The organism is Ruegeria sp. CH6, from assembly GCF_056537005.1.
Genome location: NZ_JBQFQS010000002.1, coordinates 339,746 through 396,444, shown reverse-complemented (window position 1 = coordinate 396,444; position 56,699 = coordinate 339,746). Strand labels below are relative to the sequence as shown.

At 56.1% G+C, this 56,699-nt stretch carries 55 protein-coding genes (2 of these 55 running past the window's edge); 26 read left to right on the top strand and 29 right to left on the bottom strand.

The genetic code is table 11. The features are described 5' to 3' along the window. The 5 genes in view from scpB to argS are tightly spaced (at most 39 nt apart) and all read right to left on the bottom strand, a layout consistent with a single transcriptional unit that may run on beyond the window. On the bottom strand, window positions 1-34 hold the beginning of the coding sequence (scpB, locus tag ACR0CW_RS06230; RefSeq protein ID WP_170330822.1) for an SMC-Scp complex subunit ScpB. 626 nt of this gene lie to the left of the window's left edge; only the first 34 of its 660 coding nucleotides appear in the window; it begins with the start codon at window positions 32-34; its stop codon lies beyond the left edge, outside the window. Continuing rightward, window positions 27-821: a segregation and condensation protein A gene (locus tag ACR0CW_RS06225; RefSeq protein WP_155150848.1), complete on the bottom strand. Its 795-nt coding sequence runs from the start codon at window positions 819-821 to the stop codon at window positions 27-29. Before ACR0CW_RS06225 ends, scpB begins: the two co-directional genes overlap by 8 nt. Further along, on the bottom strand, window positions 811-1,818 hold the full coding sequence (gene nagZ / locus ACR0CW_RS06220) for a beta-N-acetylhexosaminidase (protein WP_480787174.1): 1,008 nt from the start codon (window positions 1,816-1,818) through the stop codon (window positions 811-813). Before nagZ ends, ACR0CW_RS06225 begins: the two co-directional genes overlap by 11 nt. After that, window positions 1,815-2,930, bottom strand: a complete 1,116-nt coding sequence (locus ACR0CW_RS06215; RefSeq protein ID WP_480787173.1) for an SPOR domain-containing protein — start codon at window positions 2,928-2,930, stop codon at window positions 1,815-1,817. Before ACR0CW_RS06215 ends, nagZ begins: the two co-directional genes overlap by 4 nt. A gap of 39 nt (window positions 2,931-2,969) precedes the next feature. Beyond that, window positions 2,970-4,715, bottom strand: coding sequence for an arginine--tRNA ligase (gene argS / locus ACR0CW_RS06210; RefSeq protein ID WP_480787172.1), 1,746 nt, complete (start codon window positions 4,713-4,715; stop codon window positions 2,970-2,972). Between the two features lie 133 nt (window positions 4,716-4,848). On the opposite strand from argS, the gene ACR0CW_RS06205 reads away from it, so the two are divergent. Next, on the top strand, window positions 4,849-5,400 hold the full coding sequence (locus tag ACR0CW_RS06205; RefSeq protein ID WP_480787171.1) for a putative pterin-binding protein: 552 nt from the start codon (window positions 4,849-4,851) through the stop codon (window positions 5,398-5,400). Here ACR0CW_RS06205 and ACR0CW_RS06200 read toward each other — a convergent pair whose 3' ends face one another. Further along, window positions 5,401-6,543, bottom strand: coding sequence for a deoxyguanosinetriphosphate triphosphohydrolase (locus tag ACR0CW_RS06200; protein WP_480787170.1), 1,143 nt, complete (start codon window positions 6,541-6,543; stop codon window positions 5,401-5,403). 76 nt (window positions 6,544-6,619) lie between these two features. Here ACR0CW_RS06200 and ACR0CW_RS06195 point away from each other — a divergent pair, with 76 nt between their 5' ends. Further along, window positions 6,620-6,943, top strand: a complete 324-nt coding sequence (locus tag ACR0CW_RS06195) for a HesB/IscA family protein (protein ID WP_155150862.1) — start codon at window positions 6,620-6,622, stop codon at window positions 6,941-6,943. Window positions 6,944-7,003: 60 nt separating this feature from the next. Then, window positions 7,004-7,783: an exodeoxyribonuclease III gene (gene xth, locus ACR0CW_RS06190; RefSeq protein ID WP_155150865.1), complete on the top strand. Its 780-nt coding sequence runs from the start codon at window positions 7,004-7,006 to the stop codon at window positions 7,781-7,783. Window positions 7,784-7,787: 4 nt separating this feature from the next. Here xth and ACR0CW_RS06185 read toward each other — a convergent pair whose 3' ends face one another. Together ACR0CW_RS06185 and dksA are read right to left on the bottom strand one after the other, a co-directional pair. Next, the gene (locus ACR0CW_RS06185; RefSeq protein ID WP_480787169.1) at window positions 7,788-8,936 is read right to left on the bottom strand and encodes an FAD-dependent monooxygenase; all 1,149 of its coding nucleotides are present in this window, start codon (window positions 8,934-8,936) and stop codon (window positions 7,788-7,790) included. 72 nt (window positions 8,937-9,008) lie between these two features. Then, complete coding sequence (gene dksA, locus ACR0CW_RS06180; RefSeq protein ID WP_170331092.1) at window positions 9,009-9,431, bottom strand: RNA polymerase-binding protein DksA; 423 nt, start codon at window positions 9,429-9,431, stop codon at window positions 9,009-9,011. Window positions 9,432-9,817: 386 nt separating this feature from the next. Here dksA and ACR0CW_RS06175 point away from each other — a divergent pair, with 386 nt between their 5' ends. The 5 genes from ACR0CW_RS06175 (at window position 9,818) to ACR0CW_RS06155 (ending at window position 13,969) form a co-directional block, all read left to right on the top strand. After that, window positions 9,818-10,663: an AAA family ATPase gene (locus ACR0CW_RS06175; protein WP_480787168.1), complete on the top strand. Its 846-nt coding sequence runs from the start codon at window positions 9,818-9,820 to the stop codon at window positions 10,661-10,663. Window positions 10,664-10,788: 125 nt separating this feature from the next. Further along, window positions 10,789-11,238 (top strand): N-acetyltransferase family protein, encoded by a 450-nt coding sequence (locus tag ACR0CW_RS06170; RefSeq protein WP_480787167.1) that lies wholly within the window; start codon window positions 10,789-10,791, stop codon window positions 11,236-11,238. Window positions 11,239-11,399: 161 nt separating this feature from the next. After that, window positions 11,400-12,602: a DUF2927 domain-containing protein gene (locus tag ACR0CW_RS06165; protein WP_480787166.1), complete on the top strand. Its 1,203-nt coding sequence runs from the start codon at window positions 11,400-11,402 to the stop codon at window positions 12,600-12,602. Between the two features lie 7 nt (window positions 12,603-12,609). Beyond that, window positions 12,610-12,780: a hypothetical protein gene (locus ACR0CW_RS06160; RefSeq protein WP_170330838.1), complete on the top strand. Its 171-nt coding sequence runs from the start codon at window positions 12,610-12,612 to the stop codon at window positions 12,778-12,780. 4 nt (window positions 12,781-12,784) lie between these two features. Further along, entirely contained in the window at window positions 12,785-13,969 is a 1,185-nt protein-coding gene (locus tag ACR0CW_RS06155) for a vWA domain-containing protein (RefSeq protein ID WP_480787165.1), read from the top strand. 109 nt (window positions 13,970-14,078) lie between these two features. Here ACR0CW_RS06155 and ACR0CW_RS06150 read toward each other — a convergent pair whose 3' ends face one another. Continuing rightward, window positions 14,079-15,014: a hypothetical protein gene (locus tag ACR0CW_RS06150; protein ID WP_480787164.1), complete on the bottom strand. Its 936-nt coding sequence runs from the start codon at window positions 15,012-15,014 to the stop codon at window positions 14,079-14,081. 268 nt (window positions 15,015-15,282) lie between these two features. Between ACR0CW_RS06150 and ACR0CW_RS06145 the strand changes: the two genes are divergently transcribed. Continuing rightward, entirely contained in the window at window positions 15,283-15,972 is a 690-nt protein-coding gene (locus tag ACR0CW_RS06145; RefSeq protein ID WP_480787163.1) for a M48 family metallopeptidase, read from the top strand. 9 nt (window positions 15,973-15,981) lie between these two features. Here the strand turns inward: ACR0CW_RS06145 and ACR0CW_RS06140 are convergent, their stop codons facing one another. From ACR0CW_RS06140 to ACR0CW_RS06120, 5 genes are read right to left on the bottom strand one after another with little or no spacing between them, the layout of a single operon-like run. Then, entirely contained in the window at window positions 15,982-16,524 is a 543-nt protein-coding gene (locus tag ACR0CW_RS06140; RefSeq protein ID WP_480787162.1) for an RSP_2648 family PIN domain-containing protein, read from the bottom strand. Beyond that, window positions 16,521-17,729, bottom strand: a complete 1,209-nt coding sequence (locus ACR0CW_RS06135) for an RSP_2647 family RNA methyltransferase (protein WP_480787161.1) — start codon at window positions 17,727-17,729, stop codon at window positions 16,521-16,523. Before ACR0CW_RS06135 ends, ACR0CW_RS06140 begins: the two co-directional genes overlap by 4 nt. 40 nt (window positions 17,730-17,769) lie before the next feature. Then, window positions 17,770-18,042 carry a hypothetical protein gene (locus tag ACR0CW_RS06130; RefSeq protein WP_155150893.1) on the bottom strand — a complete coding sequence of 91 codons (273 nt, stop codon included), beginning with the start codon at window positions 18,040-18,042 and terminating at the stop codon, window positions 17,770-17,772. After that, window positions 18,029-20,821, bottom strand: a complete 2,793-nt coding sequence (locus tag ACR0CW_RS06125) for a [protein-PII] uridylyltransferase family protein (RefSeq protein ID WP_480787160.1) — start codon at window positions 20,819-20,821, stop codon at window positions 18,029-18,031. Before ACR0CW_RS06125 ends, ACR0CW_RS06130 begins: the two co-directional genes overlap by 14 nt. 49 nt (window positions 20,822-20,870) lie before the next feature. After that, window positions 20,871-21,260 carry a DUF4440 domain-containing protein gene (locus ACR0CW_RS06120; protein ID WP_480787159.1) on the bottom strand — a complete coding sequence of 130 codons (390 nt, stop codon included), beginning with the start codon at window positions 21,258-21,260 and terminating at the stop codon, window positions 20,871-20,873. Between the two features lie 631 nt (window positions 21,261-21,891). Between ACR0CW_RS06120 and ACR0CW_RS06115 the strand changes: the two genes are divergently transcribed. The 6 genes from ACR0CW_RS06115 to ACR0CW_RS06090 all read left to right on the top strand — a co-directional run bounded on the left by ACR0CW_RS06115 (window position 21,892) and on the right by ACR0CW_RS06090 (window position 26,642). Then, window positions 21,892-22,569 carry an SOS response-associated peptidase gene (locus ACR0CW_RS06115; protein ID WP_480787158.1) on the top strand — a complete coding sequence of 226 codons (678 nt, stop codon included), beginning with the start codon at window positions 21,892-21,894 and terminating at the stop codon, window positions 22,567-22,569. Between the two features lie 220 nt (window positions 22,570-22,789). After that, on the top strand, window positions 22,790-23,212 hold the full coding sequence (locus ACR0CW_RS06110) for a DUF2852 domain-containing protein (protein ID WP_480787157.1): 423 nt from the start codon (window positions 22,790-22,792) through the stop codon (window positions 23,210-23,212). A gap of 76 nt (window positions 23,213-23,288) precedes the next feature. Next, complete coding sequence (locus ACR0CW_RS06105) at window positions 23,289-23,720, top strand: RDD family protein (protein ID WP_170330856.1); 432 nt, start codon at window positions 23,289-23,291, stop codon at window positions 23,718-23,720. A 76-nt stretch (window positions 23,721-23,796) separates the two neighbouring features. Further along, window positions 23,797-24,621, top strand: coding sequence for an arginyltransferase (locus tag ACR0CW_RS06100; protein ID WP_155150909.1), 825 nt, complete (start codon window positions 23,797-23,799; stop codon window positions 24,619-24,621). Between the two features lie 6 nt (window positions 24,622-24,627). Further along, on the top strand, window positions 24,628-25,017 hold the full coding sequence (locus tag ACR0CW_RS06095; protein ID WP_480787156.1) for a VOC family protein: 390 nt from the start codon (window positions 24,628-24,630) through the stop codon (window positions 25,015-25,017). A gap of 266 nt (window positions 25,018-25,283) precedes the next feature. Beyond that, complete coding sequence (locus tag ACR0CW_RS06090) at window positions 25,284-26,642, top strand: dicarboxylate/amino acid:cation symporter (RefSeq protein ID WP_480787155.1); 1,359 nt, start codon at window positions 25,284-25,286, stop codon at window positions 26,640-26,642. Window positions 26,643-26,698: 56 nt separating this feature from the next. Here ACR0CW_RS06090 and ACR0CW_RS06085 read toward each other — a convergent pair whose 3' ends face one another. The 3 genes from ACR0CW_RS06085 to ACR0CW_RS06075 all read right to left on the bottom strand — a co-directional run bounded on the left by ACR0CW_RS06085 (window position 26,699) and on the right by ACR0CW_RS06075 (window position 31,201). Beyond that, window positions 26,699-29,053: a TRAP transporter large permease subunit gene (locus tag ACR0CW_RS06085; protein WP_480787154.1), complete on the bottom strand. Its 2,355-nt coding sequence runs from the start codon at window positions 29,051-29,053 to the stop codon at window positions 26,699-26,701. Window positions 29,054-29,070: 17 nt separating this feature from the next. Further along, window positions 29,071-29,997 (bottom strand): TRAP transporter small permease subunit, encoded by a 927-nt coding sequence (locus ACR0CW_RS06080; RefSeq protein ID WP_480787153.1) that lies wholly within the window; start codon window positions 29,995-29,997, stop codon window positions 29,071-29,073. Window positions 29,998-30,118: 121 nt separating this feature from the next. After that, the gene (locus ACR0CW_RS06075) at window positions 30,119-31,201 is read right to left on the bottom strand and encodes a TRAP transporter substrate-binding protein (protein WP_155150923.1); all 1,083 of its coding nucleotides are present in this window, start codon (window positions 31,199-31,201) and stop codon (window positions 30,119-30,121) included. 247 nt (window positions 31,202-31,448) lie between these two features. On the opposite strand from ACR0CW_RS06075, the gene ACR0CW_RS06070 reads away from it, so the two are divergent. Together ACR0CW_RS06070 and ACR0CW_RS06065 are read left to right on the top strand one after the other, a co-directional pair. Further along, window positions 31,449-32,882 carry a cache domain-containing protein gene (locus tag ACR0CW_RS06070; protein ID WP_480787152.1) on the top strand — a complete coding sequence of 478 codons (1,434 nt, stop codon included), beginning with the start codon at window positions 31,449-31,451 and terminating at the stop codon, window positions 32,880-32,882. Continuing rightward, window positions 32,879-33,526, top strand: a complete 648-nt coding sequence (locus tag ACR0CW_RS06065) for a response regulator transcription factor (RefSeq protein ID WP_480787151.1) — start codon at window positions 32,879-32,881, stop codon at window positions 33,524-33,526. The genes ACR0CW_RS06070 and ACR0CW_RS06065 overlap by 4 nt, the downstream gene beginning before the upstream one ends. Before the next feature lie 7 nt (window positions 33,527-33,533). Here the strand turns inward: ACR0CW_RS06065 and ACR0CW_RS06060 are convergent, their stop codons facing one another. Beyond that, on the bottom strand, window positions 33,534-33,914 hold the full coding sequence (locus tag ACR0CW_RS06060) for a bleomycin resistance protein (RefSeq protein WP_480787150.1): 381 nt from the start codon (window positions 33,912-33,914) through the stop codon (window positions 33,534-33,536). A gap of 47 nt (window positions 33,915-33,961) precedes the next feature. After that, a complete protein-coding gene (locus ACR0CW_RS06055) occupies window positions 33,962-34,807 on the bottom strand; it encodes a HalD/BesD family halogenase (protein ID WP_480787149.1) in 846 nt (281 codons plus the stop codon). Between the two features lie 422 nt (window positions 34,808-35,229). Between ACR0CW_RS06055 and ACR0CW_RS06050 the strand changes: the two genes are divergently transcribed. The 5 genes from ACR0CW_RS06050 to ACR0CW_RS06030 all read left to right on the top strand — a co-directional run bounded on the left by ACR0CW_RS06050 (window position 35,230) and on the right by ACR0CW_RS06030 (window position 40,164). After that, on the top strand, window positions 35,230-36,981 hold the full coding sequence (locus ACR0CW_RS06050; protein ID WP_170330871.1) for an acetolactate synthase 3 large subunit: 1,752 nt from the start codon (window positions 35,230-35,232) through the stop codon (window positions 36,979-36,981). A 66-nt stretch (window positions 36,982-37,047) separates the two neighbouring features. Beyond that, a complete protein-coding gene (ilvN, locus tag ACR0CW_RS06045) occupies window positions 37,048-37,608 on the top strand; it encodes an acetolactate synthase small subunit (protein ID WP_155150935.1) in 561 nt (186 codons plus the stop codon). Window positions 37,609-37,916: 308 nt separating this feature from the next. Beyond that, complete coding sequence (locus ACR0CW_RS06040; RefSeq protein ID WP_480787148.1) at window positions 37,917-38,645, top strand: helix-turn-helix domain-containing protein; 729 nt, start codon at window positions 37,917-37,919, stop codon at window positions 38,643-38,645. A gap of 143 nt (window positions 38,646-38,788) precedes the next feature. Continuing rightward, complete coding sequence (locus ACR0CW_RS06035; protein ID WP_155150940.1) at window positions 38,789-39,946, top strand: aromatic ring-hydroxylating oxygenase subunit alpha; 1,158 nt, start codon at window positions 38,789-38,791, stop codon at window positions 39,944-39,946. Continuing rightward, on the top strand, window positions 39,943-40,164 hold the full coding sequence (locus tag ACR0CW_RS06030) for a hypothetical protein (protein WP_480787147.1): 222 nt from the start codon (window positions 39,943-39,945) through the stop codon (window positions 40,162-40,164). Before ACR0CW_RS06035 ends, ACR0CW_RS06030 begins: the two co-directional genes overlap by 4 nt. Before the next feature lie 92 nt (window positions 40,165-40,256). On the opposite strand, the gene ACR0CW_RS06025 is transcribed toward ACR0CW_RS06030, so the two are convergent. The 4 genes from ACR0CW_RS06025 to prfB form a co-directional block, all read right to left on the bottom strand. Further along, window positions 40,257-41,060, bottom strand: coding sequence for a DUF2189 domain-containing protein (locus ACR0CW_RS06025; RefSeq protein ID WP_480787146.1), 804 nt, complete (start codon window positions 41,058-41,060; stop codon window positions 40,257-40,259). Between the two features lie 31 nt (window positions 41,061-41,091). Further along, window positions 41,092-42,489, bottom strand: coding sequence for an amidase (locus tag ACR0CW_RS06020; protein WP_480787145.1), 1,398 nt, complete (start codon window positions 42,487-42,489; stop codon window positions 41,092-41,094). 99 nt (window positions 42,490-42,588) lie between these two features. Further along, window positions 42,589-43,272 carry a M50 family metallopeptidase gene (locus ACR0CW_RS06015; protein WP_480787144.1) on the bottom strand — a complete coding sequence of 228 codons (684 nt, stop codon included), beginning with the start codon at window positions 43,270-43,272 and terminating at the stop codon, window positions 42,589-42,591. 25 nt (window positions 43,273-43,297) lie between these two features. Next, complete coding sequence (gene prfB, locus ACR0CW_RS06010; protein WP_155150955.1) at window positions 43,298-44,425, bottom strand: peptide chain release factor 2; 1,128 nt, start codon at window positions 44,423-44,425, stop codon at window positions 43,298-43,300. 77 nt (window positions 44,426-44,502) lie between these two features. Between prfB and ACR0CW_RS06005 the strand changes: the two genes are divergently transcribed. Further along, complete coding sequence (locus tag ACR0CW_RS06005) at window positions 44,503-45,330, top strand: aminoglycoside phosphotransferase family protein (RefSeq protein WP_480787143.1); 828 nt, start codon at window positions 44,503-44,505, stop codon at window positions 45,328-45,330. Here ACR0CW_RS06005 and ACR0CW_RS06000 read toward each other — a convergent pair. From ACR0CW_RS06000 to ACR0CW_RS05990, 3 genes are all read right to left on the bottom strand, one after another. Then, window positions 45,327-47,813 (bottom strand): penicillin-binding protein 1A, encoded by a 2,487-nt coding sequence (locus tag ACR0CW_RS06000; RefSeq protein ID WP_480787142.1) that lies wholly within the window; start codon window positions 47,811-47,813, stop codon window positions 45,327-45,329. The two genes, ACR0CW_RS06005 and ACR0CW_RS06000, sit on opposite strands and share 4 nt — an antisense overlap. Window positions 47,814-47,908: 95 nt before the next feature. Continuing rightward, complete coding sequence (locus tag ACR0CW_RS05995) at window positions 47,909-49,129, bottom strand: N-acetylmuramoyl-L-alanine amidase (RefSeq protein ID WP_480787141.1); 1,221 nt, start codon at window positions 49,127-49,129, stop codon at window positions 47,909-47,911. Window positions 49,130-49,202: 73 nt separating this feature from the next. After that, window positions 49,203-50,369: a pyridoxal phosphate-dependent aminotransferase gene (locus tag ACR0CW_RS05990; protein ID WP_480787140.1), complete on the bottom strand. Its 1,167-nt coding sequence runs from the start codon at window positions 50,367-50,369 to the stop codon at window positions 49,203-49,205. Between ACR0CW_RS05990 and ACR0CW_RS05985 the strand changes: the two genes are divergently transcribed. The 3 genes from ACR0CW_RS05985 to ACR0CW_RS05975 all read left to right on the top strand — a co-directional run bounded on the left by ACR0CW_RS05985 (window position 50,368) and on the right by ACR0CW_RS05975 (window position 53,703). Next, window positions 50,368-51,750: a M48 family metalloprotease gene (locus ACR0CW_RS05985; protein WP_480787139.1), complete on the top strand. Its 1,383-nt coding sequence runs from the start codon at window positions 50,368-50,370 to the stop codon at window positions 51,748-51,750. The genes ACR0CW_RS05990 and ACR0CW_RS05985 overlap by 2 nt on opposite strands. After that, a complete protein-coding gene (locus ACR0CW_RS05980) occupies window positions 51,747-52,505 on the top strand; it encodes a DsbA family protein (protein ID WP_155150968.1) in 759 nt (252 codons plus the stop codon). Before ACR0CW_RS05985 ends, ACR0CW_RS05980 begins: the two co-directional genes overlap by 4 nt. A 124-nt stretch (window positions 52,506-52,629) precedes the next feature. Further along, window positions 52,630-53,703: an agmatine deiminase family protein gene (locus ACR0CW_RS05975; protein WP_480787138.1), complete on the top strand. Its 1,074-nt coding sequence runs from the start codon at window positions 52,630-52,632 to the stop codon at window positions 53,701-53,703. Between the two features lie 43 nt (window positions 53,704-53,746). Here ACR0CW_RS05975 and ispG read toward each other — a convergent pair whose 3' ends face one another. The 3 genes from ispG to hemA all read right to left on the bottom strand — a co-directional run. After that, complete coding sequence (gene ispG, locus ACR0CW_RS05970) at window positions 53,747-54,868, bottom strand: flavodoxin-dependent (E)-4-hydroxy-3-methylbut-2-enyl-diphosphate synthase (RefSeq protein WP_480787137.1); 1,122 nt, start codon at window positions 54,866-54,868, stop codon at window positions 53,747-53,749. 70 nt (window positions 54,869-54,938) lie between these two features. Further along, window positions 54,939-56,153, bottom strand: a complete 1,215-nt coding sequence (locus tag ACR0CW_RS05965) for a helix-turn-helix domain-containing protein (protein ID WP_480787136.1) — start codon at window positions 56,151-56,153, stop codon at window positions 54,939-54,941. Between the two features lie 128 nt (window positions 56,154-56,281). Further along, a protein-coding gene (hemA, locus tag ACR0CW_RS05960; protein WP_155150981.1) for a 5-aminolevulinate synthase crosses the window boundary here: on the bottom strand, window positions 56,282-56,699 show its final stretch. 806 nt of this gene lie beyond the right edge of the window; 418 of the gene's 1,224 nt are visible here — the last part of the coding sequence; its start codon lies beyond the right edge, outside the window; the stop codon is at window positions 56,282-56,284.

Genomic DNA, 56,699 nt, shown 5'->3' with positions numbered 1-56,699 from the left:
TGCCTGTGCCATCATCTTTAGGAGCGTCAGTCACGTTTATCGGTCCTCTTACGCAAATGGATGGGGGCAAAGGTGTCGCTTTGCTTGATCTCCATATGTCCTTCTTTAACCAGTTCCAGCGAAGCCGCAAATGTCGCTGCCGTGGCCGACCGCCTGCGCACTGGATCAGCGTCCCATCCGTCTGGAAGATAGGTTTCCATATCGGTCCATGTTCCGGCAAACCCAATCAGCGGACGCATACGCTCCAGTGCCTGCTCCATTGTAAAGACCGCGTCACGATCCATGACAAAGGGCCGAAACTCGTCACGCGTGCGGATACGCGCATAACCCTGCATCAGGTCCAGCAAGGTTGCCGAGTATGTCACGGTACGGATGCGAGTGATATCTTCGCCCTGCCCGCGTTTGAAGAAATCGCGCCCAAGCTGGTCGCGCGCCATCAAACGCGCGGCGGCATCCCGCATGGCTTGCAACCGTTCCAGCTGAAAGGCCAGGTGTGCAGCCAGTTCCTCGCCGGTCGGCCCCTCTTCGTCAGGGTCGGGTGGCAGTAGAAGGCGGGATTTCAGAAAGGCCAGCCATGCGGCCATGACTAGATAGTCTGCCGCAAGTTCGATCCGTAGCGCACGCGCCTTTTCAACAAAGGCGAGATATTGCTGCGCCAAAGCCAGAACTGAGATTTTCCGAAGATCAACCTTTTGCGTCCGCGACAGGGTCAGCAGAACGTCAAGCGGGCCTTCGAACCCGTCCACATCAACGATAAGAGCCTCGGCCGCGAGGCGATCAGCAACCGAGATTGGGTCTTCGCTGAAAAGGTTATCCGTCATACACCTGCCCGTTCATCAAACGGGATAGTTCCGCCTCAGCAGCCTCGATGTCAAGTTCTGCCGGGGTTTTACGCATCGCAAGCGCATGTTCCGCCCGACGTTGAGCATCGTCTGACATTTCACCGACCGCTTCCAGCACTTCAGCACGGTCTGCAAATGAGCCATTGCAATGCAGGGTAATGTCACAGCCTGCCTGAAGTGCCTTAAGCGACAACTCAGCCGCAGATCCGCTTAGCGCTTTCATTGAGATATCGTCAGTCATGATCAGCCCGTCAAAGCCAATATTCTGACGGATGACCTCAATCATCTTTGCCGAGATCGTAGCAGGCTGCGCGTCGATCTTCTCAAAAACCAGATGCGCGGTCATTCCCATGGGCAAATCGTTCAGCGCACGGAATGGGGCAAAATCACTCTGCTCCAGTTCTTCCAGCGACAGATCGACACGGGGAAGGTCAAAATGAGTGTCCAGTGTGGAACGACCATGTCCTGGCATATGCTTCATAACGGGCAGAACGCCACCATCCAGATGACCCTGCGCTACTGCACGCCCAATCCGTGCAACGTGGTTGGCATCATGCCCGTAGCAACGGTTCTTCAGAAAGGCATGCGTTCCTTCCCGGGCTATGTCGAGCATTGGCGCACAATTGCTGTCGATGCCATACGAGCGGAGCTCATGTGCAATGAGACGGTAACGCAGGTACATGGCCCGCTCTGCTGCCTCACCCGCCCGTTCGGCGTGATCAAGCGGCGGCAACCATTCACGAGCCAGAGGTGCGCGCAGTCGCTGGACGCGCCCACCCTCCTGATCAACCGTAATCGGGCAATCCCGGCCCACAGCTTCGCGAAAGTCATCACACAGGGCGCGGACCTGATCGGCTGTGTCTATGTTTCTGGCAAACAAAATGAACCCAAACGGGTTCATTTTACGAAACAGTGCTTTTTCTTCGGGTGTCAGACGCAAACCTTCGGCGTCGGTGATTGCGGCTCCGAACCTCACCGGACAGCGACCGGGATACAGTCTGCGCCTTGCGCAACCAGTGCAGCGCAGAATTGACGCGAGTCGCTCAGGTCCTCAAAACCCAATACCCGCAGACGATAGAAAGTGCGTCCGCCACTTGAGGTTTTTTGGATAACACGCTGTTTTCCATCCATATACTCTGAAAAACGCCCATTCACCCGATCCCATTCGGCCTGCGCAACTTCGACACTTTCATAAGCGCCCAACTGCGCCAGGCGTGTTCCTTTGCTCAGCGAATCCGGGCTAACGTCCAATCCGACCGCAGCTTTGACAGCAGCGTTGATGGCATCCTCGGTATTGCTGTCTGCGCTAATCCCGCTGGGCGTCGCCCGCGCAGGACGCGTGGGTGGACGCAGAGAGCGGCGCACACCCGGCAGCGCGGCAATGGCGGGGTCAGGCAATTGTGCCGCAAGATCTGCGGGATCGATCGCTGGCTCTTCTTCAGGTGTGGACAGCGATGCGAGCTGGATCCCCGGTTCCTGAGACTGCGAGGGGTTGGCAGCCTCGCCTGCCAATTCCGCAACCAGCGCATCAACCGCGCCCTGACGCAACTCGGCGGCTTCCTGATTAGTAATTTCTTCCTCGACCACATGCACCGCTGGTGTCGGCTGCAGAGTGCCCATAGGCGCATCTTCGTCAGTCAAAGACACCGGACGAGGTGCAAGGATCAGGCGATCAGCCGGGGGTGCTGCCGAGCCTTCGGCGGCAACTGTGTTGACGGCAAGCCCTTGGTGATCTGCTGGGGTGCCGCCAGGATTTTCAGGTTGAATACGCATCGGGCCTTCGGCTGCGCGCACGACAGGCACTCCGCTGACATCGCGCATGACAAGCTTGTAACCCCAGACACCAACGCCTGCGACCAGTGCCAGAGAGGCGACCGCACCAAGGATATTGACCATGCGGCCCAGCCCGCCTGCGCCACGCGGAGCTTCGTCATAACCCTGCATTTCGTCGGAATAGTCATACGCATCCTCAGGATGCGGCTGATTCGTGTAATGCATGTGCTCGGGGTCTGTTTGCCCCGAGTAATCGTAACTAGCCATTTCCGCCTCACCGCCCGATTGCGCCTGAAAATATGGCGCGCGGGTCATTTCTTGTCTGCCTCGATCCGGCGGTTCGGGCGGTATTGGTTACCGCATCTCCTGCGCCGGAGTGACGCCAAGAATACCCAAGCCCGCTGAAATCACAACAGAAACGGCCCGGGCCAATGCGATTTTTGATTGGCTTGTGGCAACATCGCCATCCTGGATGAAACGCAGAGAAAGCTCTTCATTGCCCTTATTCCAGAGCGCGTGGAAGTCACCAGCCAGCTCATACAAGTAGAAAGCGACCCGATGCGGTTCATTGGTACGGGCGGCGATCTCAACCAAGCGGGGCCATTCCGCCAGCTTTTTGGCAACCGTCAGTTCCGAGGCATGGTCGATCTTACCTAGATCAGCGCCTTTCAAGGTCGCATCGTCTGCGGCAATCTCGGCCTCAGCAGCGCGGCGCAGCACGCTCATGACACGGGCATGGGCGTATTGCACGTAGAACACCGGGTTCTCGCGGCTTTGCTCCAGAACCTTGTCGAAATCAAAGTCCAACGGCGCGTCGTTCTTGCGGGTCAGCATCACGAAACGCGTGACATCCGGCCCAACCTGATCGACCACATCGCGCAGGGTGACAAAGTTCCCTGCCCGCTTGGACATCTTGAACGGCTCGCCGTTCTTCCACAGCTTCACCAACTGCGTCAGCTTGATATCCAGCGGCACCTTGCCATCGGACAGCGCCGACACGGCCGCCTTCATCCGTTTGACATAGCCGCCATGATCCGCGCCGAACACGTCGATTAGCGCATCAAAGCCACGGCTCACCTTGTCATAGTGATAGGCGATATCCGGGGCGAAATAGGTCCAGCTACCGTCTGACTTCTTGACCGGACGGTCGACGTCATCGCCATGCTCGGTGGACTTGAACAGGGTCTGCTCGCGCGGCTCCCAATCCTCGGGCTTTTTGCCCTTCGGTGGTTCCAGCACGCCTTCGTAGATCAGGCCCTTGTCCGTCAGCGACTGCAGCGCAGCTTCGATCTTGCCGGTGCCGTAGAGCGATTTCTCCGAGAAGAACACGTCCATCTCTACTCCCAGCGCTTTCAAGTCAGCCCGGATCAGGTCCATCATAGCGTCGGTCGAGAACTCGCGCAGATTTTCAAGCCATTCGCTTTCCGGCTTGTCGATCAGGCTGTCGCCATACTTCTCTTTCAGCGCCTCACCGATCGGGATCAGATAGTCACCCGGGTATAGCCCCTCAGCGATCTCTGGGCTCAGGCCATTTGCCTCCCGGTACCGCTCGTATGCCGACCGCGCCAGCACATCCACCTGCGCACCACCGTCGTTGATGTAATACTCACGGGTCACCTCGTGGCCGGAATATGCGAGCAGGCTCGCCAGAGCGTCACCGAATACAGCACCCCGCGTATGACCAACATGCAGCGGACCGGTGGGGTTCGCGGACACGTATTCCACGTTCACCTTCTGGCCATGCCCCATGGTCGAACGGCCATAGTCGGTGCCCTGCTCCAACACAGCCGACAGAACACCCTGCCACACCGACGACGCAAGGCGCAGGTTCAGGAAGCCCGGCCCGGCCACTTCGGCGCTGGTGATCCGGTCATCCGCCGCCAGTTTTTCGGCAAGCGCGTCGGCGATATCACGCGGCTTCATCTTGGCTGGTTTCGCCAACACCATCGCAGCGTTTGTCGCCATGTCGCCATGCGCGGCATCGCGCGGCGGTTCAACGGCCACGTTGTCAAAGCTCAACCCCTCGGGCAGAGCGCCTTCGGACTGCATCTGTGCCAGCGCGTCCAGTACGAGGCCGCGGATCTCGGAAAACAGGTTCATTTCGGATGTCCTTTTGCTTGCCGGGCGGTTTACCACGCAGCACGGTAAGGTCAATGGAAGCGATCAGTTTGGACTTGGTTTACCGACAAAGCCCGCTACTGTCAGCGTAAATTCAGGAAACGGAGACCAATCCATGCGCTTAGCCCTACCCTTTGCCGTTCTATTATCGACTGCCATGCCGGCCTGGGCCGAGATGCCCGCTCTGCAAGGGCACGTATTGTTGACGCTGGGTGGTGCGGTCACAGAGACCAACTTGCCCGCGCGTGGTGAAGATGATGGTGGGTTGCTCGGGTATCTCGAGGTTCAGCACGATGGGGCGGCAGGTTTTGATGCAGCCATGTTGGACGGAATGGATCAGACCGAAATCACCATTTCCTATGGCCCCGAAGGAAACAAACGCGATATCGCCTTTTCCGGGCCGCGCTTGTCGGACATCATGATCATGGCCGGTGCAGAAGGAAAAGCAGCAACTCCGGTTGCCATGGACGGGTATCAGTCCGAAATCCCGTGGGACAGTATCGCTGCGCACCAACCAATCGTTGCGACGCACGCTGACGGAGTCCCCATGGGCATTGGTGGCTATGGCCCGACAATGATCGTCTTTCCACCTACGAACGATGCTGATCTGGCGCAGGAGCAATCCGGGCAGCAGGTCTGGGCGATCGCCTATATCGGAATTGAATGATCAGTTGCCGGTAAGCCTTGCATGGTCCTGCAACGCAAACCGGTCTGTCATCCCGGCTATGTAATCCGAGACAATGCGCGCAAGTGCCGTCTCGGTCTTGGCTGCCTCGATATCATCGTGCCAACGTTGAGGCATCTGCTTGGGATCATTCAGATATATCGGGAAGAGGTCCTCAACGACTTTGCTGACCTCTTCCCGCACCTGCATGACTGTTGGTGCACGGTACATGCGCGCGAACAAGAACGCTCTGATTTCTTTGAGTTGTGACCAAAGCCCGTCGGAAAACTGGATCACCGGGTAACCAAGGTGCCGGATATCTTCCACCGTCTTTGCGCCCGACCGGGATATCAGCCCCCGGGAGGTTTCGATCACGTCGGAAACCATCACCCCAAAAACGCGCCGCAGTGCTTCGTGCCGGCGGCGATAGCGGTCTAAGCCGGGATATTTCCGATCAACTTCAGCGTAGCAATCGCCGACAATCGGTAACTGCTGAATCTCTTCGTCAGTGAACAACCCCGCCCGTAATCCATCCAGCAGATCGTGGTTGTTATAGGCAATGTCGTCAGACAGCGCTGCCACCTGTGCCTCGGCACTGGCGTGAGTGTGCAGTTCCAGATCAAAACCTTCGTTGCATTCGGCCAGTGCCCAAGGCAGCTCCCCCGTGACTGGTCCGTTGTGCTTAGCAATCCCCTCGAGACATTCCCACGTCAGGTTGCACCCGTCGAATTCGGCGTAGTGACGCTCGAGTTTCGTAACGATCCGAATGGCTTGGGCGTTGTGATCAAACCCGCCATAGGGTTCCATCAACGCATGTAAAGCATCCTCGCCGGTGTGTCCGAACGGCGTATGACCAAGATCATGGGCAAGTGCGACCGCCTCGGTCAGCTCGTCATTCAGACCCAAAGCCCCGGCAATTGTGCGCGCAACCTGAGCCACTTCAATCGAATGCGTTAGCCGGGTGCGATAACTGTCACCCTCATGCTCAACAAACACCTGCGTCTTGTGCTTGAGCCGCCGAAACGCACTGGCATGAATGATCCGGTCGCGATCACGCTGAAAGCATGACCGGAAACTGCTCTCCTCCTCTGGCACAAGCCGCCCCCTTGCGCGGCCTGGGTCTGAGGCAAAACCCGCTATGTCCAAAGGTCTTGTCCTTGTCGCCTGTCCTTGCAATTTCTATATTGTAAGGCGTAAAGGAAATAAACCTTTGGAGTTTGGCATGAATCTGCCCCCCACAGTCACAGAACGCGCTTTTGAGCGTCTCGCTGAAATCGGCGCAGCAGATCAGGGTCAGGCCCTGCGCGTCGCTGTGGAAGGCGGCGGATGTTCCGGTTTTCAGTACGAAATCGCGCTGGACGAGCCCAAAGAGGATGACCTTGTGCTGGAAGGCAAAGGTGAAAAAGTGATCGTCGACTCGATTTCCCTGCCGTTTCTGGAAAACGCGGTGATCGATTTCACACAGGAACTGATCGGTGCGCGGTTTGTGATCGAAAACCCGAACGCAACCTCATCCTGCGGCTGCGGCACTTCATTTTCAATGTGACCTTGCCCTGCCCGCACGGTTGAGGGATAGATCAACCGGCAGCCAGCCGGAGGATCGCGCATGAAAATCGCCACGTTCAACATCAACGGCATCAAAGCGCGGGCCGAAGCCCTGCCCCGCTGGCTGGATGATGCACAGCCCGATGTCGTGCTGCTGCAAGAGATCAAATCGATCGACGAGAATTTCCCCCGCGAGCTGTTCGAGGAACGCGGCTATAACGTCGAAACCCATGGACAAAAAAGCTTCAACGGTGTGGCGATCCTGTCCAAGCTGCCACTTGAGGACGTGACCCGCGGCCTGCCCGGCGATGATGAAGATGAACAAGCGCGCTGGATCGAGGCGACTGTCATCGGCAAAAAAGCGCTTCGCATCTGCGGCCTTTACCTTCCGAACGGAAATCCCGTGCCGGGCCCCAAGTACGAATATAAGCTGGCCTGGATGGAGCGTCTTTACGATCGGGCGCGCGACCTGTTGTCGACGGAAGAACCCGCACTGATGGCTGGTGACTACAACATCATTCCCCAGGCCGAGGATGCCAAACGCCCGGATGCGTGGCGCGAGGATGCTCTGTTCCGTCCGGAAAGCCGCGCGGCGTTTCGCAAGATATTGAATTTGGGTTTCACCGAGGCATTTCGCGCCGTGACCCAAGGGCCCGAACACTATTCATTCTGGGACTATCAGGCCGGGGCTTGGAACAGGAACGATGGTATCCGGATCGACCATTTCCTGCTGACACCGCAGGCCGCTGATCTGATGCGCGATTGCAAGATTGACGCCGAAGTGCGCGGACACGAAAAACCGTCAGACCACGTTCCCGTCTGGGTCGATCTCGATCTGTAACCGCTTACGCCGTAGGGTCGTAATCGTATATCCAGTCGTAACGCCGCCCCATCCTTGGACCCAAAGCTGTCAGAGCCATTTGGGCGGCGATCCTCATGGGACCTCGCAGATGAAAATTGCGCGCGTTTGATGAAGCTGCATCGACAACCCTGCGCGCACGAGGGGCACGCTTGGTTTCATAAGCCTCCAAAGAGCTGGTGACGTCGTCCTGATCGAAGGACTTTGCCAGTATCCACGCGTCTTCCAGCGCAAGGCAGGCCCCCTGCGCCATAAAGGGCAGCGTGGGATGCGCCGCATCACCCAAAAGGGCAATTCGTCCGTTCTGCCATTTGCGGGCGACGGGACGCAGGAAAAGAGCCCACAGATGCGTTTCTTGCACCTCTTGCAGGACCTCGTGCACCTTGCCGCCGAAATCGGCAAAGCGGGCGCGGAGATCGTCGGGATCACCCTTGAGGCGCCAGCCCTCCTCCTGCCAGTCAGAACGCTCCTCGATTGCAACGATGTTCATGAGGCTTTGATTGCGCAAAGGATAGGTCACGACGTGACGACCCGGCCCCATCGTCAGATGCGCCTTTGGGGCTGTCAGTTTGCGATCCCAAGGAATTGTTGCACGCCAGGCAACCTGATGCGTGAAACCAAGAAGCTCTTCGCCGTTCAAGGCAGGGCGAATACTGCTTCGCCCTCCGTCGGCAGCAATTATGCAATCGGCACCAATTTCTTCGCCATTACCCAAAACCACGCCCACATCATCTGGGGCATCGTGGATCTGCTCCACCTTGGCGTCCAGCCGGATGTTCACCCCAGAGGCGACAGCCGTGCGAAGCAGCAAGTCGATCAGGTCGGCTCGGTGATAATAATATGTCGGCCCGGCAGCTGGCGCGGGAATACGACTTATGAACCGTCCTCCGCGATAATCCCTCAGCACTGTGCCGTAGGATTTCTGGCCAGCTTCCGGCACGTCACCAACCACGCCAAGTGCACGTAAGACCCGCATGCCATTGGCACTAATCTGCAGACCGGCACCTACCTCAGCTATTTCTGGGGCTTGTTCGAGTACAAGAACCTCAGCACCACGTTGACGCAAAGCGATGGCTGCGGCTAACCCGCCAATACCAGCGCCAATAACGCAAAACTTGAGACCCTCGATATTCATGTCCCGGGCTTAGCGCAAAAAAAACGCCGGAGCTACAGGCCCCGGCGTTCATGTGTTGTTATGTTCCAGCGATCAATCGTCGCGGTGGACTTTTTCGCGGCGTTCGTGACGCTCCTGCGCCTCAAGCGTCATAGTTGCAATTGGACGTGCATCCAGACGTTTGAGTGAAATCGGATCACCCGTCATTTCACAATATCCGTATTCGCCTTCGTCGATCCGGCGCAGGGCCGAGTCGATCTTGGCCACCAGCTTGCGCTGACGATCCCGGGTGCGCAGTTCGAGCGCACGATCGGTTTCCTCACTCGCGCGGTCGGCGACATCGGGAATATTTCGGGTATTGTCCTGCAGGCCTTCGATAGTATCGCGGCTGCCCGCCAAAAGTTCGTTCTTCCAATCCAGCAGCTTGCGGCGGAAATACTCAAGCTGAAGGTCATTCATGAAAGGTTCATCTTCGGCCGGACGATAATCCTCCGGCAGAAAAACTTCCTGCTTCATATTGGCTCCCTCGGTATGGCCAGAAACGTCGGTCGCGGTAGTTTCACCTGACATTTGGCACCCCCTTCTGCGGAGCGTTTATCCGACAGGGCACAGAATGTCACTACACAAACTTCTGCACAGTTTACCGTCACGCTCACCAGTCTAAATATGAGACTTTAAACAACAAAACCTTGTTTTTCTGTGAAAATTGCCGGGCTATTCCAAGGCATTTTTCAACCACCGGCTTACCCGAATGCGTGCGAATCAAGCAAAACGGATTGAAGTCGCAGAGAAATTCATCGTGACGCGACGTAGCGGCCATGCTTGTAAAAATATCCTCCTCTCTGTAACCCGGGCAACACAATCTATGCCCGCACCGCGCGCAAACTGATCATGAGGGCCCAATGACCGCACGTTTCCAAGGCACAGCCGAGTATGTCGCCACCGACGACCTGACGATAGCAGTAAACGCTGCCGTCACACTCGAGCGTCCTCTGCTGGTCAAAGGCGAGCCGGGAACCGGCAAGACCGAGTTGGCGAAACAGGTCGCCGGTGCGCTGGGTCTGAAGATGATCGAGTGGAACGTGAAATCCACCACCCGTGCGCAGCAGGGCCTGTATGAATATGACGCCGTAAGCCGCTTGCGCGACAGTCAATTGGGTGAAGAGCGCGTTCATGACGTGTCGAACTATATTCGCAAGGGTAAGCTGTGGCAGGCATTCGACGCGGAAGAAAAGGTTGTTCTGCTGATCGATGAGATCGACAAAGCCGATATCGAATTTCCAAACGACCTGCTGCAGGAACTCGATAAAATGGAGTTCCATGTTTACGAGACAGGCGAAACGATCCGCGCCAAGAACCGCCCGATCGTAATCATTACGTCGAACAACGAAAAAGAACTGCCAGACGCGTTTCTGCGCCGCTGTTTCTTCCACTATATCCGTTTCCCGGATGAGGCCACGATGCGCCGGATCGTTGAGGTACATCATCCCGGCATCAAGGACTCTCTGCTGACCACCGCCCTTACCCAGTTCTACGAAATTCGCGAGACGCAGGGGCTGAAGAAAAAACCATCGACCTCCGAAGTGCTGGATTGGCTAAAGCTTCTTCTTGCCGAGGATCTGACTGCCGAAGACCTCAAGCGCGGAGGAGCGGACGCGCTGCCCAAACTTCATGGTGCGTTGCTGAAGAATGAACAGGATGTGCACCTGTTTGAACGGCTTGCCTTCATGGCGCGCAGCAAGCGCTGATCAGCTGGGACATGAACATCCGGTGATCACGGCTTGCCATATGGCAGGTTGGCTGCCAGCATCGGCCAAACATGCACGCGGCCCCTCACCGGGTCGCGCTTTCATGCCAAACACAGGATAGCCATTTGACCCAAGCTCCGATCATCAGACCCCTGAAAGCAGCCGACCGTCCGGAATGGTCGGTTTTGTGGCGCGACTACTTGGCGTTTTACGAAACCGAGGTATCCGATGAAATCTATGAGACGACTTTTGAACGGTTACTAGGAGATGATCCGCATGATTTCTCATGCTTCGTCGCTGAGGTTGATGGACGACTTGTTGGCCTGACCCATTTCCTGTTTCATCGCCATGCCTGGAAGGTTGAAAGCGTCTGCTATCTGCAAGATTTGTTTGCTAGTCCCGAAGCACGTGGAACCGGTATCGGCCGTGCGTTGATCGAAGCAGTGTATGCTGAGGCCGACAACAAAGGCGCACCCAGCGTGTATTGGCTGACGCAGGATTTCAACCATACTGCGCGTAAGCTCTATGACCGAATAGGCAAGCTTACCCCATTCATCAGGTACCAGCGCCCGTGAAGCTTTGGAGCTTTGTTCTAGTTGGCGCCATCATGGCTGGATGCACTACGGTTGAATCGATTGAACTTCCGAGTGAAGTCAAAACCGTAGAAATCGTGCTGCCACCGGCAAAGTCGTTTAGCAGGTCCCAGCCTCTGCCGCCTGTGCGATCGAACAAAAACATGGCCGAAGATTTTCTGGATCTTCACTTCGAGCTCGAAAGCGGCGCCGAGCTTCCTGTTTTTACACGTTTCGAGATGCCCGTCACCGTGCGGTTAACGGGGACGCCGCCGGCCACAATGCGAACTGATCTCACTCGCCTGTTGTCCCGTCTTCGCAGAGAGGCCGGGATCGACATCCAAGAGATCACAAATGGTCAGGCCAACATCACCATCGAAGCCGTCAGCCAGAAGCAGATCCAGCGTATATTGCCGCAAGCAGCCTGTTTCGTCGTTCCAAACGCATCCAGTTTCGAAGAGTATCGCAGCGACCGTCGCAAACCGAAAAGCAACTGGTCCAAACTGCGCAGTCGCGAGCGGCTTGGCATCTTTATTCCCTATGACGTTAGTCCGCAGGAAATCCGGGATTGTCTGCATGAAGAGCTAGCACAGGCTCTGGGTCCGCTAAACGACCTGTATCGTTTGCCGGATTCAGTCTTTAACGATGATAATTTCCACACCGTGCTGACTGGTTTCGACATGTTGATGCTGCGTGCGGCCTATTCGCCTGAACTGCAAAGCGGCATGACGCGCGAACAGGCTGCTGCGGTCATCCCTGGTGTTCTTAGTCGACTGAACCCGCGCGGCAACAACCTGCCCGTACAACACATCTCGGAAACACCACGGGAATGGATCAAGGCGATCCACAAATCCGTTGGGTCCCGTTCATCCTCTGCCAATCGGCTCCGATCCGCTCAAAGGGCAGCACAAATCGGGCAACAACAAGGGTGGACTGATCACCGCAGGGCATTTCCACATTATCTGATGGGACGAATGGGGCAATTCGACAACCCCGAGGAAGCGCAGCGCCAATATGCGATCGCGCAGCAATTTCTGGCGAATACACCCGGCACCGAGTTACATCGTGCGTATATCACCACGCAAACCGCGGCTTATGCACTGGCACGTCGAAAGGGACCAAGCGTACTGCCTGAAATCGACAATGCAATCGCAGTCATGACACGCGCCGAAAACGCATCCATGCTGGCCACGCTTATGTTGCTGAAATCCGAAGCTCTGAAACAGTCCGGAAGATACGAACAGGCACGCGCCGTCAGGCTGGACAGTCTGGGGTGGGCGCGATACGGCTTTGGCTCGGAAGTTGTGGTTCGCTCGCTGATGCAGGACATCGCATTGCGCAACCCACAGAACATCGAAGACGGATGATACGCGCATGGTAGTGGTTCTGGGAATGGCTTTGTTGGGTGCGATTCTGGGTGCCCTGACGGCTCGGAAACGTAACGGCAGTGGCGCTGACATGGCGCAATACGCGGCCGGTTACGGCATCGCCTTTGCATTGGTTGGACTGATCCTGTCGCTGATCCTTGTCCGTCTGGTAGCGTAGATCCATGTTTCTACCCTTTTTCGAAAACCTCAGAAAAGCCGGCATTCCCGTTTCGCTGCGGGAATATCTGACTTTTCTTGAAGGTATGAAAAAGGGATTGGCGACCTACGACGTCGAGGCATTCTACTACCTCGCCCGCGTGTCGATGGTGAAAGATGAGCGCAATATCGACAAGTTCGACCGCGCCTTTGCCGCCAGCTTTGAAGGACTGGATGAGATTTCGTTTGAACAGGTGCTCGAAGCTGTCGACATCCCGGCCGACTGGTTGGCCAAGATGGCGGAAAAGCATCTGTCGGACGAGGAGAAAGCCGAGATCGAAGCCTTGGGAGGCTTCGATAAGCTTATGGAAACGCTGCGTGAACGCCTGAGCGAGCAGCAGGGTCGCCATCAGGGCGGCAACAAATGGATCGGCACCGCAGGCACCTCTCCGTTTGGCGCATATGGCTACAACCCCGAAGGTGTTCGTATCGGGCAGAAAGAAAGCCGCCATCAACGTGCGGTGAAAGTCTGGGACAAGCGTGAGTTCAAGAACCTCGACGACACGGTTGAGCTTGGCACCCGCAATATTAAGGTCGCGCTGAAACGCCTGCGCCGTTGGGCGCGTGAAGGCGCCGCCGAAGAGCTGGATTTGGATGGCACGATCCGAGCGACAGCCGAACACGGTTACCTAGACGTCAAAACCCGACCAGAACGCCACAATGCGGTGAAGGTTTTGCTGTTCCTCGATGTAGGCGGCTCGATGGACCCGCATATCAAGGTGGTCGAAGAGCTGTTCTCGGCCGCCCGGACCGAGTTCAAGCATCTGGAATACTACTACTTCCACAACTGCCTGTACGAAGGTGTCTGGCGTGACAACCGTCGTCGCTGGGACCAGCAGACCCCGACACACGAAGTCCTTCGTACCTATGGCGGAGACTACAAGTGCATCTTTGTCGGCGACGCATCGATGAGCCCTTACGAGATCGCCTATCCCGGTGGTGCAAATGAACACTGGAACCCTGAATCCGGGCAGGTCTGGCTAGAACGTGCGCGCGAGCAGTGGACTTCGAATCTTTGGATCAACCCGGTGCCTGAAAAATACTGGGAGTATACGCATTCGATTGGCATGATCCGCGAGATCTTTGAAGATCGCATGGTCCCCATGACCTTGGCCGGACTTGAACAGGGAATGCGGGAACTTACGCGCTAATTAACTTCCGCATACCCTTCAGGTCCAAACGTGTTGCAGCCCAGTTGCACGATGCACTGTGACCGGGCTGCTTAGCACCTGACAGGCGAAAGTCGCTTTGTTGAAAGCGTTACACCCGCTCTTTGAATTTTTTGGCAAGGCTAATCGCTGCTCGTCCAGCCGCTGTGCGTTTCATGGAATTGAGCGTTGAAGAAGAGGCCGCCATATGCGCCCGAATGTCCAGATCTTCAAACTCGACCTTCGGCAACATAGGATCGACTTTGTACCAGAGATTTCCGTAAAACTGGGTCCGCTGCGTCTTCAGATGATCATAATTCGCCTTCACCGCGTGCATAGTGTCCTCTGAGGGCGCAAAAAACACGATGCTGTTGTTGTTGCGCTGCTGCTTCCGGGTTTCGCACCAATCCCACGGCACCCAACACCGATCGACATCCTGATTGCCTTGCCAGAAGCTTGAAATAAACGCCCACTCTGGCTTGAATGTCATATAGTGCGTGTGGATATCGGCATTTTCGCTATCCGATCCGGGATTGGCATTAAACATCCACGTTAGCGCCTTGCGTCGGGTGTCGGGATGAGGGCTGATTTCGTAGCCATGCAGGTATTTCTGTATTCCTGCATCCACCACAAGCTCTCCCTCAAGCTCGAACTTGTTGGCCAGCGCCTCTTTCATCTCGTCGGATTTCAGAAAAGCATCAAGTGCTTCCAGGATGCTGCCATTTGGGGGCGTGAGGCGCAGGACCATTCCAAATCCCTCGGTCGCCTTATGAACGCTCTTCTGAGACTCACCCTCGAGCCACTTCAGGTACTCGGCCTTCGAAGTCACACAACCCGGGAAAGAGATGGCTTTGTAACCAACGCTTTCCAGCTGGTCTAGAAGTTGCTCTGGTGTGTTTGCAGCGGTCGTGTCGATCTCACGCGCGCCTACAACCGCCTCAAAATGTTCGTCGGACAAAAAACTCTCGATATGAAGATGCTTGAACGGGTTGCTCTCAAACTCTGCACTGCGAATTTTTTCAATCAAGTAGTCAAACTCATGGCCCATGTCGAATGCTCCCTCAAATTTTCAGTTGTTATATCTATCAGAAACCGACCTTGCCGCGCATGCTCGTTTCTTGAACCTGGTCATCTTTTTGCTGATCCAAAATGGCGGAAATAGGGCATCAGAAATCTAGTTTCTGGGGTGTGCTTTATAGATCAACGACCTGCGAACCAAGGCATCATCTGTTGCTTCAGGCGAAACGCACAATCTTTTACAAGGCAAAGTCAAAATAGTATTTGCCCCACCGATAACGCGGTCCCATATCTAGAACATGCTCCGTCTAACTCCCATTTTGCTGGCCATCGCTTATGCCTTTGTCATGTACCGGATTTCCGTCTGGCGCACGCATCGCGAGTTGGATGCAAAGTCTACTGAACTGGCTGATCCGGCACTGAAACGTATGACCGACAGGCTTGCGGCGGCATTGGATGTCGCGCGCGTACCGGTTTACATCTATGAAATCGATCCGGTTAACGGCCTAGCGGCCCCGGATGGACGCATATTCATCACGCGCGGGTTCTATCGAAAGTTCCGCAATGGCGAAGTGTCCGCAGAAGAGATGGCAAGCGTGATCGCGCATGAACTCGGCCACGTAGCGCTTGGGCATGCGCGTCGTCGGATGATCGACTTTTCAGGTCAGAATGCGATGCGGGCTGCGCTGATGATGATTCTGAACAGGTTCATCCCGTTTATCGGCGCATGGATTGCCAATGCCCTGACCGCCCTTCTTGCCTCACGCCTGTCGCGTGCGGATGAGTACGAGGCAGACGAATATGCGGCTGCGTTGTTGACCAAAGCGGGTATCGGGATCGGTCCGCAGAAATCTCTGTTCCACAAGCTTGAGGATCTGACTCGGCAGCGGGCTGGTGTGGTACCGGCCTGGCTGATGAGCCACCCCAAGACGGACGAGCGCATTGCGGCGCTTGAGGCACTGGAACACCGCTGGGGTTCGAATGGCTAAGGTCTTGCCCTAAGTCGCCAGTGCTTTGCCCAAGCGCGGCAGCCGGGCTTTCTTCATCAGCGCGCGTAAGGTCCATTGGTCGCCCGACAGACGGTTGGCTTCGGCAAGGACATCCGCGGAAACAGCTTCGATACCCTGAGGATCCCTGATCCAAAACTGATGCAGCAGTGCATCCGGATCAATTCGCTCAAGCCCCTCTTCCGCCAGTATATTTCTGGGAAAATCCTTGGCGTTCACGGTAACGATTACATCCGCCGAGGCACTGACGGCCGTCGCCAAGACGTGAACATCTGCACTGTCCGGCAGCCAGAGCCGTTGTTCGATACCCGGAGCGGCTGGGCGTTCGGCATCGGACCATTTGGATTGCGCCAATGCGATCTCGGCGCGTGCCTGCGCTTCGCCCTGAGGTCCGAGCTTGCGGGCAGCTCGAGCCCATTCCTCAAGGATGCGCGCCGACCAGATCGGAGTGAAATGCCCTATGGCCGCGGCACCCAGCAACATCTCCCGCATCACGGTGGGGTAGATGACGCAAGTATCCAGAACTGCCTTCACAACCGGTAGAACACGGCTTTGAGATAACCGCTCTCAGCCAGTTGCGGCAGTTGCGGATGATCAGGCCCGGCAAATCCCGTGTGGATCATTTGTGCCTGCCGGCCTGCCCGACCAATGCCACGCGAGGATGCATCACGGAACCGCCCTAAATCCGCCGCGTGAGAGCACGAGCAAAGACCCAGATAGCCACCCGGCTTGACCAGAGGCGCAGCGAGCCGTGCAATTCGTTCATAGGCGCGCAGCCCGGCATCGAGCGCTTGTTTGGACGGTGCGAATGCAGGTGGATCACAGATGACAACGTCGAATTCAGCGCCTTCTTCGCCAAGTTTCGTCAAGACATCAAAGGCATCCCCCTGACGCGTTTCAAACCGGTCGACGAAACCCGAGGCATCGGCACCTTTTGTGGCAAGTTCCAACGCAGCGGCAGAGCCATCGACCGACAAGGCCTGTGCCGCACCGCCTGCCAGCATTGCCAGCCCGAACCCACCGACATGGCTGAACACATCCAGCACGCGTGCTTCCGGCTGGACCAATCTGGCTGCAAAGGCATGGTTTGGGCGCTGATCGTAGAACAGCCCTGTTTTCTGCCCGCCGGTCAGGTCTGCCATATAGGTCGCGCCGTTCATCGGCACCGGCAAAGGAGCGTCAGGTGCGTCGCCCCGCAAGGTCAGATTGACATCGTCCAGACCTTCCAATCCACGGGTCCGACCTGATGCGTTCTTGAGTAGGGTGCTGACGCCGGTCACCTTGATCAGAGCTTCTGTCAGCAGTTCAAGATGCAGCTCAGCCCAGGCCGCGTTCGGCTGAACAACACATGCGTCACCAAACCGGTCAATGATCACTCCCGGAAAGCCATCCGCCTCGGCATGGACCAGACGGTAGTAGGGCTTGTCGAACAAGCTTTCTCGCATCTCCAGCGCACGTTGCAGTCGGGCCTCGAACCAATTTGCATTGAGCTCAGCAGAGGGATCGCGATCCAGAATGCGGCACATGATCTTTGATGCGGGATTGACCGCAACCAAAGCCATCGATTGACGCTTATCATCTTCAAGAACCGCCAGCGCTCCGGCTTCGATCTTGCGGGTGCGCCGGTCGGTGACAATGTCATTGGCGTACACCCAAGGAAATCCGTGACGCACACCACGAGCGTTGGCTTTGGGTTTCAGACGGATTCGTGGGCGGTCGGAAGAGGAAGTCTGGGTCATGACGCCCTCATAGTCCCGAACATGCGCGTGTAAAAGCCCTTTAGCGCGGGCGCGAGCGCCAGCCGCCGCGCCGTTTGGGCGTTTGTGCGGCCTGCAACCCTTCGCTCAGCACCTGAGTCATCGGGTGTTCGGCATCCTGACCAGAATACACTGTGTGCAGGTCGGACAAAGCCTGCTGCTGGTCACGGTCATCAGGCAGGCTAAGCGCCCAGTCCAGAAAGATGCTTCGACACTCAGGCAAAGCGATGCCTTCGATGCGATAAGCCTCTCGGATAAGGCCCTTTGGATCATTCGGATCATCACTGCGTGCCATTTTCGTCCCCCTCAACCACGGCTCCGATCAGTGCGGCAGCGGTGTCATAACTTTCCTGCAGCGCAGCCTGCAACTGTTCGACCTGTTCAAAGCCGGTAGCACGGCACAGAAAGGCCGTGCCGCCCTCGCCTATCTTGTCGGCTTCGATCACCTTGCCAGACAACAGCCGTGCCGCGCATTGTACGGACCAGCATAAATCGTAACAGTCTTTAAGCGTTTGCGCCTGCGCGACATCCAATAATTCGGCAGCGACTGCGCCATCCAATCCCGAATGTACATCACGCTTGGATGTTCCCGACAGCAAAGCTCCGGTTTCGGCGATCAGTTCGATATCCATCAGGCGGCCTGCGCCGTTTTTCGCATCCCAGATCCCGGCCGGAGACTTGGCCGCCGCAAGGCGTCCACGCATCTCGGAAACTTCGCGCAGAACTTTGCCGTGGTCCCGTGGTCGTGACAAAAACTCCGAACGGAACGCTTCGATGTCTTCTGCCAACTCATCATCGCCAGCCACCACATGCGCCCGCGTAAGGGCAAGATGCTCCCATACCCAGGCTTCGTTCTGCTGGTAATTGGTAAAACTATGCCAACTGGTTGCCACCGGCCCCTGATTGCCAGAGGGGCGCAACCGCATGTCGACCTCATACAGCCGACCCTGCGCCATCGGTGCGGCAAGGGCCGTAATCAATGCTTGGGTAAAACGAGCATAGTACGTGCGCGTGGCAAGCGGTCGGGGACCGTCAGACATATCCTGATCCTGCGGATCATATATCACAATCATGTCCAGATCGGATTGCGAGTTGATCCGCCCTGCCCCCAAAGACCCCATCCCCAGGACGGCCGCACCGCGCCCGGGTGCCGGGCCGTGTTTTCGCGCAAAATTCTCGATGACAAAGGGAAGTATGGCGGCAATCACCGCTTGCGCCAGCTCGGCATATTGCTGCCCTGCCTGTGCACCATCGATCAGTCCCCGCAAATGATGAACGCCAACTCGGAAATGCCATTCTTTGCACCAGCGGCGGGCGAGATCGAGCTGAGATTCATAGTCGGCTTCGGCAGAAAGCAGCTGCGACAGCTCTGCTTGCAAAACGGCTTGACCGGGCCAATCGGTAAAGAAGCTGCCCCCGATCACAGCATCGAACACCGATGCATTGCGTGACAGATGGGTGGCCAGCGCGTGAGAGGTGCCCACAATGTCAATCAACAGATCAATCAGATGCGGATTAGCCTCGAACAGTGAAAACAGCTGAACACCCGCAGGCAACCCGGAAAGAAACCCGTCCAATGCAACCAGAGCTTCTTCTGGTTGGGCAGTCTTTGCCAAACGCGACATCAACTCGGGCTTCAGCCGTTCGAATATCCGTGCACCCCGTTGCGAACGCAGGGCCGGATATGTGGGCCATCGTGCTAATACACCTTTGTCGAACTCGACAGGCTGTGCAGCCACAGGCGCGGCACCGGGCCCTGGAGCAAAAAAACCTTCGGTCAGTTCGTGTACTTCGGTCAGGCGGCGGGTCAACTCCGATGTCAGTTCTTCGCTGCTGAGCCCCATCAGACACGCCACCCGTTCTATGCCATCATCGGATTGTGGCACTTTGTGTGTCTGGGCATCGTGCACCATCTGGATGCGATGCTCGACTTCGCGATGGGCACGATAATGATCAGTCAGCTTGTCAGCCACATCCTGCGGCACCCATCCCTTGGACGACAGGGCTGCCAAACCTTCAACAGTTCCACGAACCCGCAAATCCGGATCGCGCCCGCCTGCAATCAACTGTCGGGTTTGCGTGAAAAACTCGATTTCGCGAATTCCGCCCTGCCCCAGTTTCATGTCGTGCCCCGGAATGGACAGGGCACCGCCAGTACCTTTGTTTTCCCGAATTCGCAGGCGCATATCATGAGCGTCCTGTATCGCGGCAAAATCCAGATGCCGCCGCCAGACAAACGGGCGCAGTGCTTCCAGAAACTTTGTTCCCGCCGACAGATCACCGGCACACGGTCGTGCCTTGATGTAAGCCGCGCGCTCCCAAGTCCGGCCAAGGCTCTCGTAATAGCGCTCTGCCGCTTCCATCGCCAGACAGACGGGCGTGACCGCTGGATCAGGCCGCAGCCTCAGATCGGTGCGAAAGACATAGCCATCTGCTGTTTTGTCGCTGAGTGTTGCACAGAAATTCCGTGTCGCGCGCACCATGCTCTGACGCGCTTCATAGAAGTCATCAGGATCAAATCGGGTCTCGTCGAATAACACGATCAGATCGATGTCAGAGCTGTAATTCAGCTCATGTGCACCCATCTTTCCCATCGCAAGGATCACCATCCCAGCAGCGGTTTCGAGGTCATCATCCGTCATACCCGGCAGCTTGCCGCGACGGATCAGGTTTGCGATCTCGGCCTTTGCCGCCACATCTGCAGCAAGTGCACCAAAATCAGTCAGCGCAGCAGTCACCTTTTCCAATGGCCACGCACCTGCCAGATCCGCGAGCGCCGTCAACAGCGCCATACGACGCTTGGCCTGACGCAGGCCCGGCTTAAGTTGGTCGGGGGGAAGATCACGCGCAGCCGACATCACTTCGGCCAATGCCTGATCCGGGTGTTGTATGGCTTGCGGCAGCCACTCCCTCTCACGCTCGATCAGCCCCTTGAGATATGGGCTGGACCCGGCTGTTCCCGCGATCAGCTCGGATTGCTCGGGTGTCAAATCCGGAACAAGCGAACGCGCCTCCTCACCAAGTGACGGATCGAAGGGGCGCGGAACACGGTTGATGGCAAGAACATCTTTCATAGAGGCAAATTGCGCAGCCCCATCGCACGGCGTCAATGGGACAAACCTATCACTTGGCCTCTGTCGGAGTATCCTGACTGAAACTGTTGATCCAAACGTCGAGGCGACGCTCCCAAAGTGAAGAGATTAGCATCGCCTCCCACTCGGCCGCATCCGGCCTTTGATAATCTGCGCGGTAGGAAAGCAACACGATATCAGGTGACAGCACCCTTAGCTTTGTCTCGCTGAGTTCAAATCTGGCCATAGTCGGCGCGTCAGCGAACTGACCCACATGATCGTCTCGGTTTGCAAACCCTGTCGGGTAAACCCCCAGAAAGTCCGGGCTTAGCAATGCACGGTCTGCCTCTGCATTCCCTTCAACCAATGCTGCCCACACCTTCTTCTCGAGTGTCAGGATCTCATCAAGCGTAGGGGCGGTCTTGTTTTCTGTATTTTCCATAGTCGGCATGTAGTTTGAAATTTGTGATTACGGATACTCGAAAGAGCCCAGACCGGGTCGGATAAATGCGAATAAGCGGTTAAGAAAGGTGTTCACAAAAAGCTCCCGCAGAATGAGTTCAGGTAACTCTAGTGCTTTTCAAACAGCGTTAAAACAATGTTTCACCTGCAAATCTTGATTTCATTGACACACAAGCCTGCAAATGAACCAGCATCGCAAACGCGCCATACAATAAAGGCCATCCTTGCACTATGGCTCGAACATAAGACGTGAGGCGGCACGATCATAGGATACTTTGCAGGCTATCGAGTTACCCAAGAACTCGCCATGACACCCGATGACTTCAAAACGGTTTTATTCACCGGTGGGTGTATTTGCCCAACATACCGTTCAAAACTTCATTTGAATCGACCTCTGTTTAACCAGCTTAAACACTTAAACCGCCTCATTCCCCAGAATTGCAAACAAGCCTGTCAGGTCGGACAAGCATTTCAGGGGATGGGGACCTTGATACGATGGATCGAGAGCCGATCCAGACGACAACGATGTACAACAATGTCGCCTCGACAATCTAAGTACTTTATTTTGCCGTTTACTTGTTCCAATTACCCAATCCGCCTAACCTTCTCCCATGTGTGGAAAATTTGCAGCCGGACATCTGACACAGCGACAAATGCTGGCGATTATGGAGGCCCTTCTTTATGGAAAAGTCTCCCCTCACCTTCCTGAGCAATTGCCATCAGGAGGTTTCAATATATCGCCAACCGACCAGGTCAGCATGATCCGCTGGGATGGTGATTGTGCGGAAGTTACATCGGCGCGTTGGCAAATCAAGGATCCCCGCAGTCGGAAGCCTCTGATCAATTCAAAAATCGAAAACGTCAGTTTCTGGAAGGACTATTGGGACAATGGGCGCTGTCTCGTACCAGCCCTTGGCTACTATGAATGGCCAAAGGGCCAGGGTCACGATTGTCCCGTGTTTATCTCTGTTAAAAGCAACTCACCCACGATGTTCTTTGCGGGCTTCTACCGGACAGAAGATGGACGCCACAGTTGCAGCATAATGACCCGCAAGCCCAGCTCTCAGATCGCACATATCCATAATCGAATGCCAGTCATTCTGACGCCTGAAGAAATTGAAGACTGGCTAACAGGCGTCATCACTCCGCAGGACGCACAAGTGACACTTGGTACGAAATACGAAGGTCGATTTGAGCATCATACCGTAAAGCCAATCAAGCCGGGCGCAAACGGTGAAGAACTAATATCCCCCTACGCCCCCCCCATCCAAACCGGTTTCGACTTCTAGATTTCTCAAAACTGTCTTGCTGCAAACACTGGTGTCAGACTTTGAGAGAACCTGTTTCGAGTTCAACGGTAAATTCGACACATCCTGCCTTTTCGCCAGCCGATCAAACATCTTGCATCCGGCCAAATGTAAATCTTTTTCACATACACCCCTTGCAACCAATCCAAGGCTTCCCATCTAGACAATGTGAAAGGAATTTACATCAACCTGGAGAACCCCAATGACCGCATTGTCCGAACACACCGTCCCAGAAAATCCGGGATGGCTTCACCGTTGTGAAGCCTGGCTAGACAGCAAGGGCAAAGGCGCCTGGATTGCCGCCATGGTCCTTGGCTTTATCTTCTTCTGGCCTATCGGCCTGGCCTTTCTTGCCTATATGATCTGGAGCAAACGCATGTTCAGCAAATCCTGCAGCCACCGCAAATCCTGGCAGAGCCACATGAGCACCATGAAACCGTCAGGCAACAGCGCGTTTGATGCCTACAAGTCCGACACTCTGGCACGGTTGGAGCGTGAACAGCAGGAGTTCGAATCCTTCCTGCGTCGTCTGCGCGAAGCTAAAGACAAAGCCGAATTCGACCAGTTCATGGACGAACGCGCCCGCGACAACCAGAATGAGGCCGAGTCGGGTAATCCTGCCTGACCTGCCCAAGACAACTTTGCCCTGCCCCGCATTCCCGGGTCAGGGCCATTGACACCCATCACCTGGACTTCATGAAATGAACCATTTGCCTGACCCTGATCGCCAACCGGAGTTTTATCAATCTGTGGCGATCAAACGCTTTATTGCCTGGTTGTTTGATATCGCCTTTATCTCTCTGCTTTGCACAGTCGCCATTGTGCTTACCTTTGGGCTCGGGTTCTTTATCCTCGCGCTGATCTATATGGTCGTCAGCTTTGTGTATCGCGTTGTGACAATCGCGAACGGGTCAGCCACGCTGGGCATGCGTTTCATGGGCATCGAGTTGCGCGATGCGTTTGGCGCGCGAATGGATACCGGTAAAGCTGTTGCACATACGGCCGGGTATTTCGTCAGCATGGCCTTCCCCGTTATCCAGATCATTTCCGTGATCATGATGCTGACCAGCGCCCGTTGTCAGGGCCTGACAGACGCCTTCCTTGGCACTGTGATGATCAATCAGCGCGCATAAGCCAGTCTTGAAGTGAATCACTTGGCGCGTCCCGGAACGGTTGCTATCATCCGTTCCGAGGAAACACGGGACCTTCATGCGACACACGCTGCCAATAGCGCCACAGTTCTATGTGACGGCTCCACAACCCTGCCCTTACCTTGAGGGCAGGATGGAGCGTAAGCTATTCACCGCCTTGCAGGGTGAAGGCGCGGATCAACTGAACAATTCGCTGTCGCAACAAGGGTTTCGTCGGTCCCAGAATGTCCTTTACCGCCCGTCCTGCACCGATTGCGCCGCCTGTTTGTCGGCGCGCATCGACGTCTCGGCCTTCCGCCCAACCAAAAGCCAGAAACGCGCGGCCAAACGCAATTCGTATCTGGAGCGGCGCGCCACATCGCCCTGGGCGACGGACGACCAATATGAACTGTTTCGACGTTATCTGGACGCCCGGCACGCCGATGGCGGCATGGCAGATATGGATGTGTTCGAGTTCGCTGCAATGATCGAAGAGACGCCGATCCGCAGTCGTGTAGTGGAATACGCAGATCCTGAAACCGGAAACCTGATTGCGGTCAGCCTGACCGACGTTCTGGATGACGGGCTGAGCATGGTCTACTCATTTTATGACCCGCAGCAGCCGCAAAGCTCGCTGGGTACCTACATGATCCTTGATCACATCGATATCGCGCGGGAGGCAGGTCTGCCTTACATCTATCTCGGCTACTGGGTGCCGGGCAGCCCGAAAATGGGCTACAAAGCCAAGTTCTCGGGCCTCGAAGCTTATGTGCAAGGTGAGTGGCAAAGCATCAAAGACCCGGATGAGTTTGCCGAAACGGCTCAGCATCCGCTGTCGTCCCCTCCGATTGCCGAGCAGGTTGCCAATATTCAACTTCCGGATCGGCATCCGACCAAAGGATAAATTCCCATGCAGCAGAACCTTCATGCGGTCACCCTCGTGGTGCCGGATTACGATGACGCCATCGCATTTTACACCCAAACGCTGAGCTTTGAGCTAACACAGGACATCGATCTGGGTGGTGGCAAACGATGGGTTCGGGTGAGCCCAAAGGGATCAGGCGGGGCGTCGCTGCTGATCGCCAAGGCAGATGGAGAAGAACAGCAATCCGCCATCGGCAATCAAACCGGTGGCCGCGTCGGTTTCTTCCTCGAAACGGATGATTTTCAACGGGATCACGCGGCCATGGTTGCAAATGGCGTTCAATTCGAGGAACAGCCCAGGCAAGAGCCATATGGCACTGTGGCAGTTTGGCGCGATCCATTTGGAAACCGCTGGGATCTGATTCAGTTCGCGTAACTGGCAACCACCTGAAATAAATCACATATTCACAGCCCTACAGCGCGCGCCGATCAGTAGCTCAGGCTGAAACCAGGCACTTGTTTTTGGTGATCGAGATCAGCGGAGAGTTGAAAACTGACGCAGGGTCACCAAATATCGCTGACCTCGTGCACTGTTGCACCGAGCGGGAATTCAGCGGCCACAGCCGTTTGACATCATTGAATTATCGATTGCTGCAACGGGTCCCCGGCCCGTCGCTTTGGTATTATTTTGGGGGAAAGCAAATGAGGTACGCCACGCGTAAACTGCTTGCGGCAAACCTGACGACACAAATCCTGGTTGCCCTGGTTGTGGGAACCGTTCTTGGATTGATACTGAACTATTGGAGCAATCCGTTTCTCGAGAACAATCTGGTAAATGGTCTGTTCGGTATGATCGGCCAGATGTTTCTGAATGCGCTTCAGATGCTGGTAGTGCCTCTGGTCGTCTTTTCTCTGCTTTGCGGCGTCATCGGTATCGGTGACATCAGAGTATTAGGGCGCGTAGGTGGGCTGACGTTCGTTACCTATCTGGCAACAACTGCGTTGGCCGTAACCACCGCATTGGTGTTTGCCAGCCTGATTGGGCCCGGCACCGGATTTTCCGGAATGCACCTTGCTGATCAGAACGTCGCTGTGGCGTCTCAACAAACCGCATGGGACATACTTGCAAACATCATTCCCAAGAACCCGGTGCATGCACTGGCGAACGGTGAGATGCTGCAGATCATCTTTTATGTCGTCGTGGTTGGCGTTGCCGTCCTGATGATCGGCAGCAAAGCCAAAGCGTTTGTTCAAGGATGTGAGTTCATGAACGAACTGGCGATGAAGATTGTTGAAATCGTCATGGCCTTTGCCCCGATCGGAGTTTTCTGCCTGATTGCCAGAACCTTTGCCCTTGAAGGTTTCAGCCTGTTCGCACCGGTCATCGGTTATCTGACAACAATCAGCCTGACGCTGGTCTTCCACCTTTGTGTAACGCTGATGGTGCTGCTTTATGCATTTACAGGACTGAACCCACGCATGTTCCTGAGCAAGATGCGCTCAGCTCAGGTCTTCGCGTTTTCAACCTCCAGCTCGAACGCAACGATCCCGGCCAGCATGCAATGCGTGACACAGCGCGTTGGTGTTGACCGTTCGGTCGCGTCATTCGGTATTCCGCTTGGCGCAACGATCAATATGGACGGTACCGCCATCATGCATGGTGTCGCGACGGTATTTCTGGCCAATGTCTACGGAATCGATCTGGGTCTGGGCGGATATCTGACAGTGATCTCTATCTCTGTTCTGGCGTCCATTGGTACGGCTGGGGTGCCGGGCGTGGGCATGGTCATGCTGGCCATGGTGTTGAACCAGCTTGGGATGCCACTTGAAGGGATCGCCATCATTCTGGCGGTTGACCGGCTCGTAGACATGATGCGGACCGTCGTGAATGTCACCGGAGACGCGGTAGTCTCCACGATCGTCGCGCAAAGGGTCGGTAAGTTGGACCATTCAGTCTTCAACGACCCGAATGCAGGCACACTGGATGTCACCCATCTGGAGATCGATCACGGTGCAGAGCGTGAGTTCGCCAAACTAACCCACGCAAAAACCGACGTCTGAAACGAAAAACCGGAGGCCATTTGGCCTCCGGTTGTGTCTTGTTGCTATGCGATCTCTTAATTCGGGATCAGATCCGGAACGATCGTTACGATCGTTGGGAAGAACCAAAGGATCGCAATACCGACCACCTGAATGATCACGAACGGGATGATACCTCTGTAGATGTGGCCCGTCGTGACCTCTTTGGGTGCCACCCCGCGCAAGTAGAACAGGGCAAACCCGAACGGCGGTGTGAGGAACGATGTCTGCAGGTTCACTGCAACCATGATGGTGACCCATTTCGGATCGAACGACCCGCCATAGATCACCGGACCAACAATCGGGATCACGATGTAGATGATCTCGAGGAAGTCCAGCACAAAGCCGAGAATGAACAGCACCAGCATCACGATCAGGAAGACCGTGAACTCGTTGTCAAAGCTCTTCAGGAACTGCTGGATGTAGTGCTCACCACCGAACGATATCACCACAAGATTCAGAAGCTGTGACCCGATCAGGATGGTGAACACCATCGATGTCACCTTGGCCGTCTCGCGTACCACAGGTGTCAGGACACCACTGGCAAACAGGATCCAGCATCCGAACAGCAAGCCGAACAGCGCATAGAGATACGCAGCATAGGCAAGAACGAATGCCACCCAGGTCTCGAACGTAACGCCACCCTGATTGATGCGCAGATCAAAGTTCACACCCAACAGCAGACAGATGATGACTGCGAAGGTTGACCAGATGATCACTTTGCCGGAACGGCCCTCATCCTGCAGTTTGCGATAGGCGGCCAGCATGATCGCACCACCCGCACCCAGCGCAGCGGCCGGTGTCGGGTTGGTGATACCACCAAGGATCGAGCCCAAAACCGCGATGATCAGAACCAGTGGCGGGAAGACCACCCGGATCAGATCATTTGTGGCGCATCGCGCCGCAGCCTCTTTGCACCCGTACAGCGCAATCGCAAACGGTATCGCCAGTAACAGGAACGTCACACCCGAAGATGTTGTTGGCGCGACAAGCAAGGTATCGACAAGCAAGACAAGCAACAGGCCAATAGCACCAAGGATCAAAGGCTGCATCGGGCGCGAGGGTGCGATACCCCGACCCAGAACCAGCGTCAGAGCCAACAGTACAACTGTCACGGCCACGCCAGTACCAATCGGAGCGGCAGCCGCGATCTTGGCTTCGCGTTCAGCCGCGATCTCCTCTTCGCTCAGACGCTGAGCCTGTGACACACCACCTGCCTCGTCAATCGCTTCCTGCTCGGCTACGGCTTGATCCCAGGCAGACTGACCATGCAGTTCGATCATCGAAGCCTGACACTCAGCCGAGACATTGGTGCGCAGCGACGCGCCCTGCCCGACATCGGAAAAGCCCGATACTGCGATGTTCTGACTACCGATCACACCGACACTGCCCAGCAGGAAGGCACCAGCAATCAGAGCAACCGGTGCACCCAGCAGCCAAGTCAGACCTTCCGCGCGGGTAATCGGCTCACCCGTGCCACCCGACATTGCAACCGCAGGCGCCTTGTCCGGGTTCAGCAGTGCATAGCCAAACGCATAGAGCGCATAGAGCAACGCGAGCATGATCCCCGGCAGCAGAGCCGCCTGGAACAGCGTTCCGACCGAAACCACCGCAGGCTCACCCAGATAGGTCAGCGCGTCGGTACACCCTGCCTCAACCGCGCGGGTTTCCTGTGCGGTCGAATAGAGGTCACCGGCAAGCGTACCCAGCAGAACAATAACAATGGACGGTGGAATGATCTGGCCCAACGTGCCCGATGCTGCGATAACACCCGTCGCCAGTTCAGGCGAGTAGTTGTTGCGCAGCATGGTGGGCAGCGCGAGCAAGCCCATGGTTACAACGGTGGCGCCCACGATCCCGGTCGAAGCTGCAAGAAACGCGCCCACGACCACGATCGACACGGCCAAACCACCCGGCAGCGGGCCAAAGACGCGCGCCATTGTAGTCAGCAGATCGTTTGCGATCTTCGAGCGTTCCAGCGTGATGCCCATCAGAACAAACATCAACACCGCCAGCAGGGTCTCAATCGACTGCCCCGCCAGAACACGTTCATTCATGCGGTTCACAATGAAGGATACGTTGCGATCCAGCGCGGTTTCCCAGCCTGATACAAAGACCGGCTCGGCTATCCTTGGCAAATCCGGGTATCGGAACACGGATATCGTGTCGGGTTTGATGCCCGAGTTCACAACGTCCCGATAGGCTTGCGAACCTGTGTCGATCGCCTGGTGGATCAACAAACCGGCGCTATCCAACGCCGCGATGATCCCAAACGAGATAATCCCTGCGCCACCGATGGCAAAGGCCACCGGAAAGCCGGATAAGATGCCCCCGAAGAGGCAGAAGAATACGATAATGAGGCCTATTTCGACGCCATCAAGTCCGAATAACATAGTCTGGGTCTCCGTCCCTAATGTGCGCCTTCGTAGGCTTCTTCACCCTCGCCAAGGCTGTCCTTGTCGAGGTATTTTCCAACGCTTTCAGGTCCTTCCACGTACTCCAGATAGGATCGGTACAGGAATGCGATTGCGTGAAGGAAAACCATCGCCGCAAATGCAACCAGCAGGATCTTGAACAGGAAATAGCCGTTAAAGCCGTTGGGGCTGAAACCGATGGTTTCAACGTTCCAGCGCAGCGCCTGGGATTTTTTTGTCAACTGTTCCAGGGTATTGCTGGCAGAAGGTTTCGGCACGATCAGGTGCCGCCACATGAAGTACCAGCCATACATCCAGGTCAGCACCGCCATTGGCATCATGAAGAGTAACGAACCCAGCATATCCACCACACGCTTGGCCTTGTGGCTGATACCTGCATAGATCAGGTCAACACGGACATGTCCGCCCTGTACGAATGTGTAGGTACAGCAAAGGCAAACGACCATTGCGTTATAGAGCTTCAGTTCCTCAGCGTACCAGCTGATGTCCATCTGGACCGGAATGCCCAGCCCGAACGACATGTCGGGGCGCGCGAATACGCGCTGCATGAATACGATGACGATCTGCTGAATCACCATCAGCAAACCTGCCCAGGCAAAGAAACGCCCGGTCGTGTTCGCGAACGCCTCAAGGCCCCGCACCATGCCCCACATAAAGTTCCGGTAATAGAGGCCAATGGCCGTCAGAACCAGAAACAGTGTGAAGATCACGAAGAAAAACTCGACCGATCCGCCATAATAGACAAAGCGCATGATGGCTTCTTTGTCCGACCAGTTCAGCCAGAGCTGCGGATGCGTGATGGCGTATCCGAAATTATAGAATGCTTCGGCGATGTTCTGAACGAACCAGACCAGTCCGTTCCACAGGGCGCCGAAGAAGGAGATACCGTTATCGTCCTGCATGTTGTCCCCAGGTCGCATCAGTTGCAATGCTGATTATAGCGGTTTTGTCCAATCCGCGCATTTGCAACAGGAAAGGTTCCCCCGCACAGGCGGGGAAACCAATTGATCGTATTGAATGTGATTAGCCGCGTACGCGGTTACGCTGGGCCGTGTAGATGCCCGAAGACTGGTCCAGCCAGCCTGCCGAAGACGCCGACGACGCCATGTGGCTGTCGTGGATCTTCTTGAACAGCTCATCGCCCATGTTTTCGTCCAGAACTTCCTGGCTGGCTGCGCCGAATGCATCCCAGACGCTGTCCGGGAATTCCATGACCTTGACGCCACCCGACTGCAGACGCTGCAGGGCCGCACCATTGTTGGCCAGGAACTGTGCCAGGTTCCACTGGTGGCATTCAGCCGCCGCGATCTCAATGATCTTTTGCTGAGCAGGCGTCAGGCTTTCGAAGACGTCGCGGTTGGTTGCCAGCGACAGACCAGCGTTCGGCTCGTGGAAACCAGCGGTGTAGTAAACCTTGGTGATTTCCTGGAAGCCGGCTTTCTCGTCGGCCCACGGACCGATCCACTCGGTTCCGTCGATCGCGCCGGACGACAGCGCCTGATACACTTCCGAACCCGGGATGTTCTGAACAGATGCGCCCAGTTTGCCCAGTGCTTTACCGCCCAGACCCGGCATACGGAACTTCAGACCGTTGAAGTCTTCGGGACTGTTGATCTCTTTTGAGTACCAGCCACCTGCCTGCGCGCCGGTATTACCTGCCAGGAACGATTTCAGACCAAAGATCTGGCCCAGCTCGTCATGCAGCTCCATGCCGCCGTCCTGGTAGTACCAGTTGACCATTTCCTGAGCGGTCATACCGAACGGAACAGCCGTGAAGAAGGCATAGCCCGGGTGCTGACCAACAAAGTAGTAGTCAGCCGCATGATACATGTCCGCCTGGCCCGATGATACGGCGTCGAATACTTCGAACGCGCCAACAAGCTCACCAGCTGCCTTGATGTCAACGGTCAGGCTGCCATCCGACATAGCATTGATGCTGTCGGCGCAACGCTGCGCGCTGTCAAAAACCCCAGCCAGGCCACGGCCCCACGAGGTAACCATAGTCAGCGTGCGGTTACCCTGCGCGTATGCCGGTGCCGCCAAAGCGGTCGCCGCCGCGGCCGAGCCGCCCAGTGCTGACGTTTTCAGAAACTTACGACGATCCATATGAGTGATCCTCCCCTACATATTCAGTACCCGGACTCCTCCGGGCTTAGTCGTTTCAGTGCGCGCCAGCCTAATGACGAGGATGTGAATGTGAATACCTAGTACTGCGTAGAGGACGGGCTTTTTTCAGCTTTCCGGATAATTATTAGCCTCAATTTCAAGCCTGAACCCGAATTCTCAAGGCTTTACCGCACTAAAATGCCCATTCTTTTTGCAATTACCCCTCGGCTTGCGTATCGATTCGACCATGAGGGGATTCCGAAATCTGGTCTCGCTGACCTACGCACAGAAGCTGTCACTGGTGGCCGCCATTCCGCTGGTCGTGGCTGTCGCGGCAATTGCACTGTTGGTGACATATGAATCTCGGGCCACAGCCGAGCGTGAGATTCAGGCCCTGGAGCGTCGTCTGATCGAGGCCAAGAAAGAAGAGCTGCGCAACTATGTTACTCAGGCACGCAACGGTTTTGCCTATATCTATGGTCGCGCCGCCCCAAATGACGAGATCGCGCAGAACCTCGTGAAACAAATCCTCTCGGCAATGATCTATGGCAAGGATGGTTTCTTCTTTGTCTATGATTATGACGGGAAAAATCTGGTCAGCCCGCGCCAGACCGAGTTCATCAACCGCAATTGGGAAGGATTGACCGACAGCGATGGCACGCCCGTCGTAAACGAGTTCATTCGTCTCGCCCGTCAGGGTGCCGGTTGGCACAGCTTCATGTGGCAGAAGCCCTCGACCGGGGAAGAGGCGCAAATGATCGCTTATGTCGTAGGGCTGCAGGACTGGCGCTGGGTGGTCGGGACAGGTGTCTTTATCGACGACATTGTGGCCACCGTTGCCAATGCCCGAGCTGAGGTTGAGGCGCGGGTACAGCGTACATTCATGTATATTGGCGGGATTGTTCTGGCGGCGGTTCTGATCGTCTTTACCTCGGGCATGTTACTGAACATCCGCGAACGCCGCCTGGCCGATGCCAAACTCAAGGAACTGACCCAGCGTGTTTTCGATGCGCAGGAGGAAGAGCGTGGTCGCGTGGCCCGCGAGTTGCATGATGGGATCAGTCAGATACTGGTTGGTGTCCGTTATGCGCTGGATAACACCCGCCGTCGCTTATCCCGCGGCGACGATGATGGCGCACGTGATCCGTTGGACAAAGGGATCGAGCATCTGGGCACAGCCATTACCGAGGTTCGCCGTATCAGCCGAGACCTGCGCCCTGGTGTTCTGGATGATCTGGGTCTTGGCCCCGCCCTCAAGGCGCTGACCGATGATTTCAGGGAACGCACCGGAATTGAAACCGAATTCACCACCGTTGTTTTCCGCAACCGTCTGGATCAGGACAGCAAGATCGCTCTTTACCGTATCGCGCAGGAGGCGCTGACGAACATCGAACGCCATTCTGGCGCAACTCGTGTTACCATTGACCTGCGCGGCCACAAGAAAGGCGCAACCATGCGGATCACCGACAATGGCCGCGGATTGCGCACCGGACCAAACCGATCAGGCAGCGGCATTGGGCTTCGCAACATGCAGGAGCGCATTGAACAGCTTGACGGCTCCCTGCGCATTCTGTCATCACGCGGCGCGCAAAGTGGCACCGTGATCGAGGCCAGCTTGCCGCTTAGCCACTTGCTGCCACCGCAGGAAGACGCAACACCGAAACGAAAGGCCGGTTCATGAGTTCCAATACGATCCGTGTCCTGATCGTCGACGACCATCCCATGGTCGCCGAAGGCATACAGTCAATCCTGGAAAGCTATGACGAAATCGAAGTCGTCGGCACACTCAGCAACGGCCAGGAAGCAGTAGATCAGGCGAGCAGCCTGCAGCCGGATGTCATTTTAATGGATCTGAACATGCCAGGACTGGGTGGTCTGAGCGCGACCGAGCTCATCCTCGAACGGCTGCCGGACACCCGTGTTCTGATCCTGTCCATGCATGACAGCCCAGAGTACATTTCTACGGCTCTGAGCCACGGTGCGAGAGGTTACATTCTGAAGGACGTTCAGACCGAGGAAATCAAACAGGCGATCGACGCCGTGATGCAGGGTGAGCGTTACCTTTGCACTGGCGCCAGTGGCTCACTTGAACCCAAAGGCGACAGCGCGCGCGAGGCTCTTACAGGGCGTGAACAAACCATTCTCTTGGAGCTTGCACAGGGTAAATCCAATAAAGAGGTTGCTCTGGCCCTGGATATTTCAGTGCGAACCGTTGAAACCCATCGCAAGAACATCAAACGCAAACTTGGCATTTCCTCGACCGCAGGCCTGACACGATACGCCATGGAACACGGCATGCTGCAGGGCACTGGTGTCGGCTTTTAGTTCGAACTCAACGTGGCCGAATATCTTCGCCAAAGAAAATAAGCGTGCCATCTTCATCGAGCACGTGGAACTCACGCTGCAGATAGGGTTGGTCAAACGGTGCGCGTACGCGACCTTCGGGCAGATCGTCCAACCCCGAACGTAGTTGTTCGTACAACTCATCGATCCCTTCTACATCAATGTAAAAGGAGTGCTCATCCCCGAGGGGTCGGCCATCCGCACGCGGCGGACATTCCAGCAAGCGAATAGCAACTGATCCCAAAGATAGGAAAGCATAGTTGTCCTGCGTGAAACCACAGGTGAAGCCCAATCGGTCGCAGTAAAAGTCAATCTGCTTCTTCAAAGATGAGCACAAAACAAAAGGTGTGAGCTGCAATATCTGTGACACGCTGAATCTCCTGTCTGAAATAGCGCTATCTTACAGGTCAAAGCCGTTCAATCCAGCAACTGGTCTTTCCTCAGCCCCTCACGTTCATAATGATGAGGCAGCACTCGCCCATAAAGTTGTCTGGTCCGCTCCACCCCGCCACACATGCCCTCTGCTTCAACAAATGAAAAAATGCCGACATATCGTCTGCGGTCACCTTTGACCGGCGCGACACGATGCAGAGAATATCGCCCCCTGAAAATCTGCAGATCACCGGGCTGCAGCTCTAGTTGCCTGACACGTGCCATGTTTCCGTCAAGGATCGAGGCGACCGCATCAAAATTCTCGTCCTCAGCGCTGCGCAGATTGGGTGCATATTCAAACGCCCCACCCTCTTCGCCATTCTGAATCGCAAGTGTCACGGTGTAGTTGTTTGTGTCGAAGTGCCATGGAAAGCCCTGCCCTTCCTCGACCACGTTGATAATCACATCAGCCAGCGGATCATCGTATCTAAAGAACCGATCCTCATCCTCTCCCAATGCTTCGCGAATGAAAGGCAGAAAGCCTTCAAACTCGTAGATCCTGCGCAGCGGACCGGAAGCTGGAAAATTGTCAGCTGGCACAAACGCGTTTGAACGGTCGTAAAAGCGGCGGATCGGATGGGCGATCCCAAAACGCGGATCGTCTTTGGTGAAATAGGCATTGGTACGGTTGAAAGACCGGTGCGCTTTGGGCGCGACGGTGTCAGCCTCCTGCAACAACAGCTCGATACCGGTTTCATGAACAAAGCCGGGCAGAACCGCGCATCCGTCCTGATCCAACTCGCGCTTCAAATCTTCGATCATCCTGTCATAGGCCGGTGAGTCCGGCCGATCGATCGGATACCGCCCAAGATCTACCAGATCGTGTAACATGTTCCGCCTCCCTTGTTTGCGCTCTCAGGTTCAGCGTGACGCAGACAAGGGCGCCGATCATGCCCGTTTCGGACATCGGCCTGACGCATTCTGACAAGTCAATTCAGTGCCATGAGCACCAAACGGACGATCAAATTCGCGGAAATTCCCGACATGCGTCAATCTGCGCAATAAAATGTCGCAAAATACAGCCTTGAAGATAGAAAATTGGTGCGATTGCCTGTTGACGCCCCTTCCCCTCGCTCATAATGTCCCCTGCAAGCAAAGAGGAGCCTCTGGCGATGAGAACGCTAGTCGTAATCGTAGGAACCACGCGCATGGGCCGGTAACGGTAAACCATAATCGAACCCATGCGCCTCCGAAAATCTCGGGGGCTTTTTTTTGTCAAACGCAAGACACATGTCGCGAACGGAGCAAAGCAGATGACACGTGAGATGACCGGCGCAAAGATGGTTGTTCAAGCCCTCAAGGATCAGGGCGTGGACACAGTATTCGGATACCCCGGCGGCGCCGTGCTACCGATCTATGATGAAATTTTTCTGCAGAACGACATTCGCCACATTCTGGTGCGGCACGAGCAAGGTGCCATCCACGCCGCCGAAGGTTATGCCCGCTCAACCGGAAAGCCCGGCGTTGCGCTTGTTACATCCGGCCCCGGTGCCACCAACGCTGTGACCGGCCTGACGGATGCGTTGCTGGACTCGATCCCGATCGTGGTTCTGACCGGCCAGGTGCCGACTTTCATGATCGGCTCTGATGCATTTCAGGAGGCTGACACAGTTGGCATTACCCGCCCCTGCACCAAGCACAACTGGCTGGTGAAGGATACGGATTCCCTGGCATCTACGCTGCATGAAGCATTTCATGTCGCAACCGCTGGCCGCCCCGGCCCGGTTCTGATCGACATCCCCAAGGATGTGCAGTTCGCCAGCGGTGAATACACGCCACCAAAACCGTCGACTTCGCATTATCAGCCCGCACTGAAAGGCGATCTGGAAGAGATCACCGAGCTTGTTGCCGCTATTGAAACCGCCAAAAAGCCAGTGTTTTACACGGGCGGTGGAGTTATCAACTCGGGTCCCGCCGCAAGCCAGTTGCTGCGCGAACTGGTGGATGCGACTGGGTTCCCAATTACATCTACCCTGATGGGGCTGGGTGCTTATCCTGCGTCGGGTGAAAACTGGTTGGGAATGCTGGGTATGCACGGCCTTTATGAGGCCAACATGGCGATGCATGACTGTGACCTGATGATCAATATCGGCGCGCGGTTCGATGACCGGATTACCGGACGCATCGATGCATTTTCGCCGAACTCGAAAAAGGCGCATATCGACATCGACCCGTCATCGATCAACAAGGTGATCCGGGTGGACATCCCGATTGTTGGCGACGTTGCCCATGTTCTTGAAGATATCCTGAAGGTCTGGAAAGCGCGCGGACGCAAGACGGACGCTGCAAATGTCAAACAGTGGCAAAGTCAGATCGCAGACTGGCGCAAGATCAACTGCCTCGCCTATTCGGAGAACAAGAAGTCGATCAAGCCGCAATACGCGCTGCAAAGGCTTGAGGAACTGACGAAAAAGCATGATCGCTACATCACAACCGAAGTTGGCCAGCACCAGATGTGGGCAGCGCAATACCTGGGCTTCGAAGATCCGAACCGTTGGATGACGTCGGGCGGCCTCGGCACCATGGGGTATGGCTTCCCTGCCTCCATCGGCGTTCAGATGGCTCATCCTGAAGCGCTGGTCATCAACGTGGCCGGTGAAGCATCCTGGCTGATGAACATGCAGGAGATGGGCACCGCAGTACAATACCGTCTGCCGGTGAAACAGTTCATCCTGAACAACGAACGTCTGGGCATGGTGCGTCAGTGGCAGGAACTGCTGCACGGCGAGCGGTATTCGCATTCCTGGTCCGAGGCCCTGCCTGATTTCGTCAAACTCGCCGAAGCGTTCGGTGCCAAAGGTATCATGGTCAGCGACCCCGCCGATCTGGATGACGCGATCATGGAGATGATCAACTATGACGGTCCAGTTATCTTTGACTGTCTGGTTGAAAAGCACGAAAACTGCTTCCCCATGATCCCGTCGGGCAAGGCGCATAACGAAATGCTGCTGGGCGAAGCCGAGACGCAGGGCGTGATCGACTCCAAAGGTTCGGTTCTGGTTTAACAACATTCGTCGGAATTTACCGGGCGTTCGGCGTCCGGCTTTCGCAAGATGATGAAAGGGACGTAAATGTCTGCCCTACATATCAAAAAAGGCTCTACTCGCCATTCCGCCTATAACCTACGGCCCACCTTTTCGGACGTGCAAGAACGCCACACGATCGCCGTTCTCGTTGAAAACGAACCCGGCGTCTTGGCGCGGGTGATCGGTCTGTTCTCGGGCCGAGGTTACAACATCGAAAGCCTGACTGTGGCCGAGGTGGATCATACAGGCCATCTCAGCCGTATCACGATTGTCACCACGGGTACGCCGCAGGTGATCGAGCAGATCAAGGCGCAGCTGGGACGTATCGTTCCGGTTCATGATGTGCATGACCTGACTGTCGAAGGCCCCTCGGTTGAGCGCGAGCTTGCCATCATAAAAGTAGTGGGTGAAGGAGACAAAAGGGTCGAAGCACTACGTCTGGCCGATATCTTTCGCGCCAACGTAGTGGACAGTACGCTCAACTCTTTCATCTTTGAAATCACCGGCGCACCGGACAAGATCGACGCTTTTGCCGATCTGATGCGCCCGCTGGGTCTGGCCGAAGTTGCCAGAACTGGCGTTGCCGCGCTTTTGCGCGGAGACTAAACGACCAACTGCCCCGGTCTGAAATCTGCAATTTGGACCGGGGCTGGCCTGCTTATAGACAGCAGGAACCCGGACAGACGAAACTGCACCTGTCTCTATCAGTCATAATTGGCTGAGCGCATGAAAAAGATCATGCAAAATAACATAAAGCCTATTGCCTTTACTGCCCGGCACGTTAGCTTCGGGCGCGCAATGCGTCGTTTGGCGTGTTCGCTGGGGTCATCTTTACGATTTTTGACTGAAATGCGGCCTTCGGGACCGCATCGGTCCTGTTTTCCCTTAAATGGCGGTAAAAACCTGAGACATACATGATCAAAGACACCCGAAGCCCAGAAGAATTGCGCAAAATGTTCGGCGCAAATCTGAGGCGGCTTGCAAACAGATACCCTTCTGTCTCGGAACTCTGCCGCCAGCTCGGGATAAACCGTACGCAGTTCAATCGATATCTGGCTGGTGAGAGCTTTCCGCGTCCGGATGTACTGGACCGGATCTGTCGGTTCTTTAACGTCGATGCCCGCATCTTGCTCAAGCCTCTGGACGAAATCTCGACACCCCGGGGATACTCCGCCGGAGCAGCTTTGGCACAGTTTCTGGGTTCCGGACCTACCGCATTGACGGAAGCAGAGTTTCCGAACGGGTTTTATCACGCCGTTGAAACCGCCCAGTCTGAATCCGAAGCCGCGATCCACAGCCTGTATTACGCGTACCGCGTTCAACAGTGCACTCTTTTGCGCAGCTATCTATCCCGAGCAAAAGGCCCCGCCCTACTGCCCGGAGATCGTGAAATACGTGGCTTCGTCGCCTGTGCAGGCCCCAAGCTCTACGCTCTGGCCTCTCGCTATGGCGCCGCTGACTGCCGCATGTTCCTGCTTTCAAAGTCATCCGATAAACCAGAGGATCGATGGTTGGGTTTTGTTGCCGATCTATCTGAAACAGCCGTACAATTATCGGCTGCCCGGAATGTTGAATTTCGCCACTTGGGTCGAGATTTCCCTGCCGCATTGGCAGTCGCCAGAATGGCGTCCAACCCCGGTTGATTAAGAAAAGTCTTAAAATGCTCAGCGTTTGATTTTCTCCATAAACACTCATGAGTGTCGTTGTGAGAAAAGCTGAGGTCGCAGAAATATTAGCGACCGAGCTCCCTTCGTGCATAGGCTGGCAGTGTATTGAGGAGACCCACATGGCCAGCACACCCACCGATTTGTCGGCAGTTCGCAAGCCCATAGCAAATGCTCTTGGATTGCCGAACGGCCACTACACCGACCCTGCGTTGCACGCAGAAGAGAGTCAGGCCCTGCTACAGGAAGGCTGGTCAGGCCTGGCCGTAACAGCAGACGTCCCCGAACCGGGAGATGCAGTACCCTTGGAATTTATGGGTATTCCATTGCTGCTGCTTCGCGATCGTTCCGGCGTTGTCCGCGTTTTCCAGAACATATGCCGGCACCGTGGCATGATACTGGTCGAGGAGCCTCGTAAAATCGAAGGGGCCATTCGCTGCCCCTATCACAGCTGGTGTTACTCGACCGAGGGCCGGTTGGTCGCAACGCCGCATGTCGGCGGGCCCGGGCAGAATGCGCATGAAAATGTAAAACGCTCTGAACTGGGCCTTATTGAGGTGCGCAGTCACATCTGGCGCGAGATTGTCTGGATCAATGTCTCTGGTACAGCGCCCGAGTTCGAAGACGCCAACGCCAAGCTGATCGAACGTTGGTCTGAGTTCGAGAAACCCTTGTATCACGGGGGTGCGGACAGCGCGTTCCGGCTGGACGTGAACTGCAACTGGAAGCTGGCGGTCGAGAACTATTGCGAAAGCTATCACCTGCCTTGGATTCATCCGGGCCTGAACAGCTACTCCCGACTGGAAGATCACTACAATATCGAAGAGACCGGCCTGTATTCAGGTCAGGGCACGCTCGTTTACCGACAATTGAAAGGCGACAATGGCGATGTGTTTGCCGATTTCGAGGGGTTGAGCGACAAATGGGACAAGGCAGCGGAATACATCGCGGTCTTTCCCAACGTGCTGTTGGGCGTTCACAGAGATCATGCCTTTGCGATCATCCTAAGACCTGAGGCACAGGACAAGACCTCGGAGCATATACATCTGTTCTACGCCACGCCTGACACTGACAAAGACCTTCGTGCGCGGAACACCGAACAGTGGAAAGTCGTGTTCGAAGAAGATGTATTTGTAGTTGAGGGTATGCAGCGCGGTCGTGCGGCGCCGGGTTTCGATGGCGGTCATTTCTCGCCCGCCATGGATGGTCCGACGCATCTGTTTCATGATTGGGTCGCGTTGCGGCTTGAGGCGCACCGGACCGATCTGGCAGCGGAATGACCGATCTGAACACACGCCTGCTGCAAGCCCACGCAGCAGGCGACACTAAGTCGATCTCAGCACTTTACGAAGAAGCAGCCGACGCAGCGGACGACGATGATGCTGCCGGTTTCTTTCTGACCCATGCTTATGTGCATGCCTTGGAAGCAGGTCTGCCAAGCGTCGAGCAACTGCGGGATCGGTTGATCAAGATGGGTCGGGACGTGCCGCAAGGCTAGGCACGGCCCTACCGTACCCTTTTAAGAAACTCACCTCTGGTTGGGCCTAGCGCCACGCTCGCGGCGCTTATGCAGCGAGGTAGTGCCTGTTCTCAGGTCGTTACTCCAGCTTCCGGGTCAGGCACATCACGGCTGCCTTCTGTGATCTGACGATAGAGATGCCAACTGGCGTGACCTAACAATGGCAGCACGATCAACAGCCCTAAAAACCACGGCACCATTGCCACAAATGTCAGGATCGCAATAAAGACACCCCAGGCGAACATGATCCTCTTGTTGGTGCTGACGTATGCATAGCTTGAGATCATGGCAGTCACGAAATCCAGCTCGCGATCCAGCAACATGGGGATCGACAGCACCGTCAGCATGTAAAGAAGTATCGCAAACACCGCACCGACGGCCGAGCCGACGGCCAGCATCGTCAGACCATTTGGCGTCAGAAAAACCTCAAGCGAAGATGATACATTGGTCATCGTGGCCAGCCCCATGAAAAGCGCAAAGATCATGTGGCCAAGAAAGAACCAGAACAGGAACATCACCACGATAATCGCGCAGATCGACGGAAGCTGACGGCGGCTCTGCTGGATGACCACGCCGAATATCGCTCCGAAGCTCAAAGGCTCGCCCTGTTCCAAGCGGTGTGAAACTTCGTAAAGCCCGACAGCTGCGAAAGGACCGATCAGCGGAAAGCCGATAGCTGCCAGAACCAGCCAGTACGTTGTCCCGGTCTGGAGAGTTACCCAGGTCATCAGCCAGCCCGCCAGGACATAAAACCCTGCAAAAAGAAGGCCAAAGACAGGTGCCCGCCGAAAATCCTGCCATGCGCATCGCAACGACTCGCGTAGCATTTCGGTCGTGACAGGTTTCATCTTGGGAACACCAAAGGGCCTATCCATGATCTGTCTCTCCTCTGCTCTTATTCTTGCATCACATTGCCGGTCGCTTCTGCGGCCATTCAGTCGCCTGATGGTAAGCTGCACCAATCGAAATCAGCTTTGCATCTGCGTTCTTCGGGCCAAATAACTGCAGGCCCATTGGCAAACCTGCAGAACCAAACCCGGCGGGAATAGACAGGCACGGCAGCCCCAACAGGCTGACCGGCGTTACCACCTGCATCCATCGATGGTAGGTGTCCATTGAAACGCCGCCAATCTCGGTCGGGTACGGCTGTTCGATCTCAAACGGCCAAACCTGCGCGGCGGGCAAAACCAGCGCATCATAATCTGCAAACAAGTCAACAGAGCGACGGAACCAGTCAGTACGGAGCGCACTTGCACGATGAATATCCATCGCGCTGAACGACAGTCCCCGATCAAGTTCCCATTGCGCCGTATCCTTCAGAGCGGCCTTTTGAGCGATTAGTGGTTCCAAACCGGTGGCAACGCTCCATGATCTCAGTGTAATCCAGCTCTCCCAGATCTTATCCGCGTCGAATGGAGGGGGCACGACCTCAACCGCAGCTCCGAGTTCTTCGAAGACGTTAAGAGCGTCCGTACCTAGATCGAGAATACCCTGCTCCGTGGGAAACGCCCCACCCCAGTCACCAAGCCAACCAATTCGCATCCCTCTGAGATCAGCGACCTGAACGGGTGAAACTGGATCGCTTTGCCCAGCTAGCGGATGTCGCATGTCGGGACCGGAAATGACATCAAGCAGAATGCCTATGTCTTCGGGGCTACGCGCCATCGGGCCAAGGGTGGACAACTGATGCAGATACCCGTCCCCTACCGGCTCGGACGGGACGCGGCCCCATGTTGGGCGGAACCCGTAAACGTTGTTCCAGGCTGCCGGGTTGCGGAGGCTACCCATCATGTCAGACCCATCCGCCAGCGCTACCATGCCGGTGGCCAGTGCCACAGCAGCACCCCCGGATGAACCTCCGCAGGTGCGCGAAGGGTTATAAGGATTGCTGGTCGCACCGTAGACCGGGTTGAACGTGTGTGAGCCCAAGCCAAACTCTGGCGTGTTGGTCTTACCAATCAGGATTGCCCCTGCATCACGCAACCGTTTGGCGATCAGATCATCGGATTTGGGAACGTGGTCCTTGTAGATCGGTGATCCCTGCGTCGAAGGAATACCCGCCACATTCACCAGATCCTTGATCGCAATAGGTAAGCCGTGCAGGACACCGCGGTTCGGCCCATCATCCGCTGCCTGCGCCTCAGACATCAAATCGTCCTCATCCCGCAATGCGACGATGGCGTTGACCTGACCGTTGACCAGCGCGATCCGGTCCAGAGTGCTGCGCATCAATTCTGTAGCTGACAGGCGACGATCAGACAGATCGCTCAGAAGGTCATTGGCAGATGCCTTGGTCAGATCCATGGGTAGGTGTCCTTTGGCTGCTCACGGGCAGCCTAGCGACGCGCTTGGATCATTTAAAGCCACTGTTTAGATGTATCTTTTCCTGTTCGACAGAGACCGCTATCGAATCTTGAGATCGAACCTCAGATTGCTTTCCCGACCAAGCAGGTTCTTCAGACAAAAATAGATCGCGACAACACTGATCAACAGCCACAGCCCGCCCCACATCATTGTGGTTCCGCCAAACTGTTCTGCCAGCATATAGGCATCAGATCGAACCCCCGGGCGACGGATCGTGTCATCGAAAATGTCGTAGGGTACGTAAATCATGCTGGTGAGCCCGATGATCCGCAGAACCATGTCACAGGCCTTACGCACCAGAAACCGGGCCATTGCCAGCATCGCCAGCCCGACACCTGCACAGAAAGCCATCGGAAACGGATCGCGGATATAAAGCAGCGTCACTAGAAGCATCACACCACCAAACAAGCCCAGCACGAACCGGTCTGCGTGAGAACGCAAGGCAACTGTCAACAACAACATCCCCAGCAGCAAAGACCCAAGATAACCTGCGGTCAGGATGAGGAACGGGTTGCCACCTCGGATCAGGGCATAGCCACCCTGATGGATCGACAACGAAATACGCTCAATGGAACCACCTGTCAGGATGCCTGCAATGCCATGGGACAGCTCATGCAGAAACACCACCAGAATTTTGAGCGGCAGAATAACAAACGTGTTCCAAAACACGAACACCAGCACCGTGATCAGGATCAGCTGCCAGTGCCCTTTCAGAAGCGTCATGAACATGCTGTCCCGACGCCTCTCGTCAATCTTCGCCCTGCGCCTCGGACCGGCTTTTGCCCGCAACGTTCAAAGCCAGCGTAGCTGCCATGAACCCATCAAGGTCGCCGTCCAGAACGCCCTTGGTGTCGGACGTTTCGAAATTTGTCCGCAGGTCTTTAACCATTTGATAGGGCTGCAGAACGTAAGACCGGATCTGGTTGCCCCATCCTGCGTCACCCTTAGCCTCGTGCGCCGCATTGATTTCGGCGTTCCGGCGATCGAGTTCTTGCTGATAGAGGCGGGATTTCAGGGCTTTCATCGCAATATCGCGGTTCTGGTGCTGAGATTTTTCCGAGCTTGTAACCACGATTCCCGTTGGAATGTGCGTGATCCGCACGGCCGAGTCGGTTGTGTTGACGTGCTGACCACCAGCGCCCGACGAACGATACGTATCAACCCGAATATCCGCCGGGTTCACTTCGATTTCGATATTGTCATCGACCACGGGATAGACCCAGACCGAACTGAATGATGTGTGCCGTTTCGCCGCCGAGTCAAAGGGAGAAATACGCACGAGGCGATGAACGCCGCTTTCCGATTTCAGCCAGCCATATGCGTTGTGACCTGAGATCTTGTACGCTGCAGATTTGATACCGGCCTCTTCCCCCGCAGTCTCTGACTGCAGCTCGACCGTGTATCCCTTTTTCTCAGCCCACCGCACGTACATGCGCGCCAGCATCGAGGCCCAGTCGCAGCTTTCGGTTCCACCCGCGCCCGAGTTGATCTCGAGGAAGGTATCATTTCCGTCGGCCTCACCGTCCAGCAATGCTTCGAGCTCTTTCTTGGCAGCTTTTGCCCCCAGTTTCTTGATCGCTTCCTCGGCGTCCTGGACGACTTCCTCGTCCTCTTCCATCTCGCCGAGTTCAATAAGTTCGATGTTGTCGTTCAAATCGGTTTTGATCGTCTCGTAGGTCTCGATCGCATCGACCAGCATCTGACGCTCGCGCATCAGTTTTTGTGCGTTCTCGGGGTTGTCCCAAAGGTTGGGGTCCTCAACACGCGCGTTGAATTCTTCCAACCGGTGCGGCGCGGTCTCATAGTCCATACGCTGCTCCAGCAGCTCCAGCGACTTTTGGATTTCCGCCACGATGTTCTGGGTTTCGGCGCGCATGGTCTGGTCCCAACTTGCTCAATCAGGCCTGCGTGATAGCAAGAGGTGCGTGCCACCACAAGACAAGTGAGATGCGAATGAAGGATACACCGGACGAGTTGTTGGACCGATGGGGTCTGACCATCCTGTCAATGGTGGCGGATACCGGCCATGCGCGAATCTGGAAGGTCGAATCGGCTGACGCGGTTGCGGCGCTTAAGGTGTATCGCCGGTCAGATCGCGGCAACGAAGGCCCGGGATCGCGGCTTTTGTCTGCTTGGCAGGATCGCGGTGCGGTTCAAATACTTGAAGAGGCGAACAACGCAGTTCTGATGGAGTGGTTGGATGGTCCGTCACTGGGGGATGTGGCGCGCGACGGTGACCCGGAAACTGCTGTGAATTTATTGGCAGAAACTGCATCAGATCTGCATCGTCCGCCTCGGGTGGAGATTTCCGGTCTCAAAACACTAAACGATGTATTCGCCCCTCTGTTTCACTGTGAATTTACAGACACTTGTGACCCTAAACTAAAGAGCGACATGCAGCAGTCTGCGGCATTGGCCAGAGAACTGCTGGATAGTCAGCAGACACTGGTTCCGCTGCATGGCGATCTGCACACCGACAATGTCATACTGACCAAGGCTGGTCCAAAGGTGATCGATGCCAAGGGTTATCTCGGCGATCCGGCCTTTGAGCTTGCAAACGCGTTGCGACATCCCAAAGGGATGCCGGATCTTGTGCGAGATCCCGTACAGATCGGGAAATGCCTACAACTATATTCGGAGGCGATGGCGATTACGCCCGAACGCCTTGCCAAATGGGCGGCTGCAAAATGTGCATTGTCGATCTACTGGCGTTCGCACCAACAGGTTTCGGAAGACAAAGAAGCAGACCTGTTACGCCTGTTCTTGCAAGCGGCGGCTTAGTAAAGCCCGCCGCCCTGCAGATCGCCCTGGCTTGCGTTTGGTCCTACGGTGATGGTGTTACCCGTCGACGTGGTAACCTGACGACCCGAGCTGGCTTCTTCGAACAGAGGTAGGTCGGATCCCATGGCAAAACCACCGTCATAGATACGATCGATAAAGCCATCGACTCCGTCGCGGAAATACTCGGCAACGACGTAGTCGCCTGAGGCGTTATCCGGCAGGCGCGCGCCGCTGAACCGGTCGATCTTGATGAAATGCCCACCCGGAGGCACTTCGAACGGACCACCACCGTACTTCTCGACTGCTTTTTCCATAAAGCTCTGGAAAACCGGACCGCATAGGGTGCCACCATAAGCTCCCCGCCCCATCGGACGCGGACGGTCATAGCCAATATAGCAGCCTGCAACGATGTTCGACGTAAATCCGATGAACCATGCATCTTTGGATTCGTTGGTCGTGCCGGTTTTGCCTGCTGTCGGAACCGGCAGGTTCACAACGCGGGATGCCGTTCCACGATCCACCACACCTTTCATCATCGACGTCAGCTGATAGGCCGTAACCGCATCCATAACCTGTTCACGGTCGGTGACGATGGTTGGTGACTCATCAGGTTCCAACCAGCTGGAGTTGCAATCCAGACACTGACGGTCGTCGTGGCGATAGATGGTTTTGCCGAACCGGTCCTGAATACGGTCAACCAGCGTGGGTTCTACGCGTTCACCGCCATTGGCAAACATGGCATAAGCCGCAACCATTTTGTAAAGCGTGGTTTCTTCGGCCCCCAATGAGTTGGCCAAAAATGCGCCCATCCGGTCATAGACACCAAACCGTTCGGCGTACCCGGCGACAACCGGCATCGTGACCTCTTGCGCGAGGCGAATGGTCATCAGGTTCCGGGACATCTCGATCCCTGTACGCAGCGGTGTCGGGCCGTAGAACTTATTTGTCGAGTTCTTGGGACGCCACAGTCCCTGCGGGGTGTTCACCTCAATCGGGGCGTCCACAACGATGGTGGCCGGGCTGTAGCCACTGTCCAAAGCTGCGGCGTAGACGAAGGGTTTAAAGCTTGAACCCGGCTGTCGCTGCGCCTGTGTCGCGCGGTTGAAGACCGTGTCTTGATACGAAAAGCCGCCCTGCATCGACAATACGCGGCCCGAGTTCACGTCCATCGCCATGAACGCGCCCTGCACTTCAGGCACCTGACGCGCAGACCACTGACCTTCCTCGCCAGCAACGACCAAAATGACATCGCCGCGTTTGAAATTGGCTGCGAAATCGCCCTGCATCCATTTGATGTCTGAACGCGGAATAACACCGTTGGCAGGGCCATCTTCGATACCAACAGTCAGTTGCTGGTCAGCGACATCCATAACAACAGCAGGATACCACTGCGTCGGCAGCACAACGTCGCGCGGAATCTCAAGAATCGCCAGGGCTTCGCGCCACTGCGCCTCCTCACCCAACTTTTCTTCGGCGATCACCTCACCCGTGCCGCGCCATTTGCCGCGGGAACGGTCATATTTCTGCAGGGCTTCACGCAGCGCGCGGGCCGCTTCGACTTGCATCTCTTCGTCCACCGAAGCGCGAACCGTAAAGCCGCCGGTAAAGAACTCTCCCTCACCAAAGTCCTCGCTCAGTTGGCGACGAATTTCATCGGTGAAGTAGTCGCGAGGTGGCAATGCGGTGCGGAAGCTTTCGAAATCCCCGTTCTGAACAGAACGCAACGGCATCTCGACTTCGGTCTCATACGTTGCCTGATCGATATAGCCGTTTTGCTGCATTTCGCGCAGCACGTAGTTTCGGCGAGCCAGCAGACGCTCTTTCTGGCGGACGGGGTGATAATCAGAAGGCGCCTTGGGCATGGCGGCAAGCATTGCAGCCTCATGCGGCGCCAGTTCCTGCAGCGTTTTGTTGAAATAGGTTTGTGCAGCAGCGGTCACACCATAGGAGTTCTGACCAAGAAAGATCTCGTTCATATAGAGTTCGAGAATCTGTTCCTTGTCGAGCGTATCCTCAAGCCGGGTGGCGAGGATAATTTCCTTGATCTTACGTTCTGCGCGGCGGTCACCCGACAGCAGAAAGTTCTTCATCACCTGCTGCGTGATGGTCGAAGCACCGCGAACGTTTTCACCTTTAGACTTCACCGCCTCAACCCCGGCAGCAACGATACCGCGTGGATCATAGCCCTGGTGGGTGTAAAAGTTCTTGTCTTCGGCCGAGATGAACGCCTGCTTCACCAAGTCGGGAATTTCTTCGGACGGAGTGAACAGTCGGCGCTCTTGCGCGAATTCGTCGATCAGCTGGCCCTTGCCCGAGTAGATTCGGCTGATGGTCGGCGGTTTGTACTGTGCAAGGGATTCATGACTGGGCAGATCGCGCCCATACATCCAGAAGACCGCACCAACAACCAGCGCGGCCATAAAAATACCCAAAGTCACGAGGCTGAAAATCGCCCCGAAAATCGAAAGAATGAACCGGATCACGTTGCTGCCTTTTATTCGCGGTGCCGTCTATATAGTGACGCTCAGCCCAAGGGTCAAAACACCTTGGCGCATTCTAGCCAGTTTGCGTCGTCAGGTCACTGTCCAATCAGTGACCGATTGATCACGTCTTCTTGCCGCCACTTCTCAAGCCCTTTGTAAATGCCTTGCGCCATCGATGCGCGCCATTCAGGATTCCTGATGTTTTTCAAATCTCTGGGGCTGGACAGAAACCCAAGCTCTACCAGAACCGAGGGGATATCAGCTGCCTTTAGAACAGAGAACGAAGCGGTGCGGATCGGGCGACGATTCATCGGGCCGCCCTGCTGTGCCATCCCGTTAGCAATCGCCCGAGCCAGCGCATCTGTGCGCGGTTTCGTTTCCTGCCGCGCCATGTCCAGCAACACGTCCGCGACCTGATCATCCGACCCACTGAGGTCGATGCCTGAAATCAGGTCGCCCCGATCATGGCGCTCTGCCAGTTTCAGGCTGGCAACGTCCGAGGCATCTTCGGACAATGTATAGACTGCCGCGCCATGGGCCTGCCCCTCGGAGAGCGAATCTGCATGCAGCGAGATAAACACGTGCGCCCCCGCCCGATGTGCCAGCGCAATGCGACGTTCCAACGAGACGAACTGATCATCAACACGGGTCATGACCACCTCGTACCCGCCAGCCCGCAACAACAGCTCGCGCAGTTCACGCGCAAAGGTCAGCATCAACGTTTTTTCATCAGTTCCGGACACTTCGGCACCCGGATCAAGCCCACCATGTCCGGGGTCCAGCATGACGCGCAGAGGTTGATCACCCTTGCGAGGTTCAGCCTCTTCCACCGTCGCGGGCTCGGGCAAATCCCAGCCGGGGTTGCGTGGGGCACCGGCACCTTCCGCGAATGTATCAAAGTCAGTACCACGCAGATTGAGCGTCAGCAGCGCTGCCCCCGTTGCCGCGTCAATGCGCATATCAGCCGTATCCACAGCCAGCGGCGTGCCAAGTTCCATCACAAGGCGGGACCAGCCGGGGACGTAAGCTCCAAACTGCACACCGGTGATCCGGTTGCTTTTCAGAAACGCCTCGCGGTCAAGGCCAGTCCAGTCGACCTCCTGAAAATCCAGCACCATCCGGTACGGATCCTGCAGTGTGAAAACGCGATATGGCACCCCCTGGGTCAGACCAATACGCAGACGAACACCCGAAGCGCCATTGTCCGTAATCTGGCTTTGATCGGGAACAACCCGGGCAAGCGCACTGAAATCCTGCGCAAGCGCATTGCCGGTCAACGCCCATAACAGCGCGAGAACATAGAAAATCCTGCTCATGGCCTCAAGTTTTCCCGAGATCGATTGGCGCAAAGCCTATAGTACCGACATGGTTTTGTGAACGCCTTTGACGTCAGGCGCTGCTGAGTGCAACGTTACCGTGTTCAGCCATGAAAACGCGCAGACGCTCCAGACCTTCCTCGATATCGGCAGTTGAACGCGCGTAGGAGAAGCGCAGCGTTTCATGACCACGCTCGGGATCGAAATCCAGACCCGGTGTCACTGCAACGCCTGCCTTCTCCAAAATCTCGGCGGCAAAAGCGCGGCTGTCATTGGTCAGACCCGAGACATCCGCATAAACATAGAATGCCCCATCCGGCGGCGCGATATTGGTAAATCCTGCTTGGGGCAAACCCTTGAGCATCAATTCACGATTCCGGCGATAGACATCCAGATTCCCCTGAAGTTCTTCGTCGCAATCCATCGCCGCCAGTGCCGCGACCTGACTTGCGTGCGGGGCACAGATAAACATGTTCTGGGCAATACGTTCGACCACACGCACCTGATCTTCGGGAACGACCATCCAACCGACACGCCATCCGGTCATCGAGAAGTACTTTGAGAACGAGTTGATCACATAGCACTCATCCGTCAGTTCCAACGCGGTGACGGCTTTGGCCTCGTATTCCAGCCCGTGATAAATCTCGTCGCTGATAAACGATGCTCCCTGCCCCTGCGCCGCTTCAATCAACGCCCCCATCGCGGCATGGTCCAGCATAGTGCCCGTCGGATTGGCTGGCGAAGCGACCATGAGCCCTTGCAGATCGAGACCAGCAAAATCTGCTGGCACTGGCTGCAGCCGATGTTCAGGTGCGGTGGGCAAATCGACAGGCACCAGCCCCAGCGCCTTGAGTATCTGGCGGTAAGACGGATAACCCGGCGCGCCGATGCCTACGCGATCACCGCTATCGAACAACGCTGTAAATGCCAGCAGAAAGCCGCCAGAAGACCCCGGTGTGATAACGACACGCTCAGGGTTCAGATCGACATTGTACCAATCGCCATACATCCGGGCGATCCGCTGCCTCAACGCAGGCAGACCCAACGCTACTGTATAGCCCAGCGGTCCTTGCTCCATTTCCTTGGCCAGCGCCTGCACCGCCCCTTTGGGTGCGCCTGTTCCTGGCTGACCAACCTCCATATGAATGATGTGGCGCCCGTCCTCTTCTGCTTTTCGTGCAGCCTCCATCACGTCCATCACGATGAAGGGATCGACCCCGGACCGGGTTGAGTTTCTCATGCCCATCTCCCATGTTGCAGCCATGGCTTTTGAACGCGTATCCAGGCTGGCGTCAATCCCGGCTCTGATACTGGCTGTTGGCATGTGGATGGCAACGGCGGTTCAAAGCCATGCGCAAAGCCTGATACGCGATCCGGATATCGAACACGGTTTACGAGAACTCGCCTTTCCAATCCTTCGCGCGGCTGGGCTGAACACCAACCGTGTACAGGTCCTTGTCGTAAACGACAGCACTTTCAACGCCTTCGTCATCGACTACAACACGATCTACGTGAACTACGGCCTCATTCTCGCGGTTGACAGCCCCGAGATGTTGCAGGCCGTTATTGCCCACGAAGCCGCCCATATCGCCAACGGTCATCTGGCCCGGCGCGCCGAGAACCTTAGGGCAGCTCAGCGTAACGCCCAGCTGGGTCTGGCACTCGCACTGGTCGCTGCGGCTGCTGGTGGTGGCGAAGCTGCAGCGGGCATCGCAGCCGGAACCTCGTCCTCTGCGCTACGCAGCTTTCTGGGCCATACACGAGCCGAAGAGTCTTCGGCTGACCGAAGCGCTGCCAGCTATCTGCGATGGGCAGAGATTTCACCGATCGGCATGGTCGAGCTGCATCGAAAATTCGCGGGTCAGGAGTTGTTGAGTACGATAAATCAGGACCCTTACATGCGATCGCACCCGACCAGTCGCGAGCGTTTGCGTGCCGCCGAATCCTTTTTGGAAGAGTTTTCTGATAGGGCCAAGTCCAACCCGAATGCCGACTACTGGTTTGCCCGTGTGAAAGGCAAACTATCAGCTTTTCTGCGCAGCCCCGGATGGACATTGCGGCGCTCCAAAGAAGAAACGGCGCAAGATATCCGCCTGATGCGCGAAGCAGCAGCACATCACCAGAACCGAAATCTGGCGAGTGCACGTGCTGCGATTGATGGCGCCCTCGAGGTTCGTCCTGACGATCCGTTCTATTACGAACTCAAAGGCCAGATCTTGCTGGAAAACCGTCGGGTTAAAGAAGCAGTTGACGCCTATGGTAAAGCAGTAGAGCTTGCGCCCAATGACCCGCTCATTCTGGCTGGCTATGGTCGCGCGCTGCTGAGCGATGGCCAGACGAAGAACGCCCTGCAAGCCCTTGAAAAGGCTCGCGCAAGAGACTATCGAAACGCGCGCCTGATGCAGGATCTGGGTTCTGCCTATTCCAAGGTGGGCAATAACGGGATGGCATCGACCGTCACCGCAGAACGATATGCTTTGCAAGGCCGGTTGGCCGATGCAGGCATCCATGCAAAACGTGCTGTCGGGCAATTGCCCGTGGGCTCTCCGGGTTGGCAAAGGGCGCAAGATGTGTTGATTGCCTCGGAACGAGCAAAGAAAGAGAAAAGGAAACGGAAATGATCCTCAGACATGCTGCACCGGCCCTTCTGGGGCTTTCCCTGATCTCCAGCCCTGCGGCGGCGCTGGATCTCAACTCGATGAGCGATGCGGAGAAAGCTGCTTTTGGCGAACAGGTCCGCGAGTATCTGCTGGAAAACCCCAGCGTTATCGTCGAAGCGATCACCATCCTCGAACAACAGCAGGCTGCCGCCGAAGCCGTCGCCGACAAGGAACTGGTCGCGGCGAATGCGGATGAACTGTTCAATGATGGATATAGCTGGGTAGGCGGCAATCCTGATGGAGATATCACTCTTGTCGAGTTCATGGATTATCGCTGCGGCTATTGTCGCCGAGCGGTACCAGAAGTCGCAAGTCTGTTGTCAGAGGACGGCAATATCCGTCTGGTGATCAAGGAATTCCCGATCCTTGGCGAAGCGTCCCTGCTATCCTCGCAATTTGCCGTGGCCACTAAGAACGTAGCTGGCGATGATGCATACAAACAGGTGCACGATGCGTTGATGGAATTCGGTGGCGATGTTTCCGAGGTTACTCTGCGTCGTATTTCGGATGGTCTGGGGCTGGACAGCGATGCGATCATTGCCGCCATGGATAGTGACGAAGTAAACAACGAAATCGCTCAAACCCGCGCACTGGCGCAAAAGATGAAAATTTCAGGCACGCCCTCTTTTGTTCTGGGAACCGAAATGTTGCGCGGTTATCTGACTGCAGATCAGATGCAGCAAATCGCCGACGGCGTTCGCGCTGATCAAAGCTGATTGAGAGGGGGCGGACACCCCACCCCTTATCCATCGCGAGAACTTACCAGGCCTGGATGACGTATACGCAGCCAGCCCGCTGGATTGCACAAACAAATCTGTTGATCTTGAGAGGCAGATAGCGATGAACAGAAGAGAAATGTTGCTGGCCAGCGGAGCATTCGGCCTCATGACACGCCCAGGTATCCTTAGCGCAAACCCTGCCATCGGCTATTTCGTTCCACCCGAGGAAGGCCCGCATCAGCGTACATTCATGCAATGGCCGGCGAACCGCAGGGTGCACTCTGACAGGGTTTTCCGGAAAATGGCGCAGCAGACGATCGCTGATATCGCAAATGCGATATCCGATTTTGAACCCGTCACTCTGCTTGCTGCAAAGGAAGATCATTCATCGGCACGCAAAAAGCTCTCTGCCAGCGTCGAGCTTTGGGACATTCCTACCGACGACCTCTGGTGCCGCGATTCTGGACCGATTTTCGTAGTTAATGAAAACGGTGATCTCGCCATCACAAATATCCAGTTCAACGGCTGGGGCGAGAGGCAGATCAACACGAATGACTCGCAAATCGCCAGACGTGTTTCCGAACATCTGGGCCTGCCCTTCCTCAAATCCGGTCTGATCGGTGAAGGGGGTGGCGTTGAACAAGACGGCCACGGCTTGCTCATGGCGCATGAGAGTTCATGGGTACACGACAACCGAAACCCGGGGATGTCGCGCAATGAAATTGAAGCGCTACTGCTGAAGGCATACGGGGCCGATCGCATGATCTGGTCCGAAGGCGTTTGGGACGAGGATATTACTGATTACCACATCGACAGTCTGGCGAGGTTTACCGGCCCCGGGCGTGTCCTGATCAACCTGCCGGACGATCCGGATCCAGCCGACCCGTTCCATATGGCGGCCCTGGACACTCATGATGTGCTTGTCGCTGCCGGGCTACAAGTAGATGTCATCCCCGAGCCTGTTGAGCGCCGCATCGACGATGAGGAATTCGTCGCATCCTATGCAAACTACTACGTTTGCAACGGCGCGGTAATCGTTGCCGAATTCGGTGATCGTGAAACCGACCAGATCGCGCAGGATGCGATTTCCCGGCACTATCCTGGTCGCGAAATCATCACACTTAACGTCGACACGTTGGGTGAGATGGGAGGCGGCATTCACTGCGCAACGCAACAGATGCCAGCAGTCACTTGATCTGCACCGCGGGTCGCGTGCGACGCCCTGAATAAGCTGTGCTTTACTCAGCTGCCTCTTTGGCAGCATCGAGTTCTGCCGCCTTTTTCTCGACCTCTTCAACGATGTGGTCGATCATCTGATCGTTCGACATCTTGTGGCTGGCCTTACCGGCCAGATAGACCATACCAGACCCTGCCCCACCGCCGGTGAAGCCAACATCGGTCATCAGCGCCTCACCCGGACCATTCACGACACAACCGATGATCGACAGGCTCATGGGTGTCTTGATGTGCTCAAGGCGCTTTTCCAGCTCTTCAACAGTTTTGATGACGTTAAAGCCCTGACGCGCGCAGGACGGGCAAGAGATGATGTTGACGCCGCGGTGACGCAGACCCAGAGATTTGAGAATCTCGAAGCCCACCTTGACCTCCTCGACAGGATCGGCCGACAGGCTGACACGGATCGTGTCCCCGATGCCCATCCAAAGCAGGTTGCCTAGCCCGATGGCAGATTTGATCGTACCACTGACCAGTCCACCAGCCTCGGTAATCCCCAGATGGATCGGTGCATCTGTCGCCTCGGCAATACCCTGATAAGCTGCCGCTGACAGGAATACGTCGCTGGCTTTCACACTGATCTTGAACTCATGAAAATCGTTGTCCTGAAGGATGCGGATATGTTCCAGCCCGCTTTCGACCATCGCCTCAGGGCACGGTTCGCCATATTTCTCCAGCAGATGCTTTTCCAGACTGCCCGCGTTCACGCCGATACGGATCGAGCAGTTGTGGTCGCGTGCAGCCTTGATGACTTCTTTCACACGCTTTTCGTCACCGATGTTACCCGGGTTGATGCGAAGGCAGGCAGCGCCGGCTTCAGCAGCCTCGATACCACGACGATAGTGGAAATGGATATCAGCGACGATCGGAACGGGGCTTTCGCGCACGATCTCTTTTAGCGCTTTTGACGACGCCTCATCCGGTACCGAAATACGCACGATATCTGCGCCTGCCTCAGCTGATGCCTGAACCTGTGCAATGGTTCCGGCCACGTCAGTCGTCAGCGTATTGGTCATGGTCTGCACTGCAATGGGCGCATCACCCCCAACCGGGACGTTCCCAACCATGATCTGGCGGGATTTGCGGCGATAGATATCGCGCCAGGGACGTACGTGATTGAGAGACATGAAAACCGGTCCGCGTCTGCCTAGGTTGCGCCTTAGATAGTTCGGCGACCGGGGTACCGCAATGGTTAGATCACTCGGCGGGCGCTTCTGTCGCCTGAGTTTGCAATTCGGCGACCAATTGCTTGAGCGCACTGTTATGGTCTGCTTCCAAATCCGCCACGGTGAACTGCTCGGACACCGAGTCTTTGGACAGCACAACACCCTTAGCTACTGTTCCAGGCGCGCCGACAGGCCCATAGTGTTTGCCATTTACTTGGAAATAAACCGAACCTGCAGCACCAGCGCGCAATTGAGGTGGCTCTTCTGTCAATGGTACCTCGTAGACGCTGCCCTGCTCCACGGTACCCAGCGTGTCTTCAAAGATGACACTGCCATCAGCTGCAGTCACGCGCATCCATGCCGGATTTACAGCAACAATCCGTAGTGAAGTATCAAGTTTCTCTACAACCTGCGGCAACGCAGGGCGTTCTACCGTGTGAACATCGGCAATCTGCGTTTCAGGAACCTCTGGCGGTCTGAAGGTGCCTACCGTACGCGGATCAAGCGTGGATATAGGCGCATCACGGGCAACAAGAACGGGTACGTCCAACGCCTGCGGTCGATAGAGGCGGTCAAGCGCTTCTGCACTCGGGCTTTCCAACCCGGCTATCTCTGGCTCCTGCGAACGGCTTTGCGCTTCGTGCAACGGATCAAGATCCGACAGCACGACCGGGGCCTGTTCAACCGGTGCCACCTGTACCTGCTGAATCTTGTTCAGCACGGACCAACCGCCGTATCCAATCCCACCGATCAGCGCCAGAAGGACAAGAGACGACCCGATTGCGCGAGGCTCAATATGGCTGAAAACCGATTCATTGCCGGGCAGGTATGGTGTGTTGGGAGAGATGAACGGATCGCGCCCCATGGGACCGCGGTTTGGCAGATCCCCAGTTGCTTTTTTGACAACCGATGCCTCTGCCGACATGCCGTGCGCGACCTCAAATCCACTTTCCTGACAGAAGGCGGCGAAGGTATCATCCGGGTTCATCCCCAGATAGCGGGCGTAAGAACGAACATACCCGGCAATGAAGCCGGGTGTGTCAAATGCATCAGGATCAGCATTTTCGATGGCAGCGATGTAGTTGGCTTTGATCCGCAGTTCGCGCTGAACATCCAGTAGCGACTTGCCCATGGTTGCCCGCTCGCCGCGCATCATGTCACCAAGCCGTACTTCGAAGTCGTCGAAACCCTTTGGTCTGACGTCTACGTCTTCCTCGGAATCGCGCTGTGTCCTGCGCCCAATCATCCCTGCTGCCCCATTTTGCCTGCCGCGTGCTTAGCGCGAACAGCGAATCGTCCCCATAACGATTCGTCTGTTTGTTTGTTAGCGTAAGCTTAACACGCGGCAAACGTGTTGCACACTTTGGCGTGAGGTTAACCGGCAAGTTCGGCGCGATTTAGCGCACAATGTGACCAAAGTTCGTCCATCGCCTGGATCAAACGGTTCATCTCGCCGGGCCCGTGTACAGGTGACGGCGTAAAGCGCAGGCGTTCAGTCCCGCGAGGAACGGTCGGGAAATTGATCGGCTGAACGTAAATTCCATGATCATCCAGCAGCCTGTCACTGAGGATTTTGGTGTGTACCGGGTTGCCGACAATCACCGGAACGATGTGACTGCCGTGGTCAATCAACGGCAAGCCCATCCCTTTCAGACGCAGCTTGAGCACCTTGGCCTGCGTCTGATGCTGTTCCCGCAGTTCCGATGCACCTTTGAGATAGGCAACGGAGGCAGCAGCACCCGCAGCAACCGAGGGCGGAAGAGACGTGGTGAAGATGAAGCCCGGCGCGTAA

Coding starts and splice junctions, on each gene's coding strand:
- ACR0CW_RS06145 (WP_480787163.1), top strand. CDS start 15,283: ATGCTCCGTCTAACTCCCATTTTGCTGGCCATCGCTTATGCCTTTGTC.
- ACR0CW_RS06025 (WP_480787146.1), bottom strand. CDS start 41,060: ATGGATAGGCCCTTTGGTGTTCCCAAGATGAAACCTGTCACGACCGAA.
- ACR0CW_RS06050 (WP_170330871.1), top strand. CDS start 35,230: ATGACACGTGAGATGACCGGCGCAAAGATGGTTGTTCAAGCCCTCAAG.
- ACR0CW_RS06135 (WP_480787161.1), bottom strand. CDS start 17,729: ATGACCCAGACTTCCTCTTCCGACCGCCCACGAATCCGTCTGAAACCC.
- ACR0CW_RS06020 (WP_480787145.1), bottom strand. CDS start 42,489: ATGGATCTGACCAAGGCATCTGCCAATGACCTTCTGAGCGATCTGTCT.
- ACR0CW_RS06165 (WP_480787166.1), top strand. CDS start 11,400: ATGGCCGAAGATTTTCTGGATCTTCACTTCGAGCTCGAAAGCGGCGCC.
- ACR0CW_RS05990 (WP_480787140.1), bottom strand. CDS start 50,369: ATGAGAAACTCAACCCGGTCCGGGGTCGATCCCTTCATCGTGATGGAC.
- ACR0CW_RS06030 (WP_480787147.1), top strand. CDS start 39,943: ATGACCGATCTGAACACACGCCTGCTGCAAGCCCACGCAGCAGGCGAC.
- ACR0CW_RS06090 (WP_480787155.1), top strand. CDS start 25,284: ATGAGGTACGCCACGCGTAAACTGCTTGCGGCAAACCTGACGACACAA.
- ACR0CW_RS05980 (WP_155150968.1), top strand. CDS start 51,747: ATGATCCTCAGACATGCTGCACCGGCCCTTCTGGGGCTTTCCCTGATC.
- ACR0CW_RS05965 (WP_480787136.1), bottom strand. CDS start 56,153: ATGATTGGGCGCAGGACACAGCGCGATTCCGAGGAAGACGTAGACGTC.
- ACR0CW_RS06195 (WP_155150862.1), top strand. CDS start 6,620: ATGAATCTGCCCCCCACAGTCACAGAACGCGCTTTTGAGCGTCTCGCT.
- ACR0CW_RS06095 (WP_480787156.1), top strand. CDS start 24,628: ATGCAGCAGAACCTTCATGCGGTCACCCTCGTGGTGCCGGATTACGAT.
- ACR0CW_RS06035 (WP_155150940.1), top strand. CDS start 38,789: ATGGCCAGCACACCCACCGATTTGTCGGCAGTTCGCAAGCCCATAGCA.
- argS (WP_480787172.1), bottom strand. CDS start 4,715: ATGAACCTGTTTTCCGAGATCCGCGGCCTCGTACTGGACGCGCTGGCA.
- ACR0CW_RS06150 (WP_480787164.1), bottom strand. CDS start 15,014: ATGGGCCATGAGTTTGACTACTTGATTGAAAAAATTCGCAGTGCAGAG.
- ACR0CW_RS06015 (WP_480787144.1), bottom strand. CDS start 43,272: ATGACGCTTCTGAAAGGGCACTGGCAGCTGATCCTGATCACGGTGCTG.
- ACR0CW_RS06175 (WP_480787168.1), top strand. CDS start 9,818: ATGACCGCACGTTTCCAAGGCACAGCCGAGTATGTCGCCACCGACGAC.
- ACR0CW_RS06005 (WP_480787143.1), top strand. CDS start 44,503: ATGAAGGATACACCGGACGAGTTGTTGGACCGATGGGGTCTGACCATC.
- ACR0CW_RS05975 (WP_480787138.1), top strand. CDS start 52,630: ATGAACAGAAGAGAAATGTTGCTGGCCAGCGGAGCATTCGGCCTCATG.
- ACR0CW_RS06075 (WP_155150923.1), bottom strand. CDS start 31,201: ATGGATCGTCGTAAGTTTCTGAAAACGTCAGCACTGGGCGGCTCGGCC.
- prfB (WP_155150955.1), bottom strand. CDS start 44,425: ATGCGCGCCGAAACCCAGAACATCGTGGCGGAAATCCAAAAGTCGCTG.
- ACR0CW_RS06155 (WP_480787165.1), top strand. CDS start 12,785: ATGTTTCTACCCTTTTTCGAAAACCTCAGAAAAGCCGGCATTCCCGTT.
- ACR0CW_RS06070 (WP_480787152.1), top strand. CDS start 31,449: ATGAGGGGATTCCGAAATCTGGTCTCGCTGACCTACGCACAGAAGCTG.
- ACR0CW_RS06110 (WP_480787157.1), top strand. CDS start 22,790: ATGACCGCATTGTCCGAACACACCGTCCCAGAAAATCCGGGATGGCTT.
- ACR0CW_RS05985 (WP_480787139.1), top strand. CDS start 50,368: ATGCCCATCTCCCATGTTGCAGCCATGGCTTTTGAACGCGTATCCAGG.
- xth (WP_155150865.1), top strand. CDS start 7,004: ATGAAAATCGCCACGTTCAACATCAACGGCATCAAAGCGCGGGCCGAA.
- ACR0CW_RS06205 (WP_480787171.1), top strand. CDS start 4,849: ATGCGCTTAGCCCTACCCTTTGCCGTTCTATTATCGACTGCCATGCCG.
- ACR0CW_RS06080 (WP_480787153.1), bottom strand. CDS start 29,997: ATGCAGGACGATAACGGTATCTCCTTCTTCGGCGCCCTGTGGAACGGA.
- dksA (WP_170331092.1), bottom strand. CDS start 9,431: ATGAAGCAGGAAGTTTTTCTGCCGGAGGATTATCGTCCGGCCGAAGAT.
- ACR0CW_RS06160 (WP_170330838.1), top strand. CDS start 12,610: ATGGTAGTGGTTCTGGGAATGGCTTTGTTGGGTGCGATTCTGGGTGCC.
- ACR0CW_RS06085 (WP_480787154.1), bottom strand. CDS start 29,053: ATGTTATTCGGACTTGATGGCGTCGAAATAGGCCTCATTATCGTATTC.
- ispG (WP_480787137.1), bottom strand. CDS start 54,868: ATGTCTCTCAATCACGTACGTCCCTGGCGCGATATCTATCGCCGCAAA.
- ACR0CW_RS06215 (WP_480787173.1), bottom strand. CDS start 2,930: ATGACCCGCGCGCCATATTTTCAGGCGCAATCGGGCGGTGAGGCGGAA.
- ACR0CW_RS06130 (WP_155150893.1), bottom strand. CDS start 18,042: ATGGCACGCAGTGATGATCCGAATGATCCAAAGGGCCTTATCCGAGAG.
- ACR0CW_RS06120 (WP_480787159.1), bottom strand. CDS start 21,260: ATGGAAAATACAGAAAACAAGACCGCCCCTACGCTTGATGAGATCCTG.
- ACR0CW_RS06225 (WP_155150848.1), bottom strand. CDS start 821: ATGACGGATAACCTTTTCAGCGAAGACCCAATCTCGGTTGCTGATCGC.
- ACR0CW_RS06185 (WP_480787169.1), bottom strand. CDS start 8,936: ATGAATATCGAGGGTCTCAAGTTTTGCGTTATTGGCGCTGGTATTGGC.
- ACR0CW_RS06125 (WP_480787160.1), bottom strand. CDS start 20,821: ATGAAAGATGTTCTTGCCATCAACCGTGTTCCGCGCCCCTTCGATCCG.
- ACR0CW_RS06105 (WP_170330856.1), top strand. CDS start 23,289: ATGAACCATTTGCCTGACCCTGATCGCCAACCGGAGTTTTATCAATCT.
- ACR0CW_RS05995 (WP_480787141.1), bottom strand. CDS start 49,129: ATGAGCAGGATTTTCTATGTTCTCGCGCTGTTATGGGCGTTGACCGGC.
- ACR0CW_RS06055 (WP_480787149.1), bottom strand. CDS start 34,807: ATGTTACACGATCTGGTAGATCTTGGGCGGTATCCGATCGATCGGCCG.
- ACR0CW_RS06115 (WP_480787158.1), top strand. CDS start 21,892: ATGTGTGGAAAATTTGCAGCCGGACATCTGACACAGCGACAAATGCTG.
- ACR0CW_RS06040 (WP_480787148.1), top strand. CDS start 37,917: ATGATCAAAGACACCCGAAGCCCAGAAGAATTGCGCAAAATGTTCGGC.
- ACR0CW_RS06100 (WP_155150909.1), top strand. CDS start 23,797: ATGCGACACACGCTGCCAATAGCGCCACAGTTCTATGTGACGGCTCCA.
- ACR0CW_RS06065 (WP_480787151.1), top strand. CDS start 32,879: ATGAGTTCCAATACGATCCGTGTCCTGATCGTCGACGACCATCCCATG.
- ilvN (WP_155150935.1), top strand. CDS start 37,048: ATGTCTGCCCTACATATCAAAAAAGGCTCTACTCGCCATTCCGCCTAT.